The organism is Anisomitus miae (SeqCode) (assembly GCF_054906395.1).
Map to the genome: position 1 here is coordinate 352,396 of NZ_JBRACL010000006.1, position 40,481 is coordinate 392,876.

The 40,481-nt window shown below is 31.5% G+C and carries 43 protein-coding genes (1 of these 43 running past the window's edge); 3 read left to right on the forward strand and 40 right to left on the reverse strand.

The features are described 5' to 3' along the window. The 21 genes from fabF to AALI31_RS04545 all read right to left on the reverse strand — a co-directional run. Positions 1-425, reverse strand: the start of a protein-coding gene (fabF, locus tag AALI31_RS04445; protein ID WP_489885317.1) for a beta-ketoacyl-ACP synthase II. 817 nt of this gene lie to the left of the window's left edge; only the first 425 of its 1,242 coding nucleotides appear in the window; the start codon lies at positions 423-425; its stop codon lies off the left edge, out of view. 14 nt (positions 426-439) lie between these two features. Beyond that, the gene (gene fabG / locus AALI31_RS04450) at positions 440-1,180 is read right to left on the reverse strand and encodes a 3-oxoacyl-[acyl-carrier-protein] reductase (RefSeq protein ID WP_489885318.1); all 741 of its coding nucleotides are present in this window, start codon (positions 1,178-1,180) and stop codon (positions 440-442) included. 3 nt (positions 1,181-1,183) lie between these two features. Further along, positions 1,184-2,125 carry an ACP S-malonyltransferase gene (gene fabD, locus AALI31_RS04455; RefSeq protein WP_489885375.1) on the reverse strand — a complete coding sequence of 314 codons (942 nt, stop codon included), beginning with the start codon at positions 2,123-2,125 and terminating at the stop codon, positions 1,184-1,186. Between the two features lie 33 nt (positions 2,126-2,158). Next, entirely contained in the window at positions 2,159-3,139 is a 981-nt protein-coding gene (locus AALI31_RS04460; RefSeq protein WP_489885319.1) for a beta-ketoacyl-ACP synthase III, read from the reverse strand. A gap of 89 nt (positions 3,140-3,228) precedes the next feature. Continuing rightward, positions 3,229-4,449, reverse strand: a complete 1,221-nt coding sequence (glyA, locus tag AALI31_RS04465) for a serine hydroxymethyltransferase (RefSeq protein WP_489885320.1) — start codon at positions 4,447-4,449, stop codon at positions 3,229-3,231. A 98-nt stretch (positions 4,450-4,547) separates the two neighbouring features. Further along, a complete protein-coding gene (gene aspS / locus AALI31_RS04470; protein WP_489885376.1) occupies positions 4,548-6,320 on the reverse strand; it encodes an aspartate--tRNA ligase in 1,773 nt (590 codons plus the stop codon). A 19-nt stretch (positions 6,321-6,339) separates the two neighbouring features. Next, positions 6,340-7,602, reverse strand: a complete 1,263-nt coding sequence (gene hisS / locus AALI31_RS04475) for a histidine--tRNA ligase (RefSeq protein WP_489885321.1) — start codon at positions 7,600-7,602, stop codon at positions 6,340-6,342. Positions 7,603-7,621: 19 nt separating this feature from the next. Then, positions 7,622-8,230 (reverse strand): MBL fold metallo-hydrolase, encoded by a 609-nt coding sequence (locus AALI31_RS04480; RefSeq protein ID WP_489885322.1) that lies wholly within the window; start codon positions 8,228-8,230, stop codon positions 7,622-7,624. 49 nt (positions 8,231-8,279) lie between these two features. Further along, positions 8,280-10,451 carry a RelA/SpoT family protein gene (locus AALI31_RS04485; protein WP_489885323.1) on the reverse strand — a complete coding sequence of 724 codons (2,172 nt, stop codon included), beginning with the start codon at positions 10,449-10,451 and terminating at the stop codon, positions 8,280-8,282. Between the two features lie 152 nt (positions 10,452-10,603). Further along, complete coding sequence (locus AALI31_RS04490; protein ID WP_489885324.1) at positions 10,604-11,122, reverse strand: adenine phosphoribosyltransferase; 519 nt, start codon at positions 11,120-11,122, stop codon at positions 10,604-10,606. After that, a complete protein-coding gene (locus AALI31_RS04495) occupies positions 11,113-11,952 on the reverse strand; it encodes a phosphoesterase (protein WP_489885325.1) in 840 nt (279 codons plus the stop codon). Before AALI31_RS04495 ends, AALI31_RS04490 begins: the two co-directional genes overlap by 10 nt. A gap of 124 nt (positions 11,953-12,076) precedes the next feature. Beyond that, complete coding sequence (gene secF, locus AALI31_RS04500; protein ID WP_489885377.1) at positions 12,077-12,940, reverse strand: protein translocase subunit SecF; 864 nt, start codon at positions 12,938-12,940, stop codon at positions 12,077-12,079. Beyond that, positions 12,921-14,225 carry a protein translocase subunit SecD gene (gene secD, locus AALI31_RS04505; protein ID WP_489885326.1) on the reverse strand — a complete coding sequence of 435 codons (1,305 nt, stop codon included), beginning with the start codon at positions 14,223-14,225 and terminating at the stop codon, positions 12,921-12,923. Before secD ends, secF begins: the two co-directional genes overlap by 20 nt. A 23-nt stretch (positions 14,226-14,248) precedes the next feature. Continuing rightward, positions 14,249-15,631: a thioether cross-link-forming SCIFF peptide maturase gene (gene scfB, locus AALI31_RS04510; protein WP_489885327.1), complete on the reverse strand. Its 1,383-nt coding sequence runs from the start codon at positions 15,629-15,631 to the stop codon at positions 14,249-14,251. 93 nt (positions 15,632-15,724) lie between these two features. Beyond that, complete coding sequence (gene scfA, locus AALI31_RS04515; protein ID WP_489885328.1) at positions 15,725-15,862, reverse strand: six-cysteine ranthipeptide SCIFF; 138 nt, start codon at positions 15,860-15,862, stop codon at positions 15,725-15,727. 76 nt (positions 15,863-15,938) lie between these two features. After that, the gene (locus tag AALI31_RS04520; RefSeq protein ID WP_489885329.1) at positions 15,939-16,754 is read right to left on the reverse strand and encodes a Cof-type HAD-IIB family hydrolase; all 816 of its coding nucleotides are present in this window, start codon (positions 16,752-16,754) and stop codon (positions 15,939-15,941) included. 30 nt (positions 16,755-16,784) lie between these two features. Next, a complete protein-coding gene (locus tag AALI31_RS04525) occupies positions 16,785-17,282 on the reverse strand; it encodes an ATPase (RefSeq protein WP_489885330.1) in 498 nt (165 codons plus the stop codon). Between the two features lie 26 nt (positions 17,283-17,308). Further along, complete coding sequence (gene coaD / locus AALI31_RS04530; protein ID WP_489885331.1) at positions 17,309-17,797, reverse strand: pantetheine-phosphate adenylyltransferase; 489 nt, start codon at positions 17,795-17,797, stop codon at positions 17,309-17,311. Beyond that, the gene (gene rsmD / locus AALI31_RS04535; protein WP_489885332.1) at positions 17,794-18,360 is read right to left on the reverse strand and encodes a 16S rRNA (guanine(966)-N(2))-methyltransferase RsmD; all 567 of its coding nucleotides are present in this window, start codon (positions 18,358-18,360) and stop codon (positions 17,794-17,796) included. The genes coaD and rsmD overlap by 4 nt, the downstream gene beginning before the upstream one ends. Before the next feature lie 12 nt (positions 18,361-18,372). Beyond that, positions 18,373-20,385: an ATP-dependent DNA helicase RecG gene (recG, locus tag AALI31_RS04540; protein WP_489885333.1), complete on the reverse strand. Its 2,013-nt coding sequence runs from the start codon at positions 20,383-20,385 to the stop codon at positions 18,373-18,375. A gap of 26 nt (positions 20,386-20,411) precedes the next feature. Further along, positions 20,412-20,723, reverse strand: coding sequence for an Asp23/Gls24 family envelope stress response protein (locus tag AALI31_RS04545; RefSeq protein WP_489885334.1), 312 nt, complete (start codon positions 20,721-20,723; stop codon positions 20,412-20,414). A 147-nt stretch (positions 20,724-20,870) separates the two neighbouring features. Between AALI31_RS04545 and rpmB the strand changes: the two genes are divergently transcribed. Further along, positions 20,871-21,062 (forward strand): 50S ribosomal protein L28, encoded by a 192-nt coding sequence (gene rpmB, locus AALI31_RS04550; protein ID WP_489885335.1) that lies wholly within the window; start codon positions 20,871-20,873, stop codon positions 21,060-21,062. 52 nt (positions 21,063-21,114) lie between these two features. Here rpmB and AALI31_RS04555 read toward each other — a convergent pair whose 3' ends face one another. The 5 genes from AALI31_RS04555 to AALI31_RS04575 all read right to left on the reverse strand — a co-directional run bounded on the left by AALI31_RS04555 (position 21,115) and on the right by AALI31_RS04575 (position 26,743). Continuing rightward, positions 21,115-21,846 carry a LytR/AlgR family response regulator transcription factor gene (locus AALI31_RS04555; RefSeq protein WP_489885336.1) on the reverse strand — a complete coding sequence of 244 codons (732 nt, stop codon included), beginning with the start codon at positions 21,844-21,846 and terminating at the stop codon, positions 21,115-21,117. 196 nt (positions 21,847-22,042) lie between these two features. Continuing rightward, the gene (locus tag AALI31_RS04560; protein ID WP_489885337.1) at positions 22,043-22,369 is read right to left on the reverse strand and encodes a TipAS antibiotic-recognition domain-containing protein; all 327 of its coding nucleotides are present in this window, start codon (positions 22,367-22,369) and stop codon (positions 22,043-22,045) included. Positions 22,370-22,451: 82 nt separating this feature from the next. Then, positions 22,452-24,992, reverse strand: coding sequence for a calcium-translocating P-type ATPase, PMCA-type (locus tag AALI31_RS04565; RefSeq protein ID WP_489885378.1), 2,541 nt, complete (start codon positions 24,990-24,992; stop codon positions 22,452-22,454). 139 nt (positions 24,993-25,131) lie between these two features. After that, positions 25,132-25,920 (reverse strand): hypothetical protein, encoded by a 789-nt coding sequence (locus AALI31_RS04570; RefSeq protein WP_489885338.1) that lies wholly within the window; start codon positions 25,918-25,920, stop codon positions 25,132-25,134. 202 nt (positions 25,921-26,122) lie between these two features. After that, positions 26,123-26,743 carry a hypothetical protein gene (locus AALI31_RS04575; RefSeq protein WP_489885339.1) on the reverse strand — a complete coding sequence of 207 codons (621 nt, stop codon included), beginning with the start codon at positions 26,741-26,743 and terminating at the stop codon, positions 26,123-26,125. A 238-nt stretch (positions 26,744-26,981) separates the two neighbouring features. Between AALI31_RS04575 and AALI31_RS04580 the strand changes: the two genes are divergently transcribed. Further along, complete coding sequence (locus AALI31_RS04580) at positions 26,982-27,857, forward strand: SDR family oxidoreductase (protein WP_489885340.1); 876 nt, start codon at positions 26,982-26,984, stop codon at positions 27,855-27,857. Between the two features lie 599 nt (positions 27,858-28,456). Further along, positions 28,457-29,239 carry an alpha/beta hydrolase gene (locus AALI31_RS04585; protein WP_489885341.1) on the forward strand — a complete coding sequence of 261 codons (783 nt, stop codon included), beginning with the start codon at positions 28,457-28,459 and terminating at the stop codon, positions 29,237-29,239. Between the two features lie 168 nt (positions 29,240-29,407). Here the strand turns inward: AALI31_RS04585 and AALI31_RS04590 are convergent, their stop codons facing one another. The 14 genes from AALI31_RS04590 to AALI31_RS04655 form a co-directional block, all read right to left on the reverse strand. After that, a complete protein-coding gene (locus AALI31_RS04590) occupies positions 29,408-31,342 on the reverse strand; it encodes an ABC transporter ATP-binding protein (protein ID WP_489885342.1) in 1,935 nt (644 codons plus the stop codon). Next, on the reverse strand, positions 31,335-33,086 hold the full coding sequence (locus AALI31_RS04595; RefSeq protein WP_489885343.1) for an ABC transporter ATP-binding protein: 1,752 nt from the start codon (positions 33,084-33,086) through the stop codon (positions 31,335-31,337). Before AALI31_RS04595 ends, AALI31_RS04590 begins: the two co-directional genes overlap by 8 nt. Positions 33,087-33,154: 68 nt before the next feature. Then, complete coding sequence (locus tag AALI31_RS04600) at positions 33,155-33,649, reverse strand: MarR family winged helix-turn-helix transcriptional regulator (protein WP_489885344.1); 495 nt, start codon at positions 33,647-33,649, stop codon at positions 33,155-33,157. Between the two features lie 58 nt (positions 33,650-33,707). Continuing rightward, positions 33,708-34,247 carry a flavoprotein gene (locus tag AALI31_RS04605; protein WP_489885345.1) on the reverse strand — a complete coding sequence of 180 codons (540 nt, stop codon included), beginning with the start codon at positions 34,245-34,247 and terminating at the stop codon, positions 33,708-33,710. Then, positions 34,247-34,987, reverse strand: coding sequence for a phosphopantothenoylcysteine decarboxylase domain-containing protein (locus tag AALI31_RS04610; RefSeq protein ID WP_489885346.1), 741 nt, complete (start codon positions 34,985-34,987; stop codon positions 34,247-34,249). The genes AALI31_RS04605 and AALI31_RS04610 overlap by 1 nt, the downstream gene beginning before the upstream one ends. A gap of 127 nt (positions 34,988-35,114) precedes the next feature. Beyond that, positions 35,115-35,753 carry a hypothetical protein gene (locus AALI31_RS04615; RefSeq protein WP_489885347.1) on the reverse strand — a complete coding sequence of 213 codons (639 nt, stop codon included), beginning with the start codon at positions 35,751-35,753 and terminating at the stop codon, positions 35,115-35,117. Next, positions 35,746-36,354, reverse strand: coding sequence for an RNA polymerase sigma factor (locus tag AALI31_RS04620; RefSeq protein ID WP_489885348.1), 609 nt, complete (start codon positions 36,352-36,354; stop codon positions 35,746-35,748). Before AALI31_RS04620 ends, AALI31_RS04615 begins: the two co-directional genes overlap by 8 nt. Positions 36,355-36,378: 24 nt before the next feature. Further along, the gene (locus AALI31_RS04625) at positions 36,379-36,966 is read right to left on the reverse strand and encodes a hypothetical protein (RefSeq protein ID WP_489885349.1); all 588 of its coding nucleotides are present in this window, start codon (positions 36,964-36,966) and stop codon (positions 36,379-36,381) included. A gap of 705 nt (positions 36,967-37,671) precedes the next feature. After that, complete coding sequence (locus AALI31_RS04630) at positions 37,672-37,959, reverse strand: MarR family winged helix-turn-helix transcriptional regulator (protein ID WP_489885350.1); 288 nt, start codon at positions 37,957-37,959, stop codon at positions 37,672-37,674. A 4-nt stretch (positions 37,960-37,963) separates the two neighbouring features. Beyond that, positions 37,964-38,128, reverse strand: a complete 165-nt coding sequence (locus tag AALI31_RS04635) for a hypothetical protein (RefSeq protein ID WP_489885351.1) — start codon at positions 38,126-38,128, stop codon at positions 37,964-37,966. Between the two features lie 261 nt (positions 38,129-38,389). Beyond that, positions 38,390-38,929 (reverse strand): glutathione peroxidase, encoded by a 540-nt coding sequence (locus AALI31_RS04640; RefSeq protein WP_489885352.1) that lies wholly within the window; start codon positions 38,927-38,929, stop codon positions 38,390-38,392. Positions 38,930-39,416: 487 nt separating this feature from the next. Continuing rightward, positions 39,417-39,584, reverse strand: a complete 168-nt coding sequence (locus tag AALI31_RS04645; RefSeq protein ID WP_489885353.1) for a hypothetical protein — start codon at positions 39,582-39,584, stop codon at positions 39,417-39,419. Beyond that, positions 39,568-39,759 (reverse strand): hypothetical protein, encoded by a 192-nt coding sequence (locus tag AALI31_RS04650; RefSeq protein WP_489885354.1) that lies wholly within the window; start codon positions 39,757-39,759, stop codon positions 39,568-39,570. Before AALI31_RS04650 ends, AALI31_RS04645 begins: the two co-directional genes overlap by 17 nt. 35 nt (positions 39,760-39,794) lie before the next feature. After that, on the reverse strand, positions 39,795-40,454 hold the full coding sequence (locus AALI31_RS04655; RefSeq protein ID WP_489885355.1) for a hypothetical protein: 660 nt from the start codon (positions 40,452-40,454) through the stop codon (positions 39,795-39,797). Between the last annotated feature and the right edge of the window lie 27 nt (positions 40,455-40,481).

The window sequence follows — 40,481 nt, forward strand, 5'->3', positions numbered from 1 at the left end:
ATATTAATTATCAGTTTAGGAATTGTAAGTGGTAAAAGTCGGGTATTTTCATCCTTACTTAATCTCTCAATAACTTCCTGTAAAGTATTAAATCCACCAACACCAGAACCTACAACTACTCCAAATCTATTCCTATCTACTAAATCCAAATTAATACCCGAATCCTCAATTGCCTCCTGCGTAGCATAAACAGCAAATGTTGAACAAACATCAAATCTAGAACACTCTTTCTTAGTTAACCTTTTTGTTAAATCAAAATTCTTCACTGGAGCAATAACACTAATCTTCGTGTTATTTATATTTCTAGAACTATCTATTTTCTGTATGCCTATAATACCATTTTTGGCATTATTCCAAAATTCATTAACATCATTTCCTATAGGCGTTACAGCACCTAACCCTGTAACAACAACCCTATTATTCATAAATCCAAATCCTCCTACATCACCATTCCACCATCCACAGTTATCACTTGACCAGTTATGTAACTGGATAGATCACTAGCCAAAAACACTGCAAGATTTGCAACGTCCTCCACTTTACCAATTCTATTCAATGGTATATGTGACAAAATAGTTTCTTTAACTTTGTCAGTCAACACTTCTGTCATATCCGTATCTATAAAACCAGGAGCGATGGAGTTTACATTTATACCTCTAGAACCTAATTCCTTAGCAAGAGATTTTGTCATACCTATAATCCCAGCCTTTGAAGCAGCGTAATTAACCTGACCTATATTCCCTATAAGCCCTATAACAGAACTAATATTCAGAACTTTCCCGTATCTTTGTTTAATCATAATCGGTGTGACATGTTTAATGCAGTTAAAAGTCCCCTTCAAATTTACATTTATAACATCATCAAAATCCTGTTCTTTCATTCTGAGAAGTAACGTATCTTTTGTCATCCCTGCATTGTTCACCAATATATCAACTCTAGATAATTTTTCAATACAAAGCTTAGCTAAATCATCTGCAACAGAAAAATTACTAATATCTCCTTTATGTAAAACTACATTCCCACCATTTTCTTCAATCTCTTTTACTACACTCCGAGCTCCATCATCATCGCTCCTATAATTCAAAACAACACTTGCACCATGCTTGGCAAAATTAATAGCTATAGCCTTACCAATACCCTTCGAAGCACCTGTGATAATTGCTACCTTACCCTTGAGCATAAACTACACCTCACTAAAAACTTTCAAAAATTTATCTAGGGATACTTGATCTTCAATATTAAACACTTCAATCTTTTTATTTATCTTCTTTACGAATCCAGACAAAGACCTCCCAGGACCGATTTCAACAAAAACATCAGTTCCCATGTCAATCATGCTTAATATACTTTTTTCCCAAAGCACAGAGCTCATAACTTGTTTCGATAGCAAATCTTCAATATTATCAATTGAAATTTTATCAGCTGTAACATTAGATATAACAGGAACTAATGATTCACCATTAAACTTTATATTTTGAAGCTCAAGTTTCAAATCTGCAGCTGCCTGCGATAATAATTTCGTATGAAATGGTCCATCTACAGATAGACGAACATTTTTTAAAGCACCTAGTTTTTTAAATTCAATTTCGGCTTTTTCAAGTGCACAAACTTCCCCAGACACAACAATCTGACCTGGACAGTTATAATTTGCAATTGCCAAAAAACCAAAATCTCTGACTTCGTTAATAGCTTGTGAAATTTTCTCTTCAGACAATCCTATAACTGCAGTCATACCATATGTACCTTTTTGTATATAGCTCACCATGAATTCAGCCCTCTTTCGAACTAACGGAATGGCTCGATCAAAATCTAAAAAATTAGCACATACCAAAGCGGAGTACTCCCCCAAACTCAATCCGGCTGTTAAAAAAGGTTTGACATTACAAACACTTTTCAAAGCCTCTAAAATAGCCACGCTAACAGTTAATATACTAGGCTGAGTAATCTCTGTTTTATCTAAATCATTGCCGATTCCAAAAAATATTTTATCCGACAAATCATATCCTAAAAGCTCATTTGCTTTATCGAAAATTCCTTTTGATTGTACAAAATTATCATAAAAATATTTTCCCATACCCACATATTGAGAACCTTGACCAGGAAAAATAAATGAAATCTTTTTCATCATCTTATCTCAACTCCTAAATAATGCAAGAGATCACCATCTCAATAAAACCGAACCGTATGTAAGTCCTCCTCCAAATCCAACCAAAATAATCAAATCACCTTCACCAAGCACACCTGATTTGTTAATCTCATCAAGTGCCATAGGTATACTTGCTGCTGAGGTATTACCATATTTTGATAAATTTGTAAAAAACCTATCTGTTGGTATATTTAATTTTTGTGCTGCAGAATCAATTATCCTAATATTGGCTTGATGTGGAATTATATATTTTATATCTGAACTTGACAAATCATTGTTCTCTAATAATTTCTCGACACCTTCCACAATAGATGAAACGGCAAACTTAAAAACCTCTCTACCATCCATGGTTATATAGGGACTCACATCGTTTGCATTATCAATTGTAAAATTTGAAACTGGAAATGCTTTCGAAACCAATGAATCTGATTTATCTCCGACAGACCTCGTATATGTATCAATTATTCCTAAATCTAAATTCGATGTTCCTTCAAGGAATACGGCTCCAGCCCCATCTCCAAATAACACACAAGTATTTCTATCTTTCCAATTCACAATTTTTGATAATACTTCACTCCCCACGACGATAGCATTCTTATATCTACCTGACTTAATCAAACTATCAGCTACAACCAAACCATATATGAAACCTGAACACGCTGCATTAATATCAAATGCAGTAGCGTTTTTAGCCCCTATATACTTTTGAATTAAACACGCACAGGCTGGAGTATTATTATCAGGTGAGATAGTGCAAAATATAATCAAATCTATACTAAGAGGATCTATGTTTACATCTACCAACAAATTCTCAATTGCTCTTTCACCAAGAACCGATGTATTTAAAGAGGAAATGCGTCTTTGTTTTATACCAGTTCTTGTATATATCCATTCATCATTGGTATCAACCAACTTCTCTAAATCATTATTAGTTAAAATTTTATCAGGAACATACATTCCTGTACCTAAAATACGACTATGTACATTAAACATTCAAATTCTCCTGATGTGCTAATTTGTGCTTTCTAAGTATATTACATTATGAAATTCATGTCAACTCTTACAATTTTTTACAATTAAAATCAATATTTAAACAATGGGAAATTGTTAGTTAATTCTCGAACCTTTTTAATAAGTGATTGATTTCCATTAACTCTACTGTTTATAGCACTATTAATCACATCTGCAATGACAACCATTTCATCTTCTCCGAATCCTCTAGTCGTAACAGCTGCCGTACCTATTCTTATACCACTTGTTACAAATGGACTTAATTTATCAAAAGGTATAAAATTTTTATTAACCGTTATACATATTGAGTCAAGTAGAGTTTCACACTCCTTACCTGTTATGTTTTTGTTTCTTAAATCAACGAGAATTAAATGATTATCAGTTCCACCAGAGATTATATCAAATCCTCTCTTCTTCAATTCGTCACTTAATCTAATAGCATTTTTTATAACTCGCTTAGCATAATTTTTAAAACTTTCTGTCATGGCCTCTTTAAAACACACAGCTTTAGCACAAATCACATGCATGAGAGGACCTCCTTGAATTCCTGGAAACGTGGCTTTATCTACTGCATTAGCAAATTTTTCTTTACACAAAATAGCTCCACCTCTAGGTCCTCTTAAGGTTTTATGGGTAGTAGTAGTAACAAAATCGGCATATCTAACTGGATTATCATGCTCACCAGCAGCAATTAATCCTGCTATATGAGCCATGTCCACCATCATATAAGCTCCGACAGCATCGCAAATTTCTCTAAATTTCTTAAAATCGATTTTCCTTGGATATGCACTGTATCCACACACAATAAGTTTTGGTTTGACAGTTAGAGCTATTTCCATAACGTTATCATAATTTATAACTCCTGTTCTTTCTTCAACTCCATAAAACTCAAAATTATATGTTTTTCCAGAAAAATTAACAGGACTTCCATGAGTCAAATGCCCACCATGATCAAGACCCATGGAAAGAATCGTATCATTACTATTTAAAACTGAAAAATAAACAGCCATGTTAGCCTGCGATCCCGAATGCGGTTGTACGTTTGCATGCTCAGCACCAAACAATTTTTTCATTCTCTCAATTGCTATTTTCTCAATTTTATCGACCACTTCACACCCACCGTAATATCTTTTACTTGGATATCCTTCGGCATACTTATTAGTCAAAACTGTAGACATAGCATTAAGCACATCTTCACTTACAAAATTTTCAGAAGCTATAAGCTCTATATTATTTAATTGCCTTTTCTTTTCATCCACCACCAGTGTCATCAATTCTTTATCACTTATCATAAAAATCCTCCTATCAATCACAATAAAAATAATGCCATGTTTAATGCAAAGCTCATTATAAGCAATTACATTAAACATAGCATTTTATTCATACAAATTCAATTTACATTTTTAATTTCTAGACCAAGTTCTTCCAATTGTTCGAGGCTTACCTCACTAGGGCTATTGGATAGAAGACACTCAGCTTTTTTATTTTTAGGAAAAGCTATAACATCCTTTATATCATCAACATCCGTCAAAAACATAACAATTCTATCAAAACCAAATGCAACACCACCATGTGGAGGAGTTCCATATTTCAAAGCGTCAACAAAGAAACCAAATTTTTGATTTACGTCTTCTTTGGTTAAGCCTAGAACATTGAACATCTTTTTCTGAATTTCAGAATCATGAATTCTTATGCTTCCTCCTCCAATTTCCTCACCATTCAAAACCAAATCATAAGCCTTAGCTCGTATCTTTAAATAATCCTTAGAATCAAAATACTTTATATCATTATCATTAGGCATTGTGAATGGATGATGACATGCATAATATCTATTTTCCTCCTCATCGTATTCATATAATGGAAAATCCTTAACCCACAAAAATTTAAATTCCTTATTTTTCTCCAATAATTTTAAAGATTTAGCCAATTCCAACCTCAAAGCTCCTAAAGAACTTAATACAATTTTTCTAAAACCAGCAACTAAAAAAAGACAATCTCCATCTTTCAAATTATATTTCTCAATCAAGCTCTTTTTATCTTCATCATTCAAAAATTTATTTATAGATGATGAGATTTGATTATCTTTATAATTTATATAGATTAAAGCCTTAGCATTAAAATGATTTTTTACAAACTCCGTAAATTTATCAAACTGTTTTCTAGAGAAATTTGTATTTTCAGCTTTTATCCCACAGATTTCTTTATCACTTTCTATGCAATCTTTAAATATAGGAAACTCTGAGTTGATAAAATCATCTTTCATATTCATAATCTTCATATCAAATCTTAAATCTGGCTTATCTGTTCCATACAAATTCATGCATTCATCATAGCTCATTTCTATAAAACTATCTTCCAATTTTATGCCTATAGTTTTATTGAAAACGTGCTTAATTAATTGCTCCATCTTATACTTTACATCATCTTCATCAACAAAACTCATTTCAATATCAATTTGAGTAAATTCAGGTTGTCGATTTGATCTAAGATCTTCATCTCTAAAACATGTTGCAATTTGATAATATTTATCAAAGTTACTTATCATAAGCAATTGTTTGTATATCTGAGGAGATTGAGGCAAAGCATAAAATTTACCTATACTCATTCTGCTCGGTATCAAAAAGTCTCTTGCCCCTTCGGGAGTACTTTTATTTAAAATTGGTGTTGTAATTTCAATAAATCCATCATTATGTAAAAATTCTCTAAACGCAGCATATGCATTACTTCTTATTTTAAAAATTTTCTGATACTCAGGGTTTCTCAGCGATATGTACCTATGTTTAAATTTTAAATTTTCATTTACTTCAAATCCTTCATCAACCATGAAAGGTAAAGAATCGGACTTTGAGTATATCGTAAGTTCATCACATATTACCTCTATCTCTCCTGTATATAGATTTTCATTTTTAGATTCTCTTTCCAATACAATTCCCTTTACTTTAATGCAATATTCAGGTTTTAAGGAATCAGCAATACTAAATAAATTACTATTATCTTTGAAAACTATCTGCACGATTCCTTCCCGATCTCTTAAATCAATAAATATTAACGACCCTAAATTCCGTTTCCTGTTTACCCAACCTTGAAGTACAACCTCTTTATGTAAAAATTTTTTATCGATCAAACCACAATAATCAGTTCTATGCAATTTGTCAAATTCCATAATACACCCCACTAATTCATTAAATTCCATTCCATCTAACTGCAATATTGATATCCCAAGAAGTGAGTTTAACTTTTTTTTCAGTACCAGTACGCATATTTTTAAGACATACATACCCACTCTTCATTTCATTTTCTCCAATAACTATAATATTTTTAGAATTTATCCTATCCGCATATCTCATTTGAGACTTCAAACTTCTAAACAAATAATCTATATCACATGACACACCTACATCTCTAAGATGACCACATAGAATAAAAGCAAATTCCATAAACGAACTATCCATTACAATAATAAATAAATCTAGAGTAGGATTTGCTATATTCTGTTTTCCATCTCCTAAAGCAGAAATTAATCGTTCAATTCCCATACCAAATCCTACAGCAGGAGTATACTTTCCACCTAACTGTTCAATTAAATAATCATATCTTCCGCCACCACAGAGAGCCATTCCTTCAGAGTCTAATATTTCAAAAACTGTCTTGCTATAATAATCCAAACCACGAACGATTCTAGGATTTACATTAAAATTAATACCAACACTAGTTAAATACTTTTTTACACCATCAAAATGCATATTGCATTCATCACATATAAAATCCGTTATTAAAGGAGAATTTAAAAGAACTGCTTGGCAATTTACATTTTTACAATCTAAAATGCGTAAAGGATTTTTCTCAAGCCTATCATCACATATATCACACAATTCGTTTCTATTATTATGCAAAAACTCTTTTAGATTCTCATTATAATTCGACCTACATTTACTGCATCCAAGAGAATTTATCTGCACAAAACAATCTTTAATTTTTAGTTGTTTATATATGGAATATGCCATATATATAATTTCAGCATCGCATATAGGATATTGTGATCCAAAAATTTCCACACCAAATTGATGATGTTGTCTTAGTCTTCCTTTTTGGACATTTTCATATCTAAAAACGGGAGTTATGTAAAAAAATTTAGCAGGCTGTGCATGAGCATGTAAACCATGCTCAATAAAAGCCCTTATTGTAGGTGCTGTTCCTTCAGCTTTCAAAGTTATGTTTCTATTACCCTTATCATTGAAAGTGTACATCTCCTTTTGAACAATATCAGTAGTATCTCCAACCCCTCTCAGAAATAACTCTGTATGCTCAAAAATCGGAGTACGTATCTCACTTACACCAAATAACTTTGCTGTTTTTCTTAAAAATTCTTCAATATATTGCCATATATATACATCTTTGGGTAAAATATCCTTTGTTCCCTTGGGGAGCTTAACAATAACACTCATCTCTGGTACACAATCCTCCTTATATCACAAATTCGTTATCATTAATTTCATTCTCTATCGTGCTTTCTTCACCATGCCCTGGATGAATTATAGTATCCTTAGGCAATATAAATAATTTTTCCTTTATACTATTCATGAGTATTTCAAAGTCACCACCGTACAAATCCACTCTTCCTACGGTACCCTTAAATAAAGTATCTCCTGTAAAAATATGATTTTCAAACTTATAGGTCATTCCTCCCATCGTATGACCTGGAGTGGCTATGGTAGTTATCTTAAAATCCTCAAAGTTCAAAACTAGATTATCATATACCACATTTACTCCCTTAAGCCTTGGAAATAAATAGGGTTCCTCATGCTGTGCTTCCATATCTTTAAGACCTATGAAAAACATCGTATCATAGTTTTCCTGTATAAACTTTACTCCTCCTACATGATCAAAATGTCCGTGAGTGATCAAACCATACTTTATCCTAAAACTCAAGCAATTACTTTCGACATATTTTTTAAATTCTTCACCGTCACCACAATCGACAATAATAGAGTTTCCAGTATTTATATTTTCCACAACATAACAATTAGTTCTGTAAACACCAAGTGGAATTCTATGAATCTTAACATTTTCCATAATTAATCTCCTTAATTTTAAAATTAACCAACTTATAAATCTGAATTAACTATTTATTATTAGGTCTAAAAACTCTAATACATCCAGTTATTTTTCTCAGAGAATTGAGCAACGCATCCAGATTGTGTTTAGAATCAACTCTAAGTCTTATATCAATTTTTGATATTTCCGAATCTATCTCTCTAAAATTAACACTTCTGATATAAATAGAAAAAGTTCTAATTTTTTTATTAACTTCCTCTATAGTATAAATCGTAGCATCTTTAACATCCATACAAATATCCACGTCATATTTTTCATTATTCAAATCACACCACTGAACATTTACAATCCGTTCAGAATTTAAACAATTATCTATATTTCTACAATTTTTTCTATGAATAGTTACACCTCTACCCCTTGTTATAAACCCTATTATCTCATCACCATAAACAGGGGTGCAACATTTGGCAAATTTGCTTAAAACATTTTTCTCACCCTCTACGAGTATGTTTTCATGTTTACCTATTTTAGAACGCTCATCTTTATTGATTGCAAGACTAGATGCATGTTTAATTTTATCATTATCCAACTTTTCGTTTTCACATTCGAGACACGTTTCATTAAATTTATTTATTACAGAAGTTGAACTAATATTACCTATTCCAATCGAAGCATATAAATCATCTAAACTTATAATACCCAGTGACTTAATAAACTTATTTATATCCTTATAATTTAAAAAAGAAGTAAGCTTTAATCCCTTCCTTTTACACTCTTTTTCAAAAAGATATTTTCCTTTCAATATATTGTCACCTTTGACAATTTTACTAAACCATTGTTTTATTTTACTTTTAGCATGATTACTCTTTACAAAATTAAGCCAATCCGCACTCGGACCTCTAAGTTGCTTCGAAGTTAAAATTTCAATTATATTTCCTGTTTCAAGTTCATAATCTAAAGGAACTATTTTGTTATTAACTTTAGCTCCTTCGCATCTATATCCCACATCTGTATGTATTCTAAAGGCAAAATCAACAGGAGTAGATCCAACGGGCAACGATATTACTTTACCCTTGGGAGTAAAAACAAAAATCTCTTGAAATATAAGATCAGTCTTAAAGTTCTCCATTGCCTCCTTAGGATTTTCAGTTTCAGTTATCCACTCCACAACCTCTCTTATCCAAACAAATTTATCATCAAAATCGTCCTTATCGGTTTTTTGCTCTTTATATTTGAAATGAGCTGCTATACCAAGTTCTGCAACTTTGTGCATTTGTTTAGTCCTTATTTGGATTTCAAAAGGTTTACCACTCTTACTCAATACCGTTGTATGTAAAGATTGATAATTATTAGGTTTAGGCATCGCAATATAATCCTTAAATTTATTTGAAATTGGACTATATATTTCATGAGCTAAGCCAAGGGTTAAATAACAATTTTTTATATCATCTACTATAACTCTAATTGCTATCAAATCAAATATATCATCTATAGATTTGTTCTTTTGGATAATTTTTTTATATATACTATACAAGTGCTTAGGTCGTCCTTCAATACTAGCTACTATGCCTGAGTTAGTTAGAACATTTCTAAATTCATTTATAATCTCCTCAGTAAATTTTTCTCGGTCATCTCTCTTCTGAGAAACCAATTTTGCCACTTCATAATATTCATCGGGATTTAAATATCTAAATGATAAATCCTCAAGTTCCCACTTTATCTTAGATATCCCAAGCCTATGGGCAAGAGGAACAAATATATTCAGGGTCTCTTCAGACTTTTCTTTCTGCTTCTCCTTTGATAAATACTTAAGAGTACGCATATTATGAAGTCTGTCAGCCAATTTTATAAGTATAACTCTGATATCTTTGGTCATGGCTATAAGCATTTTCCTTATATTGCCAGCTTGTGCCTCTTCTTTTGTTTTCCAATTTATTTTATCTAACTTTGAAACACCCTCTACCAAAATCGCAACCTCTTCGCCAAACTTAGAGGTTATATCTAAATATGTAAATTCCGTATCTTCTATAACATCATGCAAAATACCACCAATCACAGTATTAACATCTAGGTTCATTTCAGAAAGAATATATGCAACTTCCAAAGGATGAACTATATAAGGTTCCCCATCTATCCTTTTTTGTTCCTTATGTGCCTCAAATGCAAATCTAAATGCTTCCAATACCAAATCTTTGTTATCACTAAGTCTCTCAACTATGGCTTCTAATTTTTGATACATACTAACCCCTTTGAATTTATAATAATTTTAGGGAGATCAAATTTATTGAAGCTCCCTAAAATATACAATATTTAGTTTTTATTTTATCTGAAACCAACTACGGTTATTGATAATTATAGTACATATTCAAAAAATTTCAACCTCTATGTAAATCAATCATTATATTTAACAAATGATCTTACATCATAACGACCTAAAACCTTTCTGCCGCCAAGACCTTCCAACTCTATTACAAAATCAAGCTCAACAACTTCCCCACCAGCTTTTGTAATAAGCTCTGCCACTGCCATCATGGTCCCACCAGTCGCCAGTAAATCATCAACTATAGCAACTCTCATCCCCGGCGATATAACATCTTTATGCATCTCCAAAACATCTTCTCCATATTCTAGTGCATACTTAACCTCTATCGTTTCTCCAGGTAACTTCCCTTTCTTTCTTATTGGAACAAAACCTATTCCCAAAGCATAAGCAACAGGAACTCCAAATATAAATCCTCTCGCCTCCGGACCAACAATCAAATCTATATTTTTATCTTTCAGATTTTGTGCAATTAAATCCACCACATACTTCAAAGATTTTCCATCTTGAATTAAAGTAGTTATATCCTTGAAGCTTATTCCCTTTTTGGGAAAATCATTTATAATTCTTATGCTGTCTTTTAAGTCCATAACTTTTCCTCCACTTTGTCATTAACTTCCTTAATCAAATACTTACAAATCTGATTAGCCTTCAGAGGGTTCGATACCGTGAGAAGTTCAACAATCAATCTAGCATTGGTCATTTTATTTTTACTCATATACTCTGGATTTATAAACATAATCAGCTCATTTATTGTAAGATTTTTAGAATTCATATTTATAAGTTCTCGTAATCCATAGTTTTTTGTATTTTTAAGGAAGTAAGACCCTTCTTTCAGAAGTTCATAATTTTCACCAGACACATTGACATTGTCATTAAACAAACTTATAAAAACCAAATCTATAAACTTTACTATGCTCTTAAGGTTATAAAACTTTCCTATTGCTTGTAAGATTTTATACGTAAGGGCTGGGAGAGTTAAATCCTTAAATGAATACATACAACCATTTTGATGAGGATTTATAAATATATGCTTTGAAGAATTTGAAATGTTATTTGGCTTATTTGATATATTAACGCACATTAATGGAAAATCAATCCTCATAATCCTATCTATGGAAAAAACTATATCTGCTCTCATTAACTCTACATAATTTTCGAATTCCAATTCATCAAATTCCTGTTCTTCATCATATATGTAATGTGAAACTTTTAATTTCAAATACCTTAAAGCCAAAAGTAAAATCGACGTAGATAATATTCCATCTAAATTACTTGGAGCACATATCAAAATATTCATATCCTTATTCATAAGATTATCTATAAGGTAAAGTACTTCTCTAATTCCATAAATCTCAAAAGGATCATAATTATTGTTAACGCATCCCTTTTTCAAAACAACATTATGATAATCTCTCATAATATAATCCCCCAAATCGTTAGAAAAACACATTTAATTATAATTTACTATCTTAAGTTTTACAATATCTTTAACAAAAAATAAAACAGATCAATTTCTCAAAATCGATCTGTCCTTTTTTTAATTAAGCCTTATTCCTTTTATTCTTTCTGTTGATCAACATTATCCATATTGGAATTGCAATAAACAAGGAGGAGTATGTTCCAGACAATATACCGACGAGTATTGGAAATGAAAATTCTCTAACACTAGGAACCATAACATAAACTAAAAATATTATCACAACTGTAGTTACGGAAGTATTTATACATCTAGAAAAGCTCTGTTTTAAACTCAAATTGGCAATAAACTCATTTGATTTTGCCGTATATAATTTTCTATTTTCCCTCATTCTATCAAAAATTACTATGGTGTCATTTATTGAATAACCCACAATAGTTAATATAGCAGCTATAAAAGGAGAATTTATTGGAACCATAAAAATCGAATATGCACTCAATGTTATTAAAACATCGTGTATAAGAGCTACAATGGCAGCTATTCCAAATAAAAATTCAAATCTTATAATTATGTAAATTAACATACAAACCGTAGCAACTATTAATGCAACTAAGGCACGATTAGTGAGTTCTTTACCGACTGACTCTCCTATTTCATTTTGAGAAAGAAAATTTGAGTCTTCAAGATCATACTTATCTTTGATCTCTTCAAAGAATTCCTTTACCTTATCCACATCAAAATTCTTACTTCTAACTTCTAATTGAGTGCTATTAACAACTTTTGAAGTAGCATCATCGGAATATTTAGATAAAACACTATCAATCTCACTTTTATCGAACTCTTTTCCAATTTCAATAGTCACAGTTGTGCCACCAACAAAATCTATACCTATGTTTAAGCCACGATAAAAAAACAATACTGCTCCAATTATCATTATAATTATAGAAATTGAAAACCATATCTTATACTTATTTGTTATGTTCACTATGTTCACCTGCCTTTTCACTCTTACTAGCTACAGTTTTAATTGAACAATAATTCTTAACTGACCTAAACCCCATACTATAACCTAATTTTACAATAAATTTTGTGATAACTATAGAACTAAACATGCTCAAAACTATGCCAATAAGCAATGTCGTAGCAAATCCTTTCACTCCTCCGGTTCCTATAAAGTATAAAACTAAACCTGCTATTATTGTTGTGATATTTGAGTCAAGTATAGAACTCATAGCTTTATCAAAACCAATTTTTATAGCAACCTTTACAGTCCTGCCTTTCATAAACTCCTCTCGTATTCTTTCAGAAATTAAAATATTAGCATCTATAGCCATACCAAGTGTGAGCAATATTCCAGCTATTCCAGGAAGTGTCAATACTGCTTCTATCAATGCAAAAACAAACAAAAACAATAATATGTATATATACAATGAAAACGTTGCTATAATTCCTGAAACCCTATATCGTGTAAGCATTATTAAAAATATAACTATAAAACCTATGATGCCAGCCTTTACCGTATTTGGTATCGCATCCAATCCAAGAGTTGGACCAACCTTGCTAACAGAAACTGTTTTTAAAGTAACTGGTAATGCTCCTGACTGTATTATATTCGCAATCCTATTTGCCTCTTCAAAACTTCTGCTTCCTTCTATTACTGCCTCACCTTGTGTTATCTCTGAATTAACAATCGGCTTTGTTAAAACCTGATCATCCATACTTATTTCTATTGTTTTATTAACATTGTTCCGAGTTGCTTCTGCAAACTTTACAGTTCCCTCATCAGTAAACTCTAACTGTATTATAGCCTTGCCTTCACTAGTTAATATTGCTGTGGCATTCTTAATATCATTACCTGTAAGGAGTACATTCCCATCTTCATCTTTAAAACTTAATTGACCAGTCGATGTTAAGGTTTTAACTATATCATCAGAAGAATCAAAAGCACCTGCAAGATCAATTCTTATACGATTACTTCCCTCTATAGCAACAACAGGTTCACTTAATCCAAATTTATTTACCCTTAAAGATAACAACTCTCTCGTTCTTTGCAATACATCATTGGTTACATTTTCATCAATTATTTCTTGTAAAACTGAAACTCCTCCCTGTAAATCCAATCCCTTCTTTATGGATTCATCAAAATTCATAAACCTATAACCCGATATCTCAAATCCATGAAATCCCCAAATTGAAAGGAACAAAACAAGAATTATTATAATTACAGAAATACCAATAGAATATCTTTTGGAAATAAATTCATTATTCTTCACATCGCAACCTCCTAAAAATTCATCTATACTGTGACCTTAGAATTCTCATATATTTTTAGTGCTATAGCCATTTCGATCCTCTTCTTCTGCAAAAAACATCCTATTTCATATGGTTTAAGTATCGAGTTATTAAACTCTTGATTATTAGCTTGACATCCCCCGCTACAATAAAATCTTGCCCAACATTTATTACAATCTTCCTTTCTGTATATGTTCGCTTCCTTAAATTCATCTATTAGATCTGGTCTGGTTATTTTATCATTTGATAAATAATTCAAATTACCTATTATAAATTCCTTTCTTCCAACGAATTGATGACAAGGATATATATCCCCACTAGGGGTTACTGCTATGTACTCAAATCCTGCTCCACATGCTGAAACTCTTTTATATACACACGGTCCGCCTTTAAGATTTATATTGTAATGATAAAAATTTACTTTCTTACCATCATCAATCATTTCTTTCAAATGTTTATATATTTTGTCATACTCCCCATAAATAGTTTCCAAATCCTCAAATCGTATCGCAATTTCATCATTATCCTTCACAACAACAGGTTCCAAAGATATTTCCTTAAATCCCTCATTTACTAAATGCATAAAGTCATTTGAAAAATCCAAATTAGCATGAGTGTACGTTCCTCTAACGTAATATTCTCGCCCCTCTTCTCTCCTATCCACCAATTTTTTAATTTTATCTATTATTATATCGTAAGAACCAGTTCCAATAGATGTCAATCGCATGTTATCATTTACTTCTTTCCTTCCATCTATTGACAATATTATGTTTCTCATGTTTTTATTCAAATATTCAATCATCTCATCATTTAGCAACATACCATTTGTAGTTATAGTAAATCTTATATTTTTATTAACATCCTTTTCTATGCTTCTCGCATACTCAACAAGTTCTTTTATCATATCAAATGCCATCAAAGGTTCTCCACCAAACAAATCAACTTCAATATTATAACGTGGACCACTTTGACTTATTAAAAAATCCAAAGCACGTTTTGCAATATCAAAAGTCATTATTTCTCTTTTACCTCTATATTCTCCCTCATCGGCAAAACAATACTTACACTTCAAGTTACAATCATGCACAACATTCAAGCACATCGCCTTCATGTACTCTTGCTGATTGTTGATTTTCACTTTTTCTTCATACATATCCTTCGTATATAAAATACCTTCATTTATTAATTCATTTAGCTCAAATAAGCCCTCTTCAATTTCCTCATTGGAATATTTGTTTGAAAATTTTTCTATTGCAGCATCAAGTGTTAAGATTTTGTCATTTTTAATCAAATCATATACTATCTTATCTATTTCCATTATTGATCCAGTGTTAACATCCAATACGTATCTTGAACCATCTATAGAAAACTTATGTACTAATTCCACTTCATTCACCTCATCATAAAAATAATAGACTGAACGAATCAGTCTATCACAATAACTTTACATATTCACAGTTAAAAAGTCAATTTAATATTACTACTTTTCACACACAATATTAGCTACAGTACAAGATGTTTTACAAGCAGACTGACAAGAGTTAGCACACTCTTTACAATTTGTATCCTTTATTGTATCCTTTATCGTATTCTTTATTAAAACTTTTATATGCTTCATTTTCATAGCCCCCAAATAATCAAAATAATACGAATTATAACATAAACTACGCCTCTTAGCCAACACTTACGAAAATTTAGAAACCAAACACAAATTTATTTATAACTTTTGCAACTCCATCATTATCATTCGTGTCCGTTACATAATCCGCTATATCCTTAATTTCATTTATGGCATTCCCCATTGCAACGCCAAGCCCAGCAAATTTTATCATTTCAAGATCATTTTGTTGATCTCCAATAGCAATGACCTTATCTCTAGAAATGTCAAACATATTTGCCAAATCTCTAACAGCATTCCCCTTATTACAATTTTTATCAAATATTTCAACAGCAAAAGGTAGACTTCTAACAACCACAAACTTCTCATACACAAAATCCGGTATCTTATTCTTAATTTCAGCTATCCTATTCTCATTACTTAGATACAAAACCTTAAATACTTTTTTATTTTCATCGATTTTGCTACAAAAGTTCGGGTCAACATACGTAGGCATACCGATACGCCTCTCAAATTGAGTGAATTCATTTTCTTCGAGAACTATGCAACTTTCTGTATCATAATCATAAATATGGAGCTTGGCTCCAAAGCTAAGACCGAGGTCACACAATCTTTTCAGATCTTCTCCTTCAATCAAATGTGATTTCAAACATTTTAAAGTCTTGGTGCTATACAAAGAAACTCCGTTATTAGTTATAGCGTACTCTTCCTTATCATTAAGCCCAAATTCATTTATAAATTTGGAAATAGCTTTTATTCCACGACCAGTAGTGAACACTACTTTAACATCATTGTCTATAGCCCTCTTTACAGCCTTAATATTTTCAGAAGAAAGATTACCATTAGTGTCCAAAAGCGTTCCATCCATATCAATAGCAATTAATTTATACACTACACATCTCTCCCATACTAAAATATAGAATTATTTTATCTTGTCTAAATCTAATTTAACCCTATCCGATATATTCCCATACAATTCAGAAATATCACTAATACTCTTAGAATTAATTTTATCTAGAGCTTCAATAAAACTATTCTTATTATTTTCCATATCTTCAACTAATGACTTAAAAATCTCTTTTACATAATCATTAGCTCCACATCTTATTGCCATGGCTTCTCCTTTAGCCAAATCAATTATGCTTTTAGCTTTAATATTTGCTTCTGATACTATTTCATGTTCTTCCACATCCTTCTCTAATCTAAGCTTAGCTTCTTTCAAACTGTCTTCGTTAATTTTTTTTGCCTCACCAATTATTCTATCTCTCTCACTTATTATCCATTTGGATCTTTTCAATTCGTCAGGAAGGATATGAAGAATTTTCTTTATCAATTCGAGTAAGTCCTTTTTATGTAAAATGATTTTCCCTGTTATAGGTATCTCAGTAGCATTTTCAACAACCTCGTTTAGGTAATCCAATAATTGTAAAACATCCATTTAAATAATCACCCCAAAATTTTACATATTATATCTTGCTCTATGTTGGAAGGCACCAATCCAGAAATCTTTCCACCAAATTTCACAATTTGTTTTATAGAAGATGAACTTATATAAGATAAGCTTTCAGCAGTCATTAAAAAAAAGGTTTCTATATTTGGAGCCATTTTATTATTTAAAAATGCCATTTGAATCTCATATTCAAAATCTGAGAAAGCCCTAAGACCTTTTATTATCAAATTTATTCCTTTTTGATTCATGTAATCTATCAAAAGGCCTTTATGGCTATCGACAATAACCTTATTGCTGTTATCTATAGTACTTATGGACTTTTTTATAAGAACCTCCCTCTCCTTTATAGAAAATAAAGTCTCCTTATCAGGGTTTACCAAAACACATACCGTTATTTCATCAAATATCTTAAGCGAACGCTCTACTATATCAAGATGACCTAAAGTTATTGGATCAAAGCTACCAGGTATTATCGCTCTATTCATTTATGATTCTCCTTATATTCATAGAAACATACTGTTGTTTTACCATACTTTCTATGATCAAACAAGCTTATACGCTCAGACTCAACAAACTTCTCTTCTGATGTAAGAATTTTTGTCACTATGATACCATCTTCTTTCAAAATGTCAAATTGATCAATAGCATTTATACTTTTTGATATATATCCCATTCCATATGGAGGATCTACAAAAATAATATCAAACTTCTCTCTTTCAGAAAGTCTTTTTATATTTTCATAAAAATCGCCCTTAATCGCAATGGATATTTCTTTAAATCCTAAATTCTCTATGTTCTTCCTCAAATATGTAAAAGTGTCACTATCCTTATCGCATAAATATGTAAGTTTTGCTCCCCTACTACAAGCCTCAAGACCTAAGCTTCCAGTTCCTGAAAATAGATCTAAAACTATAGAATCGCCATTCAATTTATTTTGGATTATATTAAAAATGGAATGCTTCACCCTACTCAAAGTAGGTCTAGTAACATCATACCCATTTGGCGAAATTAATTTTCTACCTTTGGCCGTTCCCGTAATTATCCTCATAGAAAAATCTCCTTAATTAAAACAGATAGTCTCATCAATATCACTTAATTTTTTTTCAACATTATTATAAAACTCGTAAATCTCCAAATCATCTAAACCATCCATATACTCAATATCCTTTTTTACATTAACCAAAATATCCATATCATTCATTATATCTGCAAAAACAAACCCATTATCGCCATGCTGTTTGAATCCAAATATCTCTCCACTTCCTCTTATCTTCAGATCTTGTTCGGATAAATAAAATCCGTCATTGCTTTCAACAAGAGTGGAAATTCTCTTTTTGGTCAAATCGTTACTCGAATTTGTAACTAATATACATAACCCTTCTTTATTTCCCCTTCCAATACGCCCTCTCAATTGATGAATTTGAGAAAGCCCAAATCTCTCGGCATTTTCTATAACCATAACAGTTGCAGTTGGAATATCTATACCAACCTCTATAACAGTTGTTGAAATCAAAATATCTATATCCCTACATTTAAAACTATTAATGGTACTATTTTTAGTTTTGTTATCCATGTTCCCATGTAAAACGCCTATATTATACGAATGCAAAATAGAAGACATTAATTTTTTATGTAAGAAATCTATTGAAATTAAATCTAGATTTTCACTATCTTCAATTAAGGGACAAATGATGTAACATTGCCCACCATTGTCTATTTCAGATTTCAAAATTTTATATATCGAATCATGCTGTTCCTGTTTCATATGTATGGTTTTAACTTTTTTACGATTTGACGGAAGTTGTCTTATTGTAGATATGTCCATATCACTGTATATGTACAAAAAAAGAGTCCTAGGTATAGGCGTAGCAGTCATAACCAATATACTACAATTTTCATTACCACTTTTATTAACCAGCTTAGAACGTTGACTTACACCAAATTTATGTTGCTCATCAAAAATTATATAACCTAATTTATGTATCTTCACATCTTCTTCTAAAACTGCGTGAGTTCCTATTAAAAAGACTGGATCGTCTCCTTTGAGTTCTTCTTTTATAATTCTCTTTTCACTTTCTTTCGTACTTCCAACCAATATTTTTACATTTACACCAAATTTACCAAACAGATTTATAGCTTCATAATAGTGTTGTGTAGCCAAAATTTCTGTTGGAACCATCATACAAACTTTGTAACCATTTAGAATAACATTAAATGCAGATATCAAAGCAACAATTGTTTTTCCGGATCCAACATCGCCCTGAAGAAGTCTATTCGTTAGAATTCCTAATTTTTGCTCTGTCAAAATCTGTTTTATAGCTTTGTTTTGATCATCGGTTAAAGAAAAATTTATGGATTCTTTAATTTGTATTAATTCATTGGTGAAAATTTTAAATTTAATACCATCCTTTTTTTTAGATAAATTTTTTTTCATGAATCTAGTCTTAAGGAAGAAATTCAATAACTCCTGATACTTAAATCTGTTTATAGCCCTTTCCAAATGCTCTCTATCTCTAGGAAAATGCACATTAATCACAGCATCATTTAAAGAAATTAACCCTTGCTTTCTTATAACCTTTTCAGGAAGATTTTCTCTAATATTCACCATGTTTAAAGCTGATTTAATTACATTAATTAAATATGTATTACTTATACCTTTAATCGAATTATATCTAGGAATTATATCATTTGTGAACTCCTTATATTTCTCGGCATTAAGTAGCTCTATGTAATTTTTGGTTTTTCTAAAACTTCCATAAACTTTGTGTTTTGATCCAAGCATAAAATTGTGTTTCATATAAGGCTTGTTGAAATAAATCAATTTTGCTACTTCACCATTACAACTTTCCATCTTTATCGTTGTTATAATCATATTCTTTCTAATAACAACATCTTTCAAAATTTGAACAACAGTTCCTTCAAAAACACATTTCTTAGAATCCATTGAAATAAAATCATAAGATTTTGGAAAATACATTATAAGGTCTTTTAGAGTCTTAATTCCATTTTGTAAAAATATATCTGAATATTTACTACCTACTCCTTTTATATTTCTAACACTACCGTTGAGCATAATCACCTTCTACAAAAATATGTATTCTATTTTTCAAACCCCACTCCTTTTACATTGACCGTTATAGAATTGATACTAACACCTACATAATTTTCAATATTATTTTTAATTTTTTGAATGATATTGTTAGCAATTGTAGAAATCTTTACACCATATTTTATAATTACAAATACGCATATATCTAATTTTTTATCATTTAGACTAATCTTTACACCATTTGCATTTCTATTTACCACACCTAAAACTCCATCACATTCCATCATAGACATAGCGACTATACCTTTTATCAACTCCTCACTATAACATATTTTCCCAGCTGATGTTTCAATCTGTAACATAAAAAGCTCTCCTTTACTATTTTTCTTATTTTATATGATTAATACTATTAATTCAATAATAATAGATATTGATTTTTTTATTATTTCATGTTAACATTGAGAATATTTGTAGGATGCGATAGCGCGTGAATGGAGGTGTTATTTTAGATGTCTAGAAGGTGTGAAATATGCGATAAGGGGCCCGTTTTTGGTAACCAGTACAGCCATTCTCATAGAAGATCGAATAGAAAGTGGCTTCCTAATCTTAAAAAAGTTAAAGCTGTGGTTAATAATTCGCCGAAGACTATAAAAGTTTGTACTAGGTGTTTGCGTTCAGGAAAAGTTCAAAGATCCGTTTAAAAATAAAGGTGTAACTAAATTTTAAAATTTAATTACACTTTTTTGTTTTTTATCAATCATATCTGAACTTCAAATCATTTCTCTCGCTTATCTGCATGTAAAGTTGTCTAATCTCTTTTCTCTTTCTTTCGCTTATATCCAATCTTACACCATTACTCATTATAACAGACTCATATCTTATTTGACGAATATGCTCATAGTTAATTATGTACGATTTATGTATAAACATAAAATCAAAATTTCTAGACATCTTATAAACCTCACTTAACTTACCATAAAATTCATATTCACCATTTACAGTACTAACAATAATTCTTCTCTTGGAACTTTTAAAATAAATTATGTCTTTAAATTTTACTCTTAAAGTTGATTTTCCAGATTTAAATTCATAGAAAGTATTGCAATCAAAAATATGCTTATATATGACAAATAATACGTATTCGAATTCGGAAAATTTTATGGGCTTTATCAAAAATCCAAATGGTTTTATATCAAATATCTCCACAAAGTATCGATCGCTAAGTGATATATATACTATTATTGTATCAAACATTTCTCTTATCTTTTTGCCAATCTCAATTCCACTTATATGTTTAATTTGAATGTCCATAAAAACTATATCAAATTTCTCCATATTATTTAAACACTTCATAAAATCTATTCCTGATAAAAATACATTGACCTTTATTTCAATATCTCTATTACTATTTTTAATTTCTTTGATATATCCCTCAAGTTTACGTACAAACTCATGATCATTATCACAAATAGCTATTTTAAGCATTAATAATCTCCAAAATTCAATAATTTTAATGAACTCCTTTTTTTATATTATTATGATTCTATAGTAAACACAGTTTTTTCTCAACGACTTTTATAATAAAATCTTAATCAAATTAAATTTTATCTTAGAAATATGTTAAAATATAAACTTTTTTTGTCTTATATATAAAACCCCAAAAAAGAAGAATGATCGTAAATCATTCTTTCCTCTCAATGTTATTACAAAAATATATAATTGCATTCGATAAATATTTTGGCATATCTTCACCATAATTTTTAACTAAAATTTGCGAAAAACTTGGGTTGAATTCATAAACTTCAGCCAATCCTTCGAACATTCCTAATGAACAGTCATAAAACTTGTTCATCCAATCAAAAAGCTTCTGAACCCCATTTTGTACATCATCACTACTAAAATCTTTATGACCTATATACTTGTATATATTTTTAAAAATATTATCTCTATCTTCTTGTTCTTTTATAAAATCTCTTTTACTAAAATTTTTCCAATCTATTTCATCCATAATAATTCTATCACCACCATAAATTGATCTATAAATTAATTATAGTTATTTGCAATATAAATTTCCATTTTTATAGGTTAATTTATTTTATTTTTTTGATTAAGCTATAAATTCCACTTAAAACAGTGATACATGCTGAAAATATTATAACAATTCCCCACTGTATTAAACTCATAGAAGTTGTCTTGAAGACTCCCTGTAAAAAAGGAATATATATTATTGCCAAAATCATAATAACAGATATCGCTACAGAAAATAATAAATACTTATTGGACAATAAATTTATTTCAAAAATACTTCTATTTTCAGATTTACATTCAAATACATGAATGAGTTGAGATAAAACAAGTGTAGCAAGTGTCATTGTTCTGCATGTGTTTAAACTAAATCCCATATAAAGCCCAATTATAAATGTAAATATTGTACTTATTCCAATTATTGCTCCTCTAAACAAGATTTTTTCCCAAAGTCCTCTTGAAAAAATACTTTCATTTCTAGGTCTTGGTGGTTGATTCATTATGCTATCATGTGAATTATCAACTCCAAGAGCAAGTGCTGGCAAACCATCAGTAGCTAAATTTACAAATAAAATTTGGATTGGGGTCAAAGGATTTGGTAAACTAAACATAGAAGCTAGGAACATAGTCAACACTTCACCTATATTACAAGAAAGAAGATATCTTATAAATTTTCTTATGTTTAAATAAATCTTTCTTCCTTCTTCAACCGCTGAAACTATAGTGCTGAAATTGTCATCGAGTAAAATCATTGAAGAAGCTTCTTTTGTTACATCTGTACCAGATATTCCCATAGATATCCCTATATCAGCCTCTTTTATAGCAGGAGCATCATTCACCCCATCTCCAGTCATAGCAACTACATGATTACTATTTTTAAAAGCTTGTACGATTCTCAGCTTATGCTTTGGTGTAACTCTAGCAAAAACTTTTGTATTTTTAATTGCATTTCCAAGCAACTTATCTGACATTTTATCTAGTTCATCTCCAGTTAGTACTTCACTCACAGAATTACATATTCTTAAATCCTTCGCTATTGCAAAAGCTGTATTTTTATGATCTCCTGTTATCATGATCGTTGATATTCCAGCTTCTTTACATTTAACAACGGCTTCCTTCGAATCCTTCCTAGGTGGATCTATTATTGCACAAAACCCTACAAAGATAAAATCTCTTTCCACATCACCAGTTCTATTTATTCCATCAACTTTATAAGCCGCACCTAGGCATCTAAGTCCCCTTAACGAAAGCATTTCAATCTCTTTTAAAATTTCTTGTTTCTTAGATGAAGTAAGTGAAATTACACTTCCTCTATGTAAGTAATATTTACTCCTTGAAATTATTTTCTCAGGAGCTCCTTTTGATAATAAGATACTTTGCCTACTTGAATTATCTCTAACAATTACCGTAGACATTTTTCTATCAGAATCAAATGGTATCTCACTAATTTTTGTATATGATTCACAATATTTTTTCAAAGACTCAGAATCACTAAAATAATATTCAATCAAAGCCTTTTCTGTAGGATCTGCTATGATTTGATCTCTAAATAATTTTCCACCTTTGTTTATATCGAAATCATTACATATGGTAAAGATCTTTTTAAGCATTTCGTTTTTGTTATTCTGACTATCATTATTTTCAAAAACCTTGCCATCAAAAAAAATCCCTTTAACAACCATTTTGTTTTCAGTAAGAGTTCCCGTTTTATCACTGCATATAACCGATGTGCATCCTAAGGTTTCTACAGATGGTAATTTCCTTATCAAAGCTTTTTTCTTTAGCATTTTTGAAACACCCAATGCTAGAGCCACGGTTACGATCGCAGGTAATCCTTCTGGAATGGCAGCGACTGCGAGACTAACTCCAATCAAAAACATATCCGTTATAGATTGTCCTCTAGCAATACCTATTACAGAAACTATTGCACAAATAGATAAACATATAACTACTAAAACCTTTCCTAGTCCCTCTAATCTTTCTTTAAGAGGAGATTTATCTTGTTCAATATTCTGAAGCATATTGGCTATTTTACCCATTTCGGTTTTCATTCCAATAGTTAAAATTTCTGCATATGCCTTTCCTTTTAAAACTGTTGTTCCCATAAAAATTCTATTTTCTTTGTTTCTTGCACTTTTATCAACACCAATCGATTCACCTGTCAAAAGAGATTCATCAATATTTAAATTTCCATTTATAATTTTTGCATCAGCAGGAATTCTATCTCCAGATTCAAGAACTATTAAATCCCCAACTGTTAAATCGGTCGCATCGATTATTTTCAAATTTCTATCTCGTATAACTTTTGTTGTTGGAGAAGAAAGTTTCTTTAATGATTCCAAAGATTTTTCCGTTCTGAACTCTTGAACAAATCCAAGTACCGCATTTATAATGATTATCGCAATTACGACAATAGCATCCGCAATATCTCCAAGAATCCCTGAAACAATAGTTGCAAATACCAAAATCCAAATCATAATATCATTAAACTGCGATAACAAAATAGAGATTGCCGAAGTTTTTTTCTTTTCTTTTATTGTATTCTTACCGTACTTTTTTATATTTTTCTCAACCTGAAATTGGGTCAGTCCACCTAATTTCGTCATATCTTTCACCGATTTTTCCTCCATGTATAAGTATTTGGTAAATATATATTTGCCTTTATAAAAAATAATTACCAAAATTTACTTTTTATAAAAAATAAAGAAGCAGACCCCTGCTTCTCTTCATTCACTATATATAATCTTACTTATCAACTCCAAGTATTTTCCTTATTTTATTTATATCTTCGTCTTGGACCATATACCCTAAAAGTCTTTCTTTCTTACTATTTTTTAGAACTAGCCACCTCACCTTATCCAATTTAACAAAACTAATAAACCTTCCTCCAAAACCTGGAGTATCTGGATTTATTAAGTAATTATTTCTTGAATCTAACTTATATTCCTTACCTTGTAACGTGGACATATCAGCAACAAGAACAGCTGTATGACCTGCACCATATTTGACGCTCCTCTCAACACTTATAACCAAATGTGGTCTTATCCCACCACCTTCTACCTCAATACCTTTATCAAATGTATTTCTGAGAATAGCTTCACCTGGAAGTATAGTTTCTGGACGAGCATATCTTCTCATTCTTACAGAAACTGATATAGCTTCTTGCTCTAATACACTAGATGAAGATGAAGTAGAAGATTCCTTACCACTCTTTTCGGATAAGTTTAAATTTGACAATCCTTCACTTAAAGAACCATTATTTAGATGCAAATCATTTTGTTTTACTCTAATACTCGAATAAGACGTTCCACTCTCTGACACCAACACACTTGATGCCGAGCTTTGCATCTTTTCTATTTTGGAAGATGACGATAACAAACTGGATGTTGACGGTAATTCACTATCAGTTTGTGAAGGATGAGATATTTTTGAATTTGATTTAACTCTTGATGTATCTCGCTGCACACTATTTGAAAACAGAAGTTGACTACTAACCGAAACTTTAGATGAAGAACCTTTCACTTTCTTTGGCATTGAGTTAACATCTTTAATTTGGATTATACAAGACACCCCTACTATCAATACACAATTTAATATTTTCATAATTATCCAAACAATAAGAAATCATTATGACAATAACCTTCAGTTAAATATTTCTATTCCTAATTCTAAATTTGTTAATTATGAATATTCTATCAAAAAAACGCAATAATCATTAACAAACTATTGCATTTCCTTAAATACCATTGACATATTCATCAAACATACTTTCATCTATCCTCTCTATCGCTTCCTCCGCATTCCCTACTCCTATCACATCTATTCCTCCTAGCCCTAACTCCCTGCTCCTCATGTTCCCCACACTCAATCCTATCATTTGCTCCCTATTCGCTCCTACTTGTAATCTTATACCTTCTTCTTCTACCTTAACTTCATTGCTGAAGGTAAACCCTCCACTCTTTCCTGTATCTATCTTTGAATCCAAGTCCTTTAAATTTAACGTTATTCCTCTTAACTCAAATGTCTCATCAGCTTTAGGAGTATCTAATGTGAAACTATCTAATAAATATTTCTTTCCTCCATTAAACTCTGAATTGTCAAATAATTCAATCGTTACTGCATCTCCTTGAGCAGCGTGTGTTAACTTGAATTCAAACGTCCCCTCCCCTAATTTCAATAACTCTTCTCCTGTACCTGCAAATATTGCTTTTAAATTATCATTAGTTATACCAGCAGTATTAGTATTAGTTCCTTGTTTTACCTCATACTCCTTCCCTGATATATTCCCATTCAATACCTTGTTAGTTGAAAGTTTGATGCTTGTCCTTCCACGTATCTTCCAAACACCTTCTACCATACATCTTCCATCATCCCATCACATCTATCGGGAATTGTGTCTGACCGTTGGATTATTTATAATAGTCCCTAGGTGTTTATGGCTTTTACTGGATTTGTTTTTGTACAATTACAATTGTAAAAATTCTAATGAATACAACTTCTAATATCACCAACCTTCAAAACGCAATACTTGTTTATCCCATTTTTTTATGATACAATCCAACCATCGTAGATAGTTAAGGGAGTGAATTATATTTATGAGTAAAATTGCTGTGCTCGGTGCTACTGGGAATTATGGTGGAAGGGCAATAGAGCATCTTTTGAACAAAGGTGTACAACCTAGTGATATCGTTGCTATTTATAGAAATGAAGAAAAAGCCTCATCCTTAAAAGGGAAAGGTTTAGAACTAAGTTACGGTGATTATCAATCAGATAACTTCGGACCTTCTGTTTTCAAAGATGCCGAAAAGCTTTTGTTTATCTCAGGTCTTGGTCAAGACAATTTTAAACGTATTCAAGATCATATTGTTGTGATAGATGCTGCACGAAGAGCAGGAATTAAACACATTGTCTACACAGGATTAGCGTTTCCGGAAAAATCAACATTTGGAATGGAAAATGTCCATCTTGCTACAGAGTACGTAATCAAATCTACTGGCATTACATATACAGTTTTGCGAAATACATTTTATACTGACTTCTTGTTCATACCACGTGATATGAAACGTGCAGTCAATGATGGGAAATTGTATTCTCTTTCAAAAGGAGTAAAAGTCAACTTTATTCCTCGTGACGATATGGCAAAAGCTGCTGCTGCTGTTTTAACTAGCGAAGGTCATGATAATAAAATTTATGAAATAACTTCGCCAAAAACATATTCTTTCAAAGATATCGCAGATATTTTGACTAAAGTATCTGGTAAAAAGGTAGAATATGTAGAAACTACAATTGAAGAATATACAAAACACTTAGATGGCTTAGGTATACCAAAGGAATCTCAGATGTGGGATCCTGTGATGTTTCAGCTTGGATTCGTAAATGGTTGGGCCGAAGTTGCTAGCTCAGCATTGTCTGATTTGATCGGTGTTGAAAATATCAAAACTCCAGAGCAACTTATTAGAGAAATGTTTTAAGAAAGTTCGTGTATCTTATATTTGATTTTGAATAACTCCACATAGAAAATCTCTACAATGAAAAGGTGAATTCCCAATTTAGGATTCACCTTTTTATCATTTTTGAAAATAATCTTCCAATATACATCTATACATCCTTAAAATGTCTCACTCGATTTTGAAATTACGATAAAGGGATGTCCTTTCCAAACCTGCCTCATTGCATAACTCACTAATAAAAATATCCTCTAAAGGATTTTCCCTTAGTAATGATACATGCGTTTATAATCTGTTCTATCACATACGTATCTCTTACTTTATTGATATATATTTTAATATTTGTTTCGTTTTATTTCTCCTAGTTGACATCAATTGGTTTTAAAAATACAATCTTATAAAAACGTTTCAACTCGCTATATAAAAAATTTAAAATTAATCAAACTGATAGAAAAGATTGAAAAAATAATGATATCACTTTCACAAAAACGTATAATTACGTTATTCATAATTGTCATCATAGCATTTATTTTGGGAAGGCTTACAGTGAGAGCTTTTATGAATGCCCTTTTAGGTGGAACACTTTTCGGTGGTGACTTTTTGTGATAAAAGGAAAAAGCTTTATGTGGATATTTATTTATATTTTTGCATTCATCGTATCTTTTATAACATCTATTGTTCTCAAATTAAATTATAATCCCCTAAGTAAAGAATTTTCAGTTGATTGGAGCGATAAAATTGGTACCGTACATGAAGATCTTACCTATGGAGAAGGTATATTTAATAAATTTGATCTTTACGTACCAGCAGATAATTCAAGAGATACTTACGGTTTAATTGTATATCTTCATGCGGGAGGTTTTACAAGTGGAGATAAATCGGATGACTCAGAAATATTAAAATGGATATACTCGAAAGGCTATGTGGCAGCTGGCATAAATTATACTTTACGCAGTGAAAAATATCCAAATGCGAATGTTTATTCTCAGTCGATAGAAATCAAAGAAAGCATACCTCACGTTATATCGGCTGCCAAAAACCTCGGATACCATATTGATGAAATGGCAATATCAGGAGGATCAACTGGTGGATGTCTCGCTTTACTATATGCCTATAGAGATGCTCAGACTTCTCCTGTTCCCATAAAGATGGTTTTTGAAGCGGTTGGACCATCATCATTTTATCCAGAAGACTGGAAATATTATGGACTTGATAAAAATTATGAAAGTGCAAAAACTCTGTTTAGTACAATGGCGGGAAAGAAAATTGAATCAGAGTTCGGAACACCTGAATACGACGAAGAAATAAAAGATATTTCTGCACTACTTTGGATTGATGAAAATACTATTCCTACTCTTATGATATATGGAAAACATGATAAAATCCAACCTTACGAATCATCTTAAAGACTTCTCAAAGCACTTCAAGATAATAACGTTCCACATGATTATTATTTATGTGAACACTCAGGACATGGATTGCAAAATGACAGTAAGGTTTTTGCTAAATACGCACACAAAATACTGGAATATCTTGGTACGTATATTCCAGTAAAATAATTTGAAACATTAAAATCACTCCAACTCGAAAGCACCTGTATAAAGTTTGTAGTATGTTCCTTTTTGAGCTATAAGCTTATCATGGTTTCCTCGTTCAATGATTTTTCCACGATCAAGTACCATAATTACATCAGAGTTCTTAACGGTTGAAAGCCTATGTGCAATTACAAAAACAGTTCTGCCTTTCATCAATTTATCCATACCATCTTGTACTAATGATTCAGTACGAGTGTCTATAGAAGAAGTTGCTTCGTCTAAAATCATAACAGGTGGATTTGATACAGCGGCACGTGCAATAGAGATAAGCTGCCTTTGTCCTTGCGATAATCCACTTCCATCACCTTTCAATACGGTATTATATCCTTTTGGAAGCATACGAATAAATCCATCAGCGTTTGCAAGCTTTGCAGCAGCAATACAATCTTCATCAGTTGCATCAGGATTTCCATATCTTAAATTCTCCATAACAGTTCCTGTAAATAGATTTACCTCTTGTAAAACTATGCCAAGAGAACGCCGAAGATCGGCTTTTTTAATTTTATAAATATTTATACCATCGTATCGTATTTTCCCATCAGAGATATCATAAAAACGGTTAATGAGATTTGTAATTGTAGTTTTTCCTGCTCCCGTTGCTCCAACAAAAGCAATCTTTTGTCCAGGCTCAGCATATAAAGAAACATCATACAATACTTGCTTCTCTGGAACATATCCAAAATCCACATTTTCAAAAACTACATTTCCCTCAAGCTTTGTATAAGTAACTGTTCCATCATGATGTGGATGTTTCCATGCAAACATTCCCGTTCTTTCTTTAACCTCATGTATAACGCCATTTTCCTCTCTAGCATTAACAAGTGTTACATATCCCTCATCTACCTCAGACGATTCGTCCATAAACGCAAATATACGAGAAGCTCCTGCAAGTGCCGTAACGATGGCATTGAACTGATTTGATATTTGAGAAATAGGATTTGTAAAGTTTCTAGAAAGAGTAAGAAATGAAGCTATCATACCAAGTGTTATTGTTCCAGTTCCTGCAAGTCCAATATTTGTCACTTCTGAAATTGCCATAAATGCTCCAACAACAGCTATAACAATATACTGTAAGTACCCAAACCCATTCATTAATGGCATTATAGAATTGGCATATCCATTTGCATTTGACGCACTTTTCGCCCAGGCTTTATTCTTTTCACGCAATTGCTCCTTTGTCTTTTCTTCATGACAAAAAACCTTTATGACTCTTTGTCCATTTACCATTTCCTCAACATATCCATTTACATCAGCAAGATTCTTTTGCTGCATTACAAAGAATACACCAATTTTACTTGCTATCATTTTCACAATTTTCAAAATTAAATACATGGAAATAACAACAACCACTGTTAGCCAAATACTTATATATAACATGCTAATAAAAACTGCAATAATAGTAAATAATGAAGATACAAGCTGTGCCATTGATTGAGCAATCATCTGACGCAAGGTATCCGTATCATTGGTATAAAGACTCATAATATCTCCGTGTGTCCGTGTATCAAATGTTCTAATAGGAAGACCTTGCATTCTTTCAAACATATCATCACGAATCTTTTTCAGTGTACCCTGAGCTATCGTAACCATTGCATGGTTATAGAATAAAGTCGAAAGCACCCCTATCAAATAAACAACGCCCACTATGCTTAATGCTTTTAGCAGTTTTGTAAATGAAGGACTAACCACTCCAATTAACGGTACGATGTAATCATCAATTAACAATTGCAAGAATAAAGCAGAAACAGCAGAGGCAATAGCACTCAACAATATACAAACTACAACCAAAACTAACTGTATTTTATAAACTCTCATATAAGACATTAGCCTTTTAAGAGATTTCATATCGAAACGAGCTACAGGTGGCATACCTTTAAGGGATTCTTTGGAATTCATTTTTTCTCTATTACTCATCGTCTGAATCTCCTTTCCTCTGCGATTCATATATTTCTTGATAGATACTACAATTCTCCAAAAGCTTTTCATGATTACCGACAGAAACCACTTTGCCATCATCTAATACCATAATTTGATCTGCATGTTGAACAGAACTTACACGTTGAGCAATAATAATTTTTGTAATATCCGGAATGTATTCAGCAAAAGATTTTTGAATAGAAGCATCAGTCTTTGTATCTACAGCACTTGTAGAATCATCTAATATCAAAACCTTTGGTTTCTTTAATAAAGCACGAGCAATACAAAGTCTCTGTTTCTGACCTCCAGAAACATTGGTTCCACCTTGTTCAATATAAGTATCATACTTGTCAGGAAAACTTTGTATAAATTCATCTGCACAAGCAAGTTTACAAACATGAGTTATCTCTTCATCAGTAGCATCTTCATTTCCCCAACGTAAGTTCTCTTTAATTGTTCCAGAGAATAATTCATTCTTCTGCAATACCATCGCAACAGAATTTCTAAGAGTATCAAGATCATATTGTCTAACATCAATTCCTCCAAGCATAAGTCGCCCCGAAGTCACATCATAAAGACGTGGAATCAATTGAACAAGACTTGATTTTGAAGATCCCGTTCCTCCTATGATACCAATAGTTTCACCTGAAGATATAGAAATATTAATATTATCCAGTACTTTTTTATCAGCTTTAGAAGCATAAACAAAATCTACATTTTCAAAATGAATTGAGCCATCTTTTACTTTCATTTCAGGATTAGAAGGATTTGCAATATCAGTCTGCTCTTCCAATATCTCAGCAATACGTCGTGCAGAAGCAATTGAGATTGTTATCATGGCAAAAACCATTGCTAGCATCATTAAACTTGTAAGAATTTGAGTTGCATATGTAAACAAAGCTGTTAAATCTCCCGTCGTCATTCCGAAAACAGAGCTATTTCCACTTGCTACAATTGCTTTTGCTCCAATCCAAGAAATGAGTATCATACAAGCATACATAAAGAATTGCATAATAGGTGAGTTAAAAGAAATTAGTCTTTCTGCCGTTGTAAAATCATTGTAGATACCTTTTGATATTTCTTTAAATTTATTAATTTCATAATCTTCACGATTGAAGGATTTTACAACTCTTATCCCCCTAACATTTTCTTGTACAACATTATTCAAATCGTCATAAGTGCGGAAAACTCTTTTAAAAATCGGAAGTACTTTCTTAATAATTAGGAAAAGTACTAATGCTATGATAGGAATAACGATTAAGAAAATTAGAGAAACTTCTTTACTTATATGAAACGATACTATCATTGAAAATATGAGCATAAAAGGAAACCGAGTCGCCATACGAAGTAACATTTGGTATGAATTTTGAATATTCGTTATGTCAGTTGTCAAACGTGTTACAATGGAAGCTGTTGAAAATTTATCTATGTTTGAAAAAGCAAATGTTTGAATATTATCGTACATATCTTGTCTTAAGTTAGCAGAAAGCCCTACAGCTGCTCTAGCAGCAACATGTGCCGAAAGTACGCCAGTAATAAGTTGGAACGCCGCAAATATTAAAATCATAACTCCATATTTCCATACAATATTCATATTACCGAAGTAAATACCTTTATCAATTAAATCTGCCATAAGAAGAGGTATTATAATTTCAAAAACAACCTCAAGTATAGACAAAGTAATGGTAAAAATCGAACCTCTTTTGTTTTCTCGCAAGCTCCGACCAATTGTCTTTAACATGTAATTCCTCCTTTATTTATAGCATGCTACACTTTACAAATAAACAAACCATCATGTCACCAATTGACTCATTCAAGATTTTTAGAAATCACAAACAGCATTTCTCTCAATCTATTTACGTCCTCATCAGACAACGACTTTAACATTCTTTGTTCATTGGATATTATACTTTGCTCCATATCCTTTTTTAAAATTTCAGCTTGTTTAGTGAGTTTAACATTTTTATTTCGTTTATCATTTCCATCTATCCAACTTGTAACATATCCTTTCTGCTCCATCCTCGATATTATCCCTACTATAGTCGGATGAGATACCTCTAGAAATACTTCAATTTCCTTTTGCGTAGCTTGACCACACTTTTTATTTAAAAAAGCCAATACACGACATTGCGTTAAAGTTAAATTATATCGTTTCAAATCCACATCTGCTTTAACTTTAAGTTTGATATTTATGCTCTTGATAAGATAACCTATATGTTTTTTACACAAAGAAAACATCTCCATTCCAAAGTATAGCATACTACATATTCTAACAAACCTCTTAGTGGTCGTCAAGTTATTCAAAAATTTTCTATCAAAATACTTTAACGAAAAATCACAAATTCCAAAATCATATAATCATTCATTGATACAATGCTTCTCTGACTCTAGCTATAATTAAATCTGTATCTGCCAAAGCTCCTTTTCCTAAATCTCCACAGGCGAGCTTAGATACACGAGGTTCTATAAATTGAAAACCAAATTCTGATAATGTATTTATGTTTCTTTGTGTAATGGGATTATTATACATGGCAGTATTCATAGCAGGAGCTACAAGAATTGGAATATTTCGAACTGCAAGTAAGACTGTGGTTAACATATCATCTGATATTCCCATAGCAGCTTTAGCAATAAAATTTGCTGTCGCAGGAGCTATAAGAATAAGATGTGCCCTCTGTGCTAGGGATATATGTTCTACTTTAGATGTAGTATATTGCTCGAACATATCGGTATAAACTTTATTCTTAGTTAAGGTCTGAAGTGTGAGAGGAGTTATAAATTCTTCTGCCGACTTTGTCATGATGACATGAACACTATTACCATCCTTGGTTAACATATTTGCAATATCTCCTGCCTTATAAGCAGCTACACTTCCTGTAATACCAAGTATTATATTTTTCATTACTCCGTTTCTCCTTTTAATATCTTTGTCACAATTCCATTTGCTATCTCATATTTAGTTTGAAATTTTTGGACATTCCTTTTTGAATCAATTAAATATCCACGATGATTATCACCATCAATCTCCGAAGAATCGTTTGCAATTACGAAATCGCATCTATTTTTAATAAGTAAACGATGTGCAGTATTAAACAATTCATCTTTGCACACATGACTTAATAATTTAAATCCAACGATAACAGCCTCTGGAAGTACCTCTCTAAACAATGGAAGTATCTTAGGTGCTGATTTTAATAGAATTAAAGGTGAATCCATTTGAGAAGATAATTTTCTTGATCCATTTCTCAAATTAGTTTCATTCATCCCACATTCTATAACCTCTTTTAAATTATTAATACCAGTAGCATGACTTTCTAAGAAAGATGCTAATCCTTCAATAGTAGATATCGATTTAACTATATAATCGCTGACAGCCATACTGTGTATAACTACATGTATGGAATACTCTTTTACAATTTTGATTATCTTGTCATAAAGCTCAGCAACACTTTCTATTTCAATACATGTAATCTTTTTAGATAATGGATGGACAGAACCCTTTGCACAAATATACAAAATCCGATTGACTCGAGATACCATAGAAAACTCATCAGCAATTAAACTTCCGAGTTTTCCAGTTCCTATATTTGTAATTTTTCTAACATCATCAATGAGTTCACTAGTACCACCAGCAGTAATCAAAACATTTAAATATGTACCTATTATAAAATCCCTCCTAATCCAATGTTAATCTTTCAAAATTTGAAATTCAAATTCTAAACTCGTCATAATCTATTTTTTCATTTTCACTTTTTGTATTTTATCTGATTCATTTTTCCATTGCTTCTAGAATTAATTTTTCCATTACCTCTCTGCTACACCCTGAGGAAATTCCAATTGAATAGAAATATTTACCATCAAACCAATATGCTAAGAAAATCAAATCCTCATAGCCTTTTTGTGTTATTGTGATATTGTCAATTTGCACATCTTCTACCATAGAATAATAATTATAATCTCCAGAATTTTCCTCTAGCCCAATTGATTTACGAAATATCAACACATCCTGATCTTTATCTCCAATGTATCTTATTTCTGCAAGGTCTTTACCAATTATAGCATATAATGTATCCAAAATTTTAAATGGAACAGATCTTAATTCTGGTACATAAAATCCTGCTGCCTCTTCTAATTGAAAATGAGATTCATATTCCCGCCTGCCATATATACTTTCAACCCTATCCGAAATATCATCATTGGGAATAATTATACCATTTTGACTATTTCGCAAACCCACTACACAAATAACCATTACTGTCGCAGCTAATATTACAAATTTGGGAAATCGCCTATATTTACTACATGTTTTATGTTTTTTTGAAAAGTGAGAATCAATACTAGAGATAATTCGATTTTGCATTTCATCTGTAAGGTTTACACGATCCATAATTTTATCATATTTACTCAAAATCGTATTCCTCCTTCAACAAAACCTTTAAACGTTCCCTTGCTCGCTTCAAATCCGATCTAATTGTTGATTCTTTTCGGCAAAGGATTTTTGAAATATCAGAAACTTTATATCCCTCATAATAAAATAAATGAATTACATCCCTATATGTAATAGGAAGACTTTTAACAGCCTCCCAAGTATAAGAAAGATCTTTATATCCTTCTGCAATAAGCTCATTATTAAGCTCATCCGTTTCTCTACGTTTGTTATAATCAATTCGATTTTTGGATATGTTAGAAGCTGTTCTTAAAACATACACCTTTTCATGAATATTATTTGCAAATTTAGGATTAGCCTCAAGTACACGAATCAATGTTTCTTGCAAAATATCTTCAGCATCTTCCATATTGTAAATATAGGAATAAGCGAGTCTCAATATTGCATTACCATAAACAGCCATATATCTCTCAGCCCTTTGGTTTAAAACCGATCTATCCCTAACTGATTTTAAAAACGGAAAGCTCACTGCTAATTTGAACGAATATATCCATTTTTGAGCAAATATCTCGATCTTCATATAAACATTGTTTAACGACACATGTCTTAAGAAGAATTCCACTAGCAACTATCCCTCCCTATTTAACTACTTAACTTGCTTAATCAAAGTACTCATAAACTCCTTGGAGACACCCATGTTCGTCTTAACAAAATTTGTATCAATCTCAGATACCATTATAGAATAAGAGTAATCTCTATCTGACCAAATTGCAAGACCCACCATGCCATCATTACCCTTGAAAGTAACAGTTTTCCCATCTATGATCTCTGTATTTTGCTCCTTATAGATGTTATAATCTCCGCTAATATCTTCGTTTCCCACTCCTTTTCGAACACAAATGTAACGATTCTCATCTGCACTGTAAGTTACTTGAATTAATTTGTCTATCATCACAGCATAGCTAACATTTTCATATCCTTCAATTTCGTTTGGTAGAAAAATATCAAAACCTGCTATCGCCTTGACACTATCTAATGTATCAAGATCAACAAATGGACTCCATGTAGAACTGTCTCCTCCACAAATCCCATACTCATACCCAACTTTCACCATAGATTTAGTTACTCCAGCTAGTAATGCACTATTATTATGAGAATTAGAAAATGCTGTTATCCCTATTGACCCCGTAATACACAATCCTAACATTAATGCAACCATACTTTTTTTATTCATACAAAATTACCTCCGTATATTCAATTGAGCTTCCATATCGCTCTATCTTATATACAGATAAAAATACAAAAATGTTGCAAATCTATATATATTTTTTAAAAATAATCTTTTAAATATATTTTTTCTCGTTATTGAAATTATACAAACTATAAACAGTTAAATCGCAAAATTACAAATTATGTAAATGAAAAATCCAAAAGAAAAATTATGATATTTTAAAAACAAATAAATTAAGTCTATCTTCAAAATTTAGTGTGAAAATGCCAGATACATGGAACTCCATATTTAATTTGAGCAATAATGTACCCTGAATTGAAAATGCTATTTGTGGTTTTAATTATGATAACAGTATCATTATTTATAAGTCCTATTTTACTATTATTATATTTTAATACTTTATAACTCAAGTACCAAATATAAAGATATTAGAATTCCAAGAAGTTAAAAAATTAAGGATAAAAAAAGAATAATTCAATGGTAATCAATGAAAAGAATTATTCTTATAAATCTATGTTTTTTAATTTTATTACAAGTTTTTTCGATCCTGAAGAAATAAGGTCATTTTGGATAATTCTTATTATTCCAAGTAAATTATATCTCTCTTCAATGTACCTATCACCTTTCTTATTATGGAATCGATTTCAATACCATAAACTTTAGAGTTTTTCATAGATTTTTGGATATTTAAAATAAATTTTTCAATGTTTACCGTTTACTATCAGAACTGATATTTTTCATTATTTTGTGAAGAATGCGATAGAGATCTACCGCATCCTTCTCATCTATTGAAATACAATCTTGCATTTTAAATGGTACTTCAACGACTTGCTCCCTCAGTTCTTTGCCACTCTCAGAAAGTGTTATTACAAGAATTCTTTCGTCCTTTGACGAACGTTTTCGAAAGGGAAATCCTTTTTTCTCTAATGTTTTTAGAACCGGTGTCAATGTACCTGAATCAAGAAATAAGTATTCTCCTAATTCCTTTACCGACAATTCCTCATGCTCCCACATCGCTATCATAGTAATGTATTGAGTATTGAGTATATGTTAAGCCAATATCATCCAAAAATGGCTTATATTTTTTTATAATTTCCTTTGAACATACATATATAGGAAAACACAATTGATTCCCAAGTTTTAATACATTAAATTTCTGATCCATAGTATCCTCCGTTTTTAATTTTGCACAATTAAATATACCAAAATCAGTAAAGAGTAAATCCAATGCAATTCGGTTTTCATCAATAGTGAAAGTATAATTGGGATCCGAAGATACATCATAAGGCTACACGAACAACATTAACAAAATAATTTAAACAATATATCAGGCGTTTTTCGTAGAGAACACTACTCAGTTTTTCCTAAATTCAAACTAATACTATTTGAAAAAGTATTGATTGTTAAATAACCATAGTTAAACATATTACAAGATTTCCTTAATTTTTTCTCTAATAACATCAATTTTTTCTGTCGGTTCATAACGAGCAACAATTTTACCATCTCTGCCTATTAGAAATTTTGTAAAATTCCATTTAATATTCCCATTATTTTTGTAGTTTGAATCCATCCTCTTTACAATTGGTATGAGTAATAACTTTCCCGGACCATTAAAGCCTTCAAATTTTGTATTAGTAGTCAACCATTTATACAGTGGTATAGCATTTTCACCATTGACATCAATCTTATGATATTGTGGAAAGGTAATGCCATAACGACCTGTACAAAAATTGTGGATTTCCTGATCTTCTCCCGGTGCCTGATTTGCAAACTGGTTACATGGGAAATCAAGAATTTCCAATCCTTGTTCTCTAAATTCTTCATACGTTTTCTGAAGTGCTGCATACTGTGGAGTAAATCCACACTTAGTAGCTGTATTGACAATCAAAATCACCTTTCCACGAAAAGCTTCAAGTGTGATTTCCTCACCATTTTGTTTTTTTATTTCAAAATTATATATAGTCATAATAAATCCTCCTTTTGTGTTAAATTAAATTTAACACAATTAAATTGTATCTTTCAAGAAATTCTTGAAATTTCTTTATTGCAAAAAATTTCTGCATGGTGACTAATCCCAAGTACGTGATGACACCATTTTTCCTATAAACACGTAACTCTTAACTCCATCTAATAAATTTCCTTTGATCTTTAATCTCTCTTCTTCTATTTTGATAATATTTTTACATCGTTGGTTAACAACATCAAAACGTATCTTTCATGAAGATGTGGTGTGGATTCGTCAATATTCAAAGCCCAATCCAAGATATGGACAGTTGTTTCATTTCAAATCTCCTTTTCTTTTACCACAAAAAAGACCAAGTAAATTTCTCTACTCGGTCTGTTAATAATAACAATATCTAGTTTTCCCCCAAAAGGATTTACAATGAAGTTACTTAATCTTGTGAAACTCTTCTATAAGCACTACCCAGTACTTGGTGACGAAACGCAACTAACTAGATAATGGTTGCACCCTTGAACGACCAAGGCACTTCGTCCTTAACACGATCGAAGTTTCTCTCCTTCACCTTGCGTAAGACTCTATCTTTACAATCCGACAAACTGAAATTTGTAAAAGGCTGTGGTGACTTGTGCCTAACTCTGATTCTAAAAATTTTTTTCATTACAATATGATTCAGCCCATTCTCTCATCGTAGTACCTTTATGACCAGTTACAGTAAAGACATCATCTGCTACTGCCGTCTGTGCTTTAACTTTCCCCTCTCTTGTAAGTTGCATCACAATTACGGCGGATGTCATATAATTCCTCACTGCGATAGAAGAGATTTGTTTGAACATTTCCTCCTGTTGTTCTTTACTTACATCACTATACTTTATTTCCTTGCCTGATCCGATGACAGATAACTGGTTCCGGTATAAGTGATCACATTTTGTAAAAACACTACAGAGCATGACGTGACATTCATTATGATCAGAAACATCAATCCGATCAGAACTGCTACACTGATATACACCTTCCGGTTTTCTTTAAAGAAGTTGGTGACTTTGCCGCCAATCTTCTTGATATAATCAATCGTACCTTTTGTAGCTGTTCCTACTGTCTGTTCACTTCGCTTCGCTTTGGCATAATCCCGTTTGATCTGTTGCTTCTGAATCTGTTTTTTCAGTTTCTTCTGCTCCTGACGGGTTGCCGCCTGTGTCTGTTTCTCTTCCTGTCTTTCAAGTCTGCTTCTTTTTCTGGATGCCCTCTGTTTCCTGCGTCTGGCACTTCTCTGTTCCAGCCGGTAAACACCTTCGCCGCTTTCTTCTAACTTATGGACACCTTCTACCGCCGCATTATCGTCTTCATTTTTGCTGATCTCACGGTGCAATGCTACGGAAGTTGCACTTCCTGCTTTCTTGACAACAGAAGCTTTTTCTGTTTTCACAGATTCCCCTTCACCAAACTTCAAACGGGATTTTTTCTTTCCAGGAGATTCTCCTTCGTGAAACTCTTCTATAAGCACTACCCAGTACTTGGTGACGAAACGCAACTAACTAGATAATGGTTGCACCCTTGA

What these genes read in the sequence shown, in the direction of transcription:
- fabG (WP_489885318.1), bottom strand. Translation starts at nt 1,180, where the DNA reads ATGCTCAAGGGTAAGGTAGCAATTATCACAGGTGCTTCGAAGGGTATT.
- fabD (WP_489885375.1), bottom strand. Translation starts at nt 2,125, where the DNA reads ATGAAAAAGATTTCATTTATTTTTCCTGGTCAAGGTTCTCAATATGTG.
- AALI31_RS04460 (WP_489885319.1), bottom strand. Translation starts at nt 3,139, where the DNA reads ATGTTTAATGTACATAGTCGTATTTTAGGTACAGGAATGTATGTTCCT.
- glyA (WP_489885320.1), bottom strand. Translation starts at nt 4,449, where the DNA reads ATGATAAGTGATAAAGAATTGATGACACTGGTGGTGGATGAAAAGAAA.
- aspS (WP_489885376.1), bottom strand. Translation starts at nt 6,320, where the DNA reads ATGGAATTTGACAAATTGCATAGAACTGATTATTGTGGTTTGATCGAT.
- hisS (WP_489885321.1), bottom strand. Translation starts at nt 7,602, where the DNA reads ATGAGTGTTATTGTTAAGCTCCCCAAGGGAACAAAGGATATTTTACCC.
- AALI31_RS04480 (WP_489885322.1), bottom strand. Translation starts at nt 8,230, where the DNA reads ATGGAAAATGTTAAGATTCATAGAATTCCACTTGGTGTTTACAGAACT.
- AALI31_RS04485 (WP_489885323.1), bottom strand. Translation starts at nt 10,451, where the DNA reads ATGTATCAAAAATTAGAAGCCATAGTTGAGAGACTTAGTGATAACAAA.
- AALI31_RS04490 (WP_489885324.1), bottom strand. Translation starts at nt 11,122, where the DNA reads ATGGACTTAAAAGACAGCATAAGAATTATAAATGATTTTCCCAAAAAG.
- AALI31_RS04495 (WP_489885325.1), bottom strand. Translation starts at nt 11,952, where the DNA reads ATGAGAGATTATCATAATGTTGTTTTGAAAAAGGGATGCGTTAACAAT.
- scfA (WP_489885328.1), bottom strand. Translation starts at nt 15,862, where the DNA reads ATGAAGCATATAAAAGTTTTAATAAAGAATACGATAAAGGATACAATA.
- coaD (WP_489885331.1), bottom strand. Translation starts at nt 17,797, where the DNA reads ATGAATAGAGCGATAATACCTGGTAGCTTTGATCCAATAACTTTAGGT.
- rsmD (WP_489885332.1), bottom strand. Translation starts at nt 18,360, where the DNA reads ATGAGGATAATTACGGGAACGGCCAAAGGTAGAAAATTAATTTCGCCA.
- recG (WP_489885333.1), bottom strand. Translation starts at nt 20,385, where the DNA reads ATGCTCAACGGTAGTGTTAGAAATATAAAAGGAGTAGGTAGTAAATAT.
- AALI31_RS04545 (WP_489885334.1), bottom strand. Translation starts at nt 20,723, where the DNA reads ATGTTACAGATTGAAACATCAGCTGGGAAAATATGTTATAGTGAGGAG.
- rpmB (WP_489885335.1), top strand. Translation starts at nt 20,871, where the DNA reads ATGTCTAGAAGGTGTGAAATATGCGATAAGGGGCCCGTTTTTGGTAAC.
- AALI31_RS04555 (WP_489885336.1), bottom strand. Translation starts at nt 21,846, where the DNA reads ATGCTTAAAATAGCTATTTGTGATAATGATCATGAGTTTGTACGTAAA.
- AALI31_RS04560 (WP_489885337.1), bottom strand. Translation starts at nt 22,369, where the DNA reads ATGGATGAAATAGATTGGAAAAATTTTAGTAAAAGAGATTTTATAAAA.
- AALI31_RS04565 (WP_489885378.1), bottom strand. Translation starts at nt 24,992, where the DNA reads ATGACGAAATTAGGTGGACTGACCCAATTTCAGGTTGAGAAAAATATA.
- AALI31_RS04570 (WP_489885338.1), bottom strand. Translation starts at nt 25,920, where the DNA reads ATGCCAAAGAAAGTGAAAGGTTCTTCATCTAAAGTTTCGGTTAGTAGT.
- AALI31_RS04575 (WP_489885339.1), bottom strand. Translation starts at nt 26,743, where the DNA reads ATGGTAGAAGGTGTTTGGAAGATACGTGGAAGGACAAGCATCAAACTT.
- AALI31_RS04580 (WP_489885340.1), top strand. Translation starts at nt 26,982, where the DNA reads ATGAGTAAAATTGCTGTGCTCGGTGCTACTGGGAATTATGGTGGAAGG.
- AALI31_RS04585 (WP_489885341.1), top strand. Translation starts at nt 28,457, where the DNA reads ATGTGGATATTTATTTATATTTTTGCATTCATCGTATCTTTTATAACA.
- AALI31_RS04590 (WP_489885342.1), bottom strand. Translation starts at nt 31,342, where the DNA reads ATGAGTAATAGAGAAAAAATGAATTCCAAAGAATCCCTTAAAGGTATG.
- AALI31_RS04595 (WP_489885343.1), bottom strand. Translation starts at nt 33,086, where the DNA reads ATGTTAAAGACAATTGGTCGGAGCTTGCGAGAAAACAAAAGAGGTTCG.
- AALI31_RS04605 (WP_489885345.1), bottom strand. Translation starts at nt 34,247, where the DNA reads ATGAAAAATATAATACTTGGTATTACAGGAAGTGTAGCTGCTTATAAG.
- AALI31_RS04625 (WP_489885349.1), bottom strand. Translation starts at nt 36,966, where the DNA reads ATGAATAAAAAAAGTATGGTTGCATTAATGTTAGGATTGTGTATTACG.
- AALI31_RS04635 (WP_489885351.1), bottom strand. Translation starts at nt 38,128, where the DNA reads ATGGATCAGAAATTTAATGTATTAAAACTTGGGAATCAATTGTGTTTT.
- AALI31_RS04640 (WP_489885352.1), bottom strand. Translation starts at nt 38,929, where the DNA reads ATGACTATATATAATTTTGAAATAAAAAAACAAAATGGTGAGGAAATC.
- AALI31_RS04645 (WP_489885353.1), bottom strand. Translation starts at nt 39,584, where the DNA reads ATGAAAAAAATTTTTAGAATCAGAGTTAGGCACAAGTCACCACAGCCT.
- AALI31_RS04650 (WP_489885354.1), bottom strand. Translation starts at nt 39,759, where the DNA reads ATGTTCAAACAAATCTCTTCTATCGCAGTGAGGAATTATATGACATCC.